This is a genomic window from Aliivibrio sp. S4MY1, from assembly GCF_028765545.1.
GTDB lineage: Bacteria > Pseudomonadota > Gammaproteobacteria > Enterobacterales > Vibrionaceae > Aliivibrio.
This window is the reverse complement of sequence record NZ_JARACP010000016.1, coordinates 1-57,671: the sequence shown is the minus strand read 5'-3', so window position 1 is coordinate 57,671 and position 57,671 is coordinate 1. Positions and strand designations below refer to the sequence as shown.

The following is a 57,671-nucleotide window of genomic DNA, read 5'->3' as shown; positions in this document are numbered from 1 at the left end:
CAGCCATTTTTACGTGCGCTTTACGCAAATCCAGTTAAGAACGCAGGATAAGTAAGGGGTTCAATTAAAAAGCTTTTTATCCCAATGAGGAGGATTACCCACTTGTTGGGATAAAAAGTCAATGAAGGTACGCACTTTTGGTGGCAAATGTTGGCGTCGAGGATAAACCGCATAAATGGGTAGCTCCATATCGGCTTGCCACTCATTTAATATTTGAATCAAACTACCATTTTCAAATTCATCTTCAAGTAAATAGCTAGCTAAATACGCAATGCCAGCCCCCGCTTTAGTTGCATCTAAAATAGCAGAAGCGTTATCTATCTTAAAAATACTTTGTACTTTAACCACTTGATGAACACCATCGCGAGTAAATTCCCACTCATTAAAACGTCGCTCACTACTATGATAAGTAATGCATTTATGCCGTGCTAATTCAGCTGGACGCAACGGTAAACCATTCTCTTTAATGTAGCTTGGAGAGGCTGCAACAATAAAGCGACAATCTGCAATTTTCCTAGCCACCATGCCTTCAGGAATATCATCATGAATTGCTATCCAGCAATCTAAACCGTCTTCAAGTAATTTAGGTTTATGATCAAATAAACTAACTTCCAATTCTACATCTGGAAAATGTGCCTGGAATTCAGCTAATGCATGAATAATGTGACTATTACCAAAAGACTGAGCGATACCAACTTTAAATACGCCAGAAATACGCCCATGATGAGCATCTAATAGGGCATCAGCTTCATAAGCAGTATCTACCAGCTTTTGACAGTACTCAGCATACTGATGACCAAGCTCCGTAATAGAGACCGAGCGGTTATTACGTTGAACAAGTTGGCAATCTAAACGAGTTTCTAGCGCTTTAATTTGTTTAGATACGTGCGATTTGGATATACCAAGTTTTTCAGCAGCACGAGTAAAGTTTAACTCATTTGCTACCATCGCAAAGATTACCATTTGATGTAGATTATCTAACATGATTAAGCCTAGAGAAGAAATATCTGGCTATTGTAATACTACTTAAAAATATAACCATCTACTTTTATGCTTTCAGGAAAAACCGTAATAGGTCTGCCACCCAAATAAATATTACCATTAACCACGAGATCATCAGGAAGTGACGTAATTTGTGAGTGGCCAAGGAATAGATTGCCTTTCACTACAAGTTGTCTTGGTAATGTTTTTAATGGTGTTCGTATTACACTTAGATCGCCGTTTACTTTTAAACGCGGAGGGAGTTCAGTGAGTCCTGACCCTGCAAAATTAATAAAGCCTGCGACTTTAATGCCTCTGGTATAGCGTTTAAGTTGAGTGGTTCCAGCTAAATTCAAGTAGCCCTTTACTTGAGTGCCTTTAGGAATGTTCTTAATTACGGTATTTGCTAAGTTTAGATCACCATTAACTACCAAACCTTTAGGCAGTTTTTTTATTTTACTATTCGCAAGGTTCACATCACCTTTGAGCTCTAAATTATCAGGGAGTTCAGTGTAATTAGTATTACGTAAGCTGATATTTCCATAGCTATCTATATGATTAATGAGTCGATGTTTATTTAACATTTCAGCTGGAGCTGAAAAAGGGACCAAGGCCGTAAAGATAAGAGTAAAGAGAGCAATAGTAGTTTTAGGCATAGATAAATAACTTTGTAGTAATGGCTTGACACTGTATCGACCACATCTTAAATAAGTTTAATTTAGAACAGTGATATGAGTCCTGTTTTTACGTTTTTATTATGAAAACACATTTGATATAGTGAAATTCGGTATCTAAGTGCCGAAGTGAAAAATTTAATTAAAGGTAAGGAGACGTAATGTCTAAAGCGACTGGTACTGTAAAATGGTTTAACGAAGAGAAAGGTTTTGGTTTTATCGCTCAAGAGAACGGACCTGATGTGTTCGCTCATTTCAGTGCAATTCAATCAGACGGTTTCAAAACGTTGAAAGAAGGCCAAGCAGTAACTTTTGATGTTGAGCAAGGCCCTAAAGGCCCTCAAGCAAGCAATATCCAACCTGCTTAGTACCAAGATATTAATAAAAAGGCTCTCAACGTGAGGGCCTTTTTTCTTTATTATCTACAATATAATCGATTATTTTCTAAGAGAGCGAGTCTTTAGTTCGTAAATCAGTTTTTCTGCACTACAAGAGAATTTCAAGCGAGCGTGAAGTTCTTTCTCATCGTTAGTCAGTTCAATACTGTACTCAACTTCATCACATACTTCTTTTGCTAAAGATAAGTAATTAGCAAATTCCGCTTCTAATTGCGCTTTATTGTTAGCGAAGATGCTTACTTCTGCAACATCATCACCTTCTTTAATCACAAAGCCCATCTCAGCACTACATCCACAAGCATCGCATGGTACATTTTGTTCTACTTCAGTAGTCATTATTTTATCTCCACAATAAATATACAGACGTTATACTATGTTTCCATGGTTAAGAAAACCCTCTCGGAAAATGAACGTAAAGAAGAAACGCAAAGATAACAATTGCATATCATTTATGTATCAGTATCGACACTTGAGACGAAAATCCCAAAAAATGAACCTTTATGACAATTCTTTGTCAGAATTAGGCGTAAAATATTGTATTTCCATACTGTATAACGCAGAATGCTGTTAAGTCACATTTAAACAGCAACTGACATTTCGTTACAATCGCGATTCTTAATTTTGAGAGTGCTGTGACGGCCAGAGTGCTATACTACGTTTATCGTGTGAAATATCATAAAAATATTATACAAATGGAGTTGAATCTTATAAATTAACCTAATGTTAATTTCGTTAATTTTTACGATTGATTTCTTAATGGACTAACCACATTAGAAGAGTTTTATTATGCCAAAAAGAAGTAAAGAAGATACTGAAATCACCATCCAGAAAATTATGGATGCGGTTATTGATCAACTATTACGCTTAGGCTATGACAAGATGTCATATACGACACTAAGCCAACAAACTGGTGTGTCAAGAACAGGGATCAGTCATCACTTTCCAAAGAAAACTGATTTTACAGCTGCATTAGACGGCCGTATTTTCCGCTTATTTGCAGAACGTTTAGAAATGCAAGGTGATAAGCAAGCATTTATCGATAGCTGGATTTCATCTTTAGAAGACGAGCAATTCCGAGCTATCTTACGTCTTTTATTCCACCATATCGTTACTTCTGCAAATGCACACGAATTTGCTCGCAATGGTATCGATCGTTTATATGGCATGGTTGAAGACTTATACGGTGAAGAAAGCCGTAAAGATCTAGAATGGCTTATTGGTCTATCTTTGATCCGCATGACAAAATAAAATTATCTACTATAATTAAAAGCTTACCCACAACGGTAAGCTTTTTTTTTGCACATGGAACCAGTTAGAGTATATACTCTAGATTACTGGAGGGGTTATGCTTAAAATTTCACGACTATCTGTATTATTAACAACGCTGCTTTCTTTGTCTGTTTCTGCTAAGTCAGTAGATTTTGATAGCGCATGGAAAAATGTACTCAACAATCATAACGGTATCGCTGCAGAGCGCGCGAATGTTCAGCGTCAGGAATCATTGGCCTCAGGCACTTCTGACCTTAATCTTCCTTCTATTACCTTAAGTGCTAACTATACTTATTTAGATGATGATGTAACGGTTTCCTCAAAGCAAATTATTGAGAGTACAGGGGTATCATTACCAGTTTTACCCATTCCATTACCGAATATTACATCAACTCTTTCAGAACGTGATATTTTTACTAGTTCTATTCGTGCGATTTGGCCAATCTTCACTGGTGGCCGTATCTCTGCAGCTGAAAGTGCAGCGGAAGGAAAAACAGACGAAGCACGCAGTCAGCTAAAAATGAAACAACAAGCCTCTTATGAAGATTTAGCTAAGTACTATTTTAGTGTCGTTCTCGCTAATGAAGTCGTTAAAACCTATAGCGAAGTAGAGCAAGGCTTAGCAAAACACAGAGATAATGCGGTTAAACTCCAACAACAGGGACAAATTGCGAAAGTAGAGCGTCTACAAGCTGATGCTGCATACGACAAAGCAAAAGTGGACCTTCGTAAAGCTCAACAAAATTCAGATATTGCCAGTGCTGCATTAAGAAGCATGTTGCAAATGAATGAAAACATCACGCCAGAAACACCGTTGTTTATCAATCAAAAATTACCTGAAATGACCGCTTTTATTGATAATACATTAGCCACTTACCCAGGTTTAGACCTTTTAGATGCCAAAGAGAAGCAAGCGAGCAGTTTAATAAAAGCGGAGAAAGGCAGCTATTATCCTGAAGTTTATTTATATGGTAACTATAATCTGTATGAAGGTGACAGCTTATCTGCTGAAATAGCACCAGATTGGATGGTCGGTGTCGGTGTTAATGTTCCACTATTAGATAATAAAGGGCGCTCAGAAAAAGTTGCCGCGGCGCATAGTGCAGTTCAACAAGTACAGTATCTTAAAAAACAGGCGAAAGAAGATCTTTCATTGTTGGTTGAAAAAACATACCGAGAAGCATTACAAGCGATAGATGAATATTATGGTTTAGCATCAAGTATCGCGCTTGCACAAGAAAATATATTACTCAGAGAAAAAGGGTTTAAACAAGGTCTATCGACTTCACTTGATGTGGTGGATGCGGAGTTGTATTTGGCAAGTATTAAAACGCAACGTTCATTAGCATCATTTAATTACATGATTTCATTAGTGAAGTTACTTGCTTTAAGCGATGGAACAGACACATTTGTACAATATCAACTTCAAGCAAGAGAAGGAAAATAGCATGAGTCAATTAAAGAAAACCATCGGTTCTCTTGCCGTTGTAGGTGTAGTTAGTTGGGTTGGTTACAGCTTTTGGGCCGCGTATCAGCCTCGACCTGAATTACTGCAAGGTCAAATAGAAGCGGAGCAATACAATATTTCCTCTAAAGTTCCTGGTCGAATCGAGAATTTGTATGTTAAAAAAGGCGACATGATAGAGAAAGGCCAAGCTATTTTTTCCTTATACAGCCCAGAAATAGATGCAAAATTAGCACAAGCAAAAGCCGGGGAAGCGGCAGCCAGTGCTCTAGCAGAAGAAGCAGAACAAGGAGCAAGAACTCAACAAGTTGCAGCTGCGAAAGATCAATGGCAAAAAGCAAAAGCAGCCAATAAACTGCTAGAAAAAACCTACACTCGTGTTAATAACCTCTATAACGATGGTGTCGTATCAGAGCAGAAAAAAGATGAGACTTACACTCAATGGCAAGCGGCAAAATACACCGAAAGTGCAGCTTACCAAATGTACCAAATGGCCAAAGAGGGCGCTCGAACAGAAACAAAACGAGCAGCCAACGAAAAAGTAAAAATGGCAATGGGTTCAGTCGCAGAAGTAGAGGCTTATGTAGCAGATACCAAGATCAGCAGTTGGTATACAGGAGAGGTAACTCAAGTTTTACTCAATGAAGGTGAAATTGCACCTCAAGGCTTTCCTGTTGTTAGTGTTATAGACATTAAACAAGCATGGGCCGTTTTCCATGTTCGTGAGGATAAGCTTAAAAACTATAAAAAAGATCAACAGATTGACGTCTATCTTCCAGCACTGGATCAAACGGTTCCATTTAAGATCACGCATATTGCTGTCATGGGTGATTATGCTACATGGAGAGCAACCGATAACAGTCAAGGCTTTGATCTGAAAACCTTTGAGATTGAAGCACACCCAGTGTCTGATATACCAAATCTACGAGTTGGCATGAGTGCCATTGTGAAATTAGATTAAGTGTGATTTATGAAAGCATTTTGGCGTTCTTATTATTCTAATCCATGGTTAATTGCGGTTACTTTTGGCCTTCCATTAGTACTGTCCTTGATGATTTGGTGGATATTTTCATCATCTGTGGTTCGTGAATTGCCCTTAGATGTGGTGGATCTTGATCAATCAAGCTTATCCAGAATGATCATTAGAGATTACGATGCGACGCCAACCCTTGCTGTTCGCTCGATTCAACCGAATGTGGATATCGCCAATAGCGCATTAAAAGAAGGGGATAACTATGGCTATATCGTTATCCCTCATGATTTTGAGCGTAACGTCATGCTGGGTAAGAGCCCTCAAATTTCAGGCTTTTATAATGGACAGTTTATCTTAATCGCAAAGCAAATTAACTCTGCTTTGATGCAAACAGACATGACGATCCAAGCAAAACTGGCAACAATAAAGGCGCTGAGTACAAAGCAATCAACATGGACTCAAGCAATTAACTCTGCAGTGCCAATTAAAGTTCAAGTGACGGCTCTATTTAACATTGGTAGCAATTATAATCAATTCTTAGTCTCCGCAATTCTTCCTGCAATATGGCAAATGGCGGTTATTGTTGGGATGATTTGGGCGATGAAAAACGAATCGGTTCGCAATAATAACAATGATTTACGTGAATGGTTTGATAGCCAAACACCTCAAAACATTCTTTCATTTGTTGGCGTTTATTTCTTGATTGGAATGACTTTGGGTTGTGTACTTTTCTATTTCTTGTTCGGGGTATTACAATTTCCTTTTGATGCGAGCATTTTAAGTTTTCTCATTACAATGGGAGCAATGACACTGGCTTGTATTAGTATTGGCACTGCTATTGGGTATGGTACCAATAATATTGTCAAAGCAATGAGTATCTCAGGCGCTTACACGGCACCCAGTTTTGCATTTTTAGGTGTTACTTTTCCAGTATCAGACATGAACAACGTCGCTGTTTTTTGGCACTCAATTCTACCTGCAAGTCATTTTGTTCGCTCACAAATAGAACAAGCAAACTATGGGTATGGACTTGTTTCAAGTTTCTCGCATGTCGGTATTTTACTGTTATTTACCTTGCCGCTTCTTTTACTTATTTCACGATTAAGGAAGTAATCATGTCTTTTCTCTCGATATTAAAAAATGAAGCGAAAGGGATCTTTACTAATAGTACCATTGTACTTGCAATGATCGGTGGCGTGCTTTTCTATGCATTTCTTTATCCGCTGCCTTACCTAAATCAAAGCCCAGAAGAGCAGAAGATCACTGTCGTAGATTTAGATAAATCAGAGCTTAGCCAAAAATTCATTTTAATGGCGAATACATCACAACAACTAAACGTCGTAGAGCAAGCAGAAAGTATTGAGCAAGCAAAACAGCAGTTTTTAAATAAGACGGTTAGCGGCTTTTTAGTTATCCCATATGATTTCTCAGACAAATTGCAATTAGGCCAAGCACCAACAGTTGCTTATGCTGGTGATGCTTCGTACTTTTTAGTTTATGGGACCATAATCGAAGGGCTAATGAAAGTGGGTGGGACATTATCTGCTGAATATCGGGTTGCTCATATGGCTATTGATGGCACTCCCATTACTACTGCAATAAATACCTTTCAGCCTTTTAAATCTAATTATACTCCTGTATTTAACCGAAATATGGGATATGTAGAATATGTGGTCCCAGCCGTATTTGTATTGATTCTACAACAAACGTTATTAATGGCTGTTGGCGTAAGACAGAAAGCAGCAACGGAAAGCGAGAATTCATCGCTACAGTTAATCGCTCGTTTTACACTATTTTTAATAAGCGAATTAATACTCGCGAGCTTTTATTTTGGCTTTGTGTTTGACCATTATCATATCAGCCGTTTTTCTAACGTATTGGACTTACTGATCGTAATGGTGCCATTTATCGCATCGGTTATCTTACTTGGTATGCTACTGGCTCGATGGTTTCCTACTCCCGAAAGTATTTTGTTAGTCGTGCTATTTAGTTCGATGCCGATTGTATTTAGTGCCGGATTTATCTGGCCGTCTGAACTTATTCCAAATGCATTAACTGATATTATGCACTTATTGCCAAGTGGGTTTGCTATTGATGGCTTTCTTAAACTCAACCAGATGGGCGCAGGCTTACACAGTGTTCTTTTAAATATATCAGGGCTTTACGGTTTATGCTTACTGTATGGGTTGGGTCTTTTTATCAGTAAGCGAATGTAACTCTTAAAAGTGATACTGAGTAACAACATAGTTTCATTATTAGTTGAAGTGTCTCGATTTCATTTTTACTAATCAAGTAAGCATATTCGAAGTTTGATAAATTATCCCTAGGTTGGACTAGGGATACTTATAATGAAAAAACACATACTTGGAATGATTATAGCAACGGGCTTTTTAATGGGATGTCAAAGTACTAGCGATGATTCAACATCAAGTATTATTGACACTCCTACCATTGAAAGCTTTGTTAATTATCATAATGACGAATTAGCACAGTTTGTTACCAGTGATATCGGCAGTATTGCAAAAACAAACGATGAAATTATTCTATTACTTAATGGTGACAAGAGCTTTGACTCTGGAAGTACAGAGGTAAAAGAAGAAAGCAAAACTGTTTTATCTCAATTAGCCAAATTATTAAACGATAAACCTGAATCAGAAGTGTTTATTGCGGGCCATACAGACAGTCGTGGTAGCAAGCAGTTTAATATATCATTGTCAAATAAGCGGGCTGATTCGGTACTCGCGTTATTAGCTGAGCAAGGGGTAGACTCCACACGTATAAATACTTATGGTTTTGGTGAGGAAGAACCCATTGCTTCTAATATGAATTCCGATGGACGTAAAAAAAATCGTCGTATAGAAATTCGCATTACTCCAATAATCGAATTGTTTGAAGAGTAGTGATTTCTTTGGTCATTTTATAATTGGGTAGCAAAACTACCTACATTACTGACACATAAGCTATAATAAGCCTTATTTCAAAAAGGAAAATGAAATGGGGCTTTTTTCACGTCTATTTGGTACATCACCTAAGCAAGAAACAACGATCGAACCAATTGAATATCAATCCTTCCTAATTTATCCAAACTCAGAACGAGATGGCTCTCAATTTCGTATCGCCGGTACAATAACAAAAGAAATAAATGGTGAAATTAAAGAGCACCGCTTTATTCGTTCTGATGTAATCTCAAACAAAAGTGATGCTGATAAGCTTATGGTACGTAAATCAAAAATGCTGATCGATCAAATGAATGAGTCAATCTTTAAATAAATGCCTTAGCTTTGATGTAGATTAGATTGAAAAAATATTATCTAATTATAATTATTGTTGTAAATCAACTTCAAAATCGTAATGGTCTGACCTCTGCTTTGTCACTGTAATGTTGTTTTTTTACTGAATTAGGGTGAATATAAGCAAGAATTAATTTAATGTAATAAAATCATGTCATTTTATTACAAAACACTTGAATTGATATCTTATAAAGTAAGTATCAATTCATGCCAATAGTAAAGGAATAACTATGCAAATTGGTGTACCTAGAGAAGTACTCGCGGGCGAAACCCGTGTAGCTGCCACTCCAAAAACGGTAGAGCAGCTATTGAAGCTTGGCTTTACTGTCTCTGTTGAATCTAAAGCCGGTATTTTAGCCAGTTTTGATGACTCTGCATTTGAACAAGCCGGAGCAACTATTGTTTCTGCTGATGATGTGTGGAAATCAGATCTAATCCTTAAAGTTAATGCTCCTCAAGTTAACGCTGAAACAGGGGGTGATGAATTCGATTTAATTCAAGATGGTGCTAGCCTAATCAGTTTTATTTGGCCAGCGCAGAATGAAGAGTTACTTGCAAAATTAGCGACAAAGAACATCAACGTTCTAGCTATGGATTCAGTTCCTCGTATTTCACGAGCTCAGGCGCTTGATGCTCTAAGTTCAATGGCAAATATTGCAGGTTACCGTGCAGTAGTAGAAGCTGCGCATGAGTTCGGTCGTTTCTTTACTGGTCAAATTACCGCTGCTGGTAAAGTTCCACCGGCAAAAGTACTTGTTGCTGGTGCTGGTGTCGCTGGTCTTGCCGCTATCGGTGCGGCTGGCAGTCTTGGTGCAATCGTTCGCTCATTCGATGTTCGTCCTGAAGTAAAAGAGCAAGTGCAATCAATGGGCGCTGAATTTCTTGAAGTCGATTTCAAAGAGAACTCAGGTTCAGGTGATGGTTACGCAAAAGAAATGTCTGATGAATTCAACAAAAAAGCGGAAGAGCTATATGCAGCTCAAGCTAAAGATGTTGATATCATCATTACCACAGCACTTATTCCTGGTCGTCCAGCACCTAAGCTTATCACCAAAGAAATGGTTGATAGCATGAAAGCGGGCAGTGTGATTGTTGACTTGGCAGCAGCCAATGGCGGTAACTGTGAATACACCGTAAAAGACGAAGTTTTTGTTACAGAGAATGGTGTAAAGATTGTCGGTTATACCGATATGGTTGGTCGTCTACCAACTCAATCATCTCAACTGTACGGTACAAACCTAGTAAACCTTCTGAAGCTTTTATGTAAAGAAAAAGACGGCAACATTAACATCGATTTTGAAGACGTTGTTCTTCGCGGTGTAACGGTTGTTAAAGAAGGCGAAGTAACATGGCCAGCGCCGCCAATTCAAGTTTCGGCACAACCTCAAGCGAAAGCAGCACCAAAAGCGAAAATTGAGCCAAAGGTTGAAGAACCAATGTCGCCAATTAAAAAGTTTGCGATGATAGGTACCGGTGTTGCTGCTTTTGGTTGGGTAGCCTCGGTTGCTCCTGCTGCATTTTTAGCGCACTTTACCGTATTTGTACTAGCTTGCGTGGTGGGTTACTACGTTGTATGGAACGTAAGTCATTCACTTCATACACCATTAATGTCAGTAACTAATGCCATTTCAGGTATCATCATTGTCGGTGCATTATTGCAAGTGGGACAGGGTAATGGTGTCGTTTCATTTTTAGCATTTATCGCAGTTCTAATCGCTAGTATTAATATATTTGGTGGTTTTGCTGTAACCAAGCGTATGCTTGAAATGTTTCGTAAAGATAAGTAAGGGGTAGAGATAATGTCAGCAGGATTAGTTCAAGCAGCATATATTGTATCTGCCGTTTTATTTATCATGAGTTTAGCCGGTTTGTCTAAACAAGAAACAGCGCGTAGCGGTAACTACTATGGTATTACTGGTATGGCTATCGCATTAATTGCTACCATTTTTGGCCCTGACTCTGCAGGTACAGGATGGATTATCGTCGCTATGGCAATAGGTGCTGTTATTGGCCTTTATTACGCTAAAAAAGTGGAAATGACAGAAATGCCAGAGCTTGTGGCAATTCTTCATAGCTTTGTAGGTATGGCTGCGGTTCTTGTTGGTTACAACAGTTATATCGATCACGGTGTACTTGTTGGTGCAATGCTAACTATTCACCTTGTTGAAGTTTTCTTAGGTGTATTCATTGGTGCGGTAACTTTCACCGGATCTTTAGTTGCGTTTGGTAAATTACGTGGTGTTATTGATTCATCAGCGCTGCAATTACCTCACCGTCATAAACTTAACCTTTTAGCATTAGTTGCTTCAGTAGGACTTCTTTACTACTTTGTTAGTGTTGAAGGCAGCATGTTTGCAATGATCCTAGTAACCTTAATTGCATTTGCCTTTGGTTATCATCTAGTTGCTTCAATCGGTGGCGCAGATATGCCAGTGGTTGTTTCAATGCTTAACTCATACTCTGGTTGGGCAGCGGCAGCAGCAGGTTTCATGCTATCAAACGATCTACTGATTGTGACTGGTGCATTAGTGGGTTCATCAGGTGCAATTCTGTCTTACATCATGTGTAAAGCAATGAACCGTTCTTTCATCAGCGTAATTGCTGGTGGTTTTGGTCAAGATGTTGTTGCTTCATCAGGTGACGAAGAGCAGGGCGAGCATCGTGAAACAACCGCTGAAGAAGTAGCAGAAATGCTTAAAGAGTCTAAGTCTGTCGTGATTACTCCAGGATACGGAATGGCTGTTGCTCAGGCTCAATATCCTGTTCATGAAATTACTGAAAAACTTCGCGCTCAAGGTGTTGAAGTTCGCTTTGGTATTCACCCAGTTGCAGGGCGTTTACCAGGTCACATGAACGTTCTTCTTGCTGAAGCGAAAGTGCCTTACGATATCGTTCTTGAAATGGACGAAATCAACGATGACTTATCTGAAACAGATACAGTCCTAGTTATTGGTGCTAACGATACAGTTAACCCTGCAGCAATGGAAGATCCAAACAGTCCAATCGCAGGTATGCCTGTTCTTGAAGTGTGGAACGCGAAAAACGTAATCGTATTTAAACGTTCTATGAATACAGGTTATGCTGGTGTTCAAAACCCACTATTCTTTAAAGAAAACACTGAAATGCTTTTCGGTGATGCTAAAGAAAGTTGTGTTGAGATCAGTAAGCATCTTTAATTAAAATGTGCTTATTAAATAGATTAAAAACCGAGTATTCATTACTCGGTTTTTTTTATCCAAAATAATAGTCAATTCTTAGTCAGAGCTAATACAAGATCTTATTGGTGTAATCACCGTTAAATGATGATTAAAGGATCTAAAATGGATCTCTACTTATTAAAATGTACCTTTGGAAAAGTAGAAAAAGATCATATACTATAGATAAGTGATAAATAAGTTGTAAAATCAATGAGTAGTGACAGTGTAACACTTTTAAATAATGATATTTCAGTAGGACTAACCATGCCTAAAGTGAGTAGCTTAAATGCAGCTCAGGCATATTTATTATCTTTAAACTCTGAAAATAGCCGATCAACAATGAGATCAAATTTAAATAAGATCGCTCATCTTCTTGGATCTTTTAATTTAAACAATTGCCCATGGCATCAGATAAACCGTGATTACGTACTTGGTGTCATTGAGGCATTAAAATCTGAAAAATTAGAATCGGCCACCATCAATACCTACATAGCGGCAATCAAAGGTGTAGCTCAAGAACTGTGGTTATCGAAAAAAATAACTACTGAAAACTATCAATTAATAAAGCACATCAAACAAATGAAAGGCTCTCGATTAGCAAAAGGTCGAGCCTTATCCAGTAATGAAATCCAATTGTTGTTTTCTTCTTGTAATGATCAAACCATAAAAGGCATTCGAGACAGTGCTATTTTAGGCGTATTGTTAGGCTGTGGCTTAAGACGATCTGAAATTGTGGATTGTTCTATTGAAAGTTTTAATGCAGAAGAAGGGTCATTACGGGTGCTTGGCAAGGGCAATAAAGAACGAATGTCTTATTTGCCACAACAATCATTAACATTACTGCATTCATGGCTAAATGCTGTCAGCGGGGATAATAGCCGCGCCTTATTTACCCGTATAAGGCGTTTTGATACTGTGACTGATGATAAGCTAACATCACAAGCTATTTTACATATACTAAATGAACGAAGAAAACAGGCTGGGGTGAGTGCATTTTCTCCCCATGATTGCCGAAGAACTTTTGCTTCTATGCTATTAGATAATGGCGAAGATATCTCGACCGTAAAAGATGCAATGGGGCATGCAAGCATCATTACCACGCAAAAGTACGATAAACGTGGATTTGAACGTTTGAAAAAAGCGAGTGATAACTTAATCTTTATGTGAATAAATAATCACAGTAATTAGAAAATCCTCGGCATTATAATTTAATTTTTGCATATTTACTTAGATATAATGATTAATAAGGATTTGAGATATAAAAAAGACGCAATTAAGCGTCTTTTTTGTCTGTCAGATTGTTAAGTAACGAATTACTTTTTACGACAGAACTCAGCGATTACATACATAGATTGACCGCCGTTTGCCTTACCAGAAACTAAACGAGGATCGTCACCAAGGCTAATGCCACGGATAACAGTGCCTTGTTTAATCACTTGGTTAGTCCCTTTAACTGGAAGGTCTTTAGTAACCGTTACGTCGTCACCTTTTTTCAGTTCAACGCCGTTAATATCACGTGGTTTTTCACCGTCAGAAAGCAGTGCTTTCTCAGCCCATTCTTTAACGTCTTCTTCAACGTACATCATATCTAGAGCATCTTGAGCCCAAGATTCAGAAGTTAGTTTGCTTAGTAAAACGTAAGACATAACTTGAACCGTAGGTACTTGGCTCCACATAGAGTCATTTAGACAACGCCAGTGATTAACATCCATTGTTGCTGAGTCTTCGATTTGTGCCGTACATGTATCACAAATCATTACACAGTTATCAACGTTGATGTCTGTCTTTGGTGGTACTGCGAATGGTGCTAGAGAAGATGCAGAACCACATAATTCACATTTAGAATCACAGCGAGATAATAGAGTTGTTTCAGTGCTCATAATAGTGCCTGTTTGTTTAGTGATGTTTATATTATGGCAAGTTTATACCATAAGAAAAAGGATTACGGTGAGAATACTGTAATTTTTCTGCTTTCTTTTTAGTTTAGTATCAAATGGGTAAAATATGGTTTTCCAATTAGTAACAAAGATGAGCTAATATGGTTAAATTTCACTTAAAATACCCAAGCAGCCAATCATTAAATTTAAGCCAGTAATACAATTTTATGCACATAAATACAATAGATAATGAATATGCTTCAACCAATCTGCATAAAAACAGAATAAATGAAAACTGAAATTAATAGTAAAAAATATAGCTTAATCCTAAAATAAAGATGCATTAGTAATTAGACCAAACATGATATTTTAATTTATCCTAGCACAATCTAGTGCGCATTATGTATATTATGTTAAATTAACAAGAATGGATTTAAACCATTCTTGTTAATTATCCCTGCTTATACTCTCGTTTCTTATAGATATTTAACGATAATCTTATTTACCATAAAATAGCTAATAATCATTCAATAATACTTCGTATCCATCTAATGATTATTAGCTTTTAAAGCTCCATTAATAATTAGCCACCAGCTAGTTTTACTGTATGACCTTGCTTTGTTAGGAACTCTTTGATTTTCTCACGGTTATCACCTTGAATTTCAATGTCGCCATCTTTAACTGCGCCACCGCAACCGCATACTTTTTTTAGCTGAGCAGCTAATAATTTAAGTTGCGTGTCTTCCATATCTAAACCAGTAACAACACAAACGCCTTTACCTTTACGGCCTTTCGTTTCACGTTGAATTCGAACAATACCATCACCTTTTGGGCGCTCTTGTTTTACTTCTTCTTGTTTAATGCGGCCAATATCGGTTGAATATACTAAAGACATAACTAATCTCGTTTTAAAGTGATGATGAATTGTAAATTATTTTTCATGTTTATCCAAAAAGGATTTTATTGCAGTCAATGAACCTTTGGCCAATTTCCCATGATATAAGCAATACCAAGTCTTTTCTTCTCCGGTATCATTCTTAATTTGAAAACCTTTATGCTCTTCGGTACGTGATTTATCTCTCTTCTCATTGATTGCCGTTTCGCCCATATCGCCAAATTCTTTAGGCTGTATGATTGAGCCAGTATCATTCCACCAATCAATGCTTTTTTTTACTGCACTTAAGTGACCGTGTAACACCTTATTTTTAATCAGTACTTTCCAGTCATCAGGAATACCTGTCTTATTTTCAATGAAGAAACCTTTATATAATGACCTTTGCATACCAACTACTCTTACTATTTAATGACTTATTTCCATATAGTTAGGATCGAATATTTTTTAGCTTTACGCCAGACTTTAGATAGTGAATCGTGATCTTATGTGCGATTAATTTTTGTGATATAGTTTTATTACGTAGAGTAATTAGTTATGGTGCACTAGAATGGATAAATCTATTTTCTTAACTTCAGATATCGATATAGATACATTTGCTTCTTGCTTAAAAAAGAAATATTCACGTAATAGCTTAATTTCATTCAAAAATGATTGGAATAACTTTGTTGTATTTTGTCAGCTGCATCATGTAATGGCTTTACCAGCCTCAACGACTGCAATTCGCATCTTTATTGAAAAACAAGCGAAAGAAAAAAAGTTAGCGTCCATTAAGCGTTCCCTTATATCTATCTCACATGTCCATAACGCATTCGAATTGAAAGACCCTACTCAAACAGCTCAAGTAAAAGCAGCGGTTGGAAAGATAAGATTAGATAAAAGAGACGACAGTAAACAAACAGAAGGCATTACTCTTAGTATGCTTGCAGAGCTTGAACGCCAACTGTCTTCCTCTGTTGAATTAAAAGACATTAGAGATTTAGTTATCTGGCACTTAATGTTTGAATTACTCTTAAAGCGTGGAGAGTTAAGAGACCTTACTCTTGATGACGTTTGTTTTGATGAGTTTGGAAATTGTGTCATTCAACTGAAACAGAATTATTATCCACTATCACAAGAAACGACTTTATTACTTAATAATTGGCTAAGTGCATCACATCTTACCGAGGGCTATTTATTCAGAGGGCTTGACCGACATCAGAATCTTTCGTCAAGTCACTTAAATGACTCGTCTATTTATCGTATTTTCCGTCGTGCAAACGAATTACTTAATCTGGAGGTTAATTTTTCTGGATTATCTGCTCGAGTGGGTGCAACGAAAGAACTTTCTAAGTGTGGCTATACCGTTCATGAAATTCAAGAGTTAGGTCGTTGGGTTAGTCCTGCCATGCCAAATCAATACATTGGAAATATTGAACGTTCAGAAAGGCAAAAAGATAAATTCAAAAAAAAGCCTGAATAATATCAGGCCTTTGTTTATCACTTAAAGTAATACAAATTACTTAATTGAATTAAGAATTGCTTTTTTTAGAAACGTTTTAAAACAGTCTCCATTATGTTCCAGCAATTTAGGGAACATTGAAATTGGCGTCATTCCAGGGAAGGTATTCACCTCGTTTAAGAAAATTTCGTTCTCTTCTGTTAGGAAGAAATCAATACGAGATAAATCTTTTAGCTTCATCTGTGTAAATACTTTTTGGCTGTATTGATTAATTAACTCAATTTGCTCAGCCGATAAATTTTCAGCAGTTAATGTTGTCGTTGAATGACTACCACTGCCGTATTTTTCATCATAAGTATAAAAAGCACCATCAGGAGCTGTCACTTCACCAGGAGGCGTTGTAAACAGCTTGCCATCAATTTGATAAGCAGCAACTTCAAGTTCTCTTGGTTTCACTGCTTTTTCAACAAGTACTTGCTCAGAGTATCCAAAGGCATCGTTGATCGCTTGTGATAGTTCACCTTCAGACGTGACCTTGTAACAACCAACAGATGAACCTTGGCAAGCGGCCTTAACAAACAATCCGCCCCATTCTTTAAACGCAGCCAATGCAGAGCTATGTGTCTCTTTATTGTTTTCCGTTAAGAATAAATATGGCGTATTTGGTATACCTAATGCGTCATACCAAAGCTTTGATGTGATTTTATTAAAGCTGTTTGTGCTTGCTTCTGCACCACAACCTAAATAAGGAATACCGAACATATCAAGCATTGATTGAATATCGCCCGTTTCACCAGGGTAACCGTGAATACAAGGGATAACATAATCAACTAGACCTAGGTTCTCATCACCACAAAGTAATGATTTGTCGGAGCGTAATTCATATTTCAAACCAGAGTCGATATGAAACCAAGCACCATCTTTAATTTCAAGGTGCGTGATTTGAAATGAATTTAATTCCGATAGTTGTTGAGAAATGTATTTCGAAGAAACCAAAGACACTTCATGTTCGGTACCGCTACCGCCACAAAGTAAAAGGATATGAGTCATAATATTCACTATTGAAAATAATCGGCAAGCTAAAGCAAGCCTGCCGATTTAGTATTTAATTTAATTTGTGTAACTCAGGGTTATCTGAATTTTTAATGCTATTAATGCTACGAACAAATGGACCGTATGCTTGGATCTCAGCCGGCAGTGTTTTTATTGCTGCACGAGCATCTGCAGGTGTTGCAAAATCACCATACAAAATCGTATACCATGGCATATTATTCACGGTTTTACGGTTCATCCAAACTGGTTGTTCGCCTGCTAATTTTCCAGCATAAGTCGTTAGATCTGTTTTACGGCTCAAGGCAAGGATCTGAAGCGTATAACCATAGCGATTATGCATTTCGTCTTGCTTACTTGTTGGTGGTAAAATCTTCACAGCCGCATCAGACTCTGCAACTGCTGATGTCTCTTCTGGCGTTAATTTAACCACAGGCTTTTCAGTTTGTGGTTCTGCAGCAATCTCAGTCTCTTCAAAAGTAGTTACCTCTTCTTCAATAGGTTGAGATACTTGGTACACTTCTTCAGAGGTTTCTGTCGTGATGTTTGTGGTATACGAACTACTTGTACATCCTGCAAGTAGTGCGGTTAACGTAATAGGAATGATTCTTTTCATTTTAATTCACAATTATAAGTCATGCTGATTTCCTAATTTTGCACCTGATATACAAGACAATCAAGTCTTTAGCTCTCTATCTGTTCAATTACTCAAATATTTCCTTAGATTACGGTACAATTGTTGTGTTTTTGTGCGCTAGGTTTTGTTTATATTATTCTATTAAGCCAAAAAATACATTCTCAGCTATCTTATTCTTATATAAGGATTAAGGGAGCTGTAATGTCAGATTTAAAAACGCTTTTTCGACCGCGTTCAATTGCGGTTATTGGCGCGTCAATACACTCGGATCGCGCTGGTCATATTGTAATGAGAAACCTATTAGATGGTGAGTTTGATGGGCCGATAATGCCAGTACACCCTAACTATCATTCCGTCTGTGGGATCCTTGCTTATCCAGATATTCCTTCCCTTCCCATTACGCCTGATTTTGCTATTTTATGCACTCCGGCACGTGTGAACGTAAAAATATTAACAGAACTCGGAGAAAAGGGCGTTAAGTTAGTCATTATTCTCTCTTCTGATATGCATTTACATTGCAGCGGTATTGGGGAGCCTTTACCTTATGAAGCGGCACGAATTGCTTCTCAATTTAATATGCGAATTTTAGGACCAAACAGCCTTGGGATAATCCTTCCTTGGGTTAATCTTAATGCGTCATTCTCTCCAATTAATGCCAACAAAGGAAACATTGCCTTTATCTCTCAATCCGCAGCAGTGTGCACTACCATACTTGATTGGGCGAAAGAAAAAGAGATTGGATTCTCTGCTTTTGTTTCTTTAGGTGATGGTATTGATATTGATTTCAGTGAGCTGCTAGATGCCTTATGCACTGATTCAAAAACCGACGCCATACTACTTTATATTGATTCAATCAAAGACGCACGACGGTTTATGTCTGCCGCTCGTGCTGCCGCTCGTAATCGACGCATCTTAGTCGTAAAAAGTGGTCGCTCCGTTGCAGGAAGTAAAGCGGCGCAACTACATACCAATGGAGAGATAAGTTTAGATGCAGTGTATGACTCGGCTATTAGACGGGCAGGTATGTTACGTGTATCAAACACTCATGAATTATTTGCAGCAGTAGAAACACTTGCACACCCTATTCCATTCCGCGGGCAACGTTTAGCAATAGTAACAAATGGCGGTGGTCCTGCAATTATGGCGGTTGATAGCTTAATGCAACAAGGTGGAAGTCTTGCACAATTAAGTGACACATTAGTCGAACAATTAAACCTGTACCTTCCTCATAATTGGTCACATTCCAATCCAATAGACATTGGCGGTGATGCTAATGAACAAAGGTACTGTGATACGGTTAACGCGTTATTAGACAGTGAAGATTGCGATGCTATTTTAATTATGCATAGCCCTTCTGCTATTTCTAATGCGACACAAACAGCTGCTAAATTAGTCCAGTTGATCAGTAATCACAAACGCAAAGCAAAGTTTACTATTTTAACTAATTGGTCAGGAGAGAACTCTTCGAAAGAAGCTCGTTTACGCTTTACACAAGCTGGTATTCCAACTTATCGAACACCAGAGAGCTCGGTTTCAGCATTCCTTCATTTAGTAGAATACCATCGTAATCAGAAGCTCTTAATAGAAACCCCAGTATCGTCTGGCCACATTAATAAACATGACGCGAGAATGGCTCGCGAATGGTTAGATAATTGTGTATCACATAACCTGACCGACCTTGATACCCATGAAACCCAAACCCTATATTCATGCTACGGATTTAAGACCGTAGATACTTGGATCACAGAGGAACCAGTTGAGACAGGTTATATTGCCGAGAATATTGGTTACCCTGTTGCGATAAAACTCCGTTCTCCTGATATCCCTCATAAATCCGATGTTCAAGGTGTAATGCTTAATTTAAACACCAAAGAAGAAGTTATTAATGCAGCACAATCTATTATTGATCGTGTATCAATTAGCTACCCTTCAGCTCGAATTTCAGGGTTAAGCGTTCAAAAAATGGCTCAAAGAGCGGGATCTCAAGAATTACGAATTAAAGTATGCCAAGATCCAGTGTTTGGCCCGGTGATCTTACTTGGCGAAGGCGGATCTGAATGGGATCTCAATAACAATGCCGCCGTTGCATTACCACCACTTAATATGGCGCTAGCTGAAAACCTCATAAAATACGCGATTAAAGAAAATATTATTCAGCATCGCAATTCTCCAACAAAAATGAGCATCTTTGATTTAAGTGCTTTTCTCGTTCGTCTTTCTCAGATGATACTTGATTGTCCCGAAATCGTTGAGCTTGATATACACCCTCTTCTTGTTTCTGGTATTGATCTCACGATTATTGATTCATCGATGAAGGTACAACATTTTACTGGCGACATTCATAAACGATTAGCCATTAGACCTTATCCAAATGAATTAGAAGAATTTTCACAACTTAAAGATCATAGCTCAGTTTTACTTCGTCCAATTCTTCCTGAAGATGAACCAAAACACGCAGAGTTTATTTCTCAGGTATCACATGAAGATTTATATAAGCGATTTTTTTCTGATGTTGGTGAATTTAATCATGAAGCTCTAGCTAACTTTACTCAAATCGATTATGACAGAGAAATGGCTTTTGTCGCGACGAAGCAAATTGATAATCAAGAGGTCATTCTAGCTGTGGTTCGTGCATTATCTGACCCAAATAACATTAATACCGAATTCGCTGTATTAGTACGTTCAGATCTTAAAGGCTTAGGTTTGGGAAAAATTCTGATGGACAAAATTATTCGATATTGTAAATCACAAGGTATTAAAGTAATGACCGGAATGACGATGCCATCAAACCGAGGCATGATTGGATTAGCGCAACATTTTGGGTTTACTGTAGACATTCAAATGTCAGATGGTATCGTTGAAATGAGCTTAAAGCTAAATTAAACCGAAATTTTAAAATAAAAAAACCAAGGTAATCATAATAATTATCTTGGTTCACATAGATATAAAATTGTTTTAAAAAAGGGATATCTATATTATTTTGCTTGTTCAGCTTTTTCTTTCTTTACCATAATTGCACCAGCAATAACAAATGCAGCTAATAATAAAATTTCCATTAATCTATCCTATATTTTATTTAAAAAGTAATTTACCTGAATAATATATCATCAATTTAGATAAGGTAAATAGTTTTTTCTAACATTTTTACATATTCTGTCACACTTCATAAAATATATACTGCCCTTTACCGAAAATTTTCGCTTCATACATTGCTTGATCAGACTCTTTCAGAACGTAATCAATATCCTTCTCCTCATTGTAATAAGCGATGGTTACCCCAATACTAACCCCAACAGACAAAGTGAGTCCCTTATAAGTTATTGGTTTTTGAATTGACTCTATTACTCGACTTGAAAGCTCTGCTAGTTGAGTTTTATCTTGAACTGGCTCAATAAAGAGAACAAATTCGTCACCCGCTAATCGGCAAGCAAGATCCCCTTTCCTTACTGCATTTTCTAAACGTTTTGCAACAACCCTTAATACCTCATCACCGGCATCATGCCCATAGGTATCATTAACTAATTTGAAACCATCAAGATCTAGGTAACATAAACCAAACTGGCCCGTAGTTAGTTTGTTCTTCTCAATCGTTTGATTTGCTGATTTATAAAACTTAGAACGATTAGGTAAACCAGTCAACATATCGTGATGAGCAAGGTAATACAAACGATCTCTTTCTTTTGCGTCACTCAGGTTACTGAAAATAAAAATGTAGCTATTTTGGCCGTTTTGTTCATCATCTTTTATCTTACTTGCTTTAATATATAAAGGTAATTCCACACCATTTTTATCTTTTTCTAGCACCTCACCATGCCATTGGCCAAAACGTTCAATTGACTTTGCAAACAAATTAGTTGATGTAGTGAAGTGCTTTCCATCAAATAACTGAGTCATTGATAATGCTATTAAGTCATTTAATTCATAACCAAACATTTCTGTAAATGCGGGGTTCATTAACGTTAAATTGCCTAATGAATCAAAAATTAATACTCCATCTTGGCTATTTTTTAATACATTAGCTGCCAATTTTTGTTGAGTTCGGTTTTGTATTATTTCTGTTACATCCATAACAGAAAATAACAGTTGCTCTTTATTGGGCAAGACACGAGTTGTTATCTGTAACGTCGACTCCTGTTTTGTTTGAATTAACAGATCATCAACCTCTTGGCATTGTGTAATGATCTCTTTAAGCTTATTTCCTTCAAGGGCATTGATAATGTCAAGCAAGAATATATCACTAAATTCATCATCTAACTTACCGGGAAATAATCTTTTTGACGCATCATTAGACAATAAAATTTGTCCATTTTTTTTATTTATTGCAAAAAGGCCATGTTGAACAGCGGTAATAATTTGCTTACCAAAATCTCGCTCTTGCTCAACTTTATCTAATACAAAGTTAAGTTGTTTCTGTCGCTCCTCTAGTTTATCTGTCATTTTATTAAAGGATAAAGTTAGATCCCCTAGCTCGTCACTTGTTGTTACATTAGGACGTTGGTCAAACTCACCACGAACAATAATTCCTTGCATTGCTTCGTTCAAATTAATAACAGGAGTTATGACCCATTGCTGTATTTTAGCAATAAAAAGGTAGCTAAAAATAATAATGAGTCCAAATAAGGAAAACGCCACTCGCATTGCGGATAATCTTGTCTCATTTAACCCTTCTTTTGATACAATTAGACGGATTTTAGCTATCACTTCGTTATCAAGAGAAATTGGGATAAGTATATAGATTGCATCTTCTCCAAGAGCATAGCCATTCTTTGCAATTTCTAATTGAAGCGCTCGATTTGGGGCTTTTGCAACTAATCCATCTTTCCTATATTCAGCAAACAATCGCCCATCACTTTTAAGTAACATTGCTTGCAAAATCTCTTTATCAGCACTAAACGCATGAAGAACTTCAGAAGCTGTTATTTCATCATCAAACAATAATGCCGCTTGTAAGTTGACACTGACACCATTAGATAAAACTTTAATTCTATCGATTAAATTCGTTTGTTGCACCTGGTAAGTGTTAACATAATTATAACCTTGAAGAATAATAAATAAACTGAAAATGAACGCAATAAGCGGTACCGCTAAGCGCTGTCGTAAAGAGGCTTTTTCTATCCAATTCATTTGTTATTTCCTCCCTCAATAATTGAGATACGAAGTAACTGAGAACTTATCTTAAAGGACGTATTTTCAAGATTATCCAGGTTAATGATAGGTTTTACTTTACCGTCAACTTGCCTTAATTCGATCATACCGCGTTCATGCGTGAAATTTTTCTTACCGCTAATGGTTAAGATATTTTCAGCCATTGCTTGTAACTCGCTTGGCTTAGTATTCTTATTTGCAATATAGATATCACATTGATTTGCTGTATCTTCACCGCTGGTTTTAATATTAACATTTCGATCTTGAATACGTTTATCTGTCGATATTTTAATTAAGGTTTGAACCACAGGATCAAAAGACTCACCACAAAATGTTAAAGGTGATTCGAGTGGCTTATTCGTCCACTGTATAAAGTTTGCAATTCTAAAGATATAAACCGCTTCGATTTGATGGGCCTGATAAGCAGCTTGAGACTGAACAGGCAGACAGTAACCAATAAGAAAGAGCAGAAGATACGAAAGTAGTTTCGGCTGTTTAAAACTCATACGAAACCCTGCCATAGATAGATTGCTCGGTTTCATAGGCGTTACATTGATCATAATAGATATTAGTATTTAGTTCGCATTTACTCGACATTCCAATATTTTTTACCATCACTTCTACAAGTGGTGCATTTTCATGTTTTTTCCAACCAATACGAGAATCTAAAGATATTAAGTTCTCAACATCATACACAAATTGGTTGCTATCACTCGTATAGTCGATATCTTTATAGTTCACAACAAAGTCCCACTGAATGCTATTTGTTACTTGCCACAATAGTTGGTTTGAAAGCATATTTTGATGGTTTATTTCGAAGTAATCATCAGAGCCAGACACATTTGAATCACCCTGCACCCTATCTTGTGAAAATGAAAGATAGCTATAACTGGTATAATTTTTTAGCGAAGAATTGATATTCCATTCGATAGCTACCTCTGCACCATAAGTTTGAGCTTCGTAATCATCGTTAAATTCATAGAGATCATAATAATTACCAATCCCATCATTAAGGTACCCTATATAGTCGTGACCACGAACATTGTTATACGAACTTGAATATGCGGTTAAATCCATATTAACGTTAGTACCTTCAAAGCGGTAGCCAGCATCAATGGTTATAACACTCTCATTATCTAGACTTGCAGATGGTAAATAAGTGGCAACACCATCATAAAATTTGTTTTCATAAACATAACTATAATAGTTTGTATAAGTAGATTTTTGCTCAAAATAAGAAGGGGTTACCACTGCCCGGCCTACACCAAACCATATTTTTTGACTGGCAGAGATCGAATATAAACCTCGTATCTGTGGGGAAACCTCAAAAGAATCATTAAGCGTAAAGTATTCGGCTTTTGCACCAACTTGAATCATAAATTGTTCAGTAAAATTATAGTCAATTTGAGCATAGACATTACTGGTTGTATCGCTTGATATAGGATCGCTTGAGTAGCGATTATATATATCAACATGACTCACATCATAATTACTTGAATCTTGTAATTTAATATTGATGTGCCTTAAACCACCACCAATTAAGATCGTTACATCTGAACCATACTGTAAGGTATAAACTGAATCTAAATCAATCGTATTGAATTCTCCGTGAGCATCGGGAGAGTTGTCTTTGTCTTGCCAATACCATAAATTAGTTTGCCATTGAGAATTAGCTAATTCGATTGTGTGATTAACTTGCCCGTAAAGTGAAGAGCTATCAACGCTTTTGTAACTATCGTCATACTGCCTATTAAGATCACTCATATCAACAGTATACCAATCATAATATTGTGCTGACTTTTCTCCGCCAAAAGCTAGCATCCAAGATGAATTACCCTCTTCGATATCAAATTTTACTCCGGCGGTTTGTATTGAAATCGTATTTACTTTGTCACTTTCATATTGACTCTGGAACTTATCAATTACGCTAAAAGTATCTTTAGCTTTATAAAAGGCTCTTGCTGTGGTGTTATCATTAAACTGCAATCCATGACGTACAGAAGCTTCTTTATAGCCATGTTGCCCATACGCGATTTGGCCATAAGTGCCTAACGTCTCTTTAGTCGATTTTGTGATGATATTAATAACACCATTAACCGCATTACCACCCCAAATCGTTCCTGCTGGACCTCTAATAATCTCAATTCGTTCGATATCGGCAAGAATGTAGTCGATGTTTTCCCAGAACGCGCCACCATACATTGGGCTAAATACACTCCGGCCATCTATCATCACGAGCATTTTATTAAATAAGCCATCATGAAAGCCGCGAGAAGATACAAAGTCGTTAGACTCATTAAATTGACTAACTTCGATACCAGGAGCAAGAGATAGAGCATCTGCTATTGTTTTTGCACCACTACGTACAATTCGTTCGTTAGATATAACGTAAATAGCTGCAGGAATTTCTGAGATATGCTGCTCTCTCTTAGAGGCACTGGTTACACTTACTTCTAACATAGAAAGGTCTTCCAAGCTCATTAACATCAATGCACTAAGATCTTCGTCATTAGCAAAAACGAAAGAAGACGTGAGAAACAATGAGGAATATAAAGAGAGAGTACTGAATCTCATAATATGGTTTGCCATTTGCCCTAATTAATAGAAGTATAACTTAAAGTATAATATACAGTTAGAATACTTTGATAATAATTATTTAACAAGGTGATCTACATATCATTTCAAATAAGTATAAAACAAGCACAAATGCACTGCGAAGCGACATGATACGAAACTTGATAACGTTATCCTCCTAAATCCACAAATTAACGCTATCTTTGTTGTTATTCTCAACACAAAACATATTTATGAAAAGTTGTTACTACCCCTTGTTATTGACGATGCTTTCTTTTCCAAGTGATGCTAAATCTGTAAAAAAATATTATAAAGAACATCAATCAAAACGATGCGAAACCCTTACACGGACATTAACGCACGTAAATAAAGTATTAAGCTTTAGTGAAGGAAAAGAGTATAAGGAAAAGCTAAAAGAGAAAAAAGCATTGAAGAAATTGCGAAAAGAGAAAAGCTGTTAAAAAGCCAACTGGGAAGTTTACAGTTGGCTCATTGTTTACGTATTATTTTGCTTTTGGTCTAAAAGGCTTAATAACGTCTTCGTTACATTCAAGGAATGGCCCTTCCATTAGATCAATGCAATACGGAATTGCTGGGAATACCGCATCTAAACATTCACGAATGGATTTTGGTTTACCTGGTAAATTTACAATTAAAGAATCTTTACGCAGACCTGCCGTTTGACGTGACAAGATAGCAGTAGGAACAAATTTTAATGACTCTGCACGCATTAACTCACCAAAACCAGGCATCATGCGATCACACACAGCTTCGGTTGCTTCAGGTGTAACATCACGCTTAGCAGGGCCAGTACCACCCGTTGTAACAACTAAGCAGCAACCTTTCTCGTCTGTAAGTTCAATCAGTGTTTTTTCAATCACATCTTGCTCATCAGGGATAACTACGTACTCCGGTTCCCATTCAGAGGTAAGGTAATCATTCAATGTAGCAATGATTGCAGGACCTGAAATGTCTTCATAAATACCAACACTTGCACGGTCGCTTACCGTAACAATGCCAATTTTCGCTTTTTTAGTCATAGTTAATTTCTTATTGAAGTAAGGTAACCCTATTATTACAAGTGGTTACCTATTTTTCTACTAAAAAGACAAATTGGATTAGTATTCGTAAGCCATATTTAGTGATACACCATAAGTTGAATCAATAGAGTAGATGGCAGCTAAATCAAAATGGAACATATTAAGTGGAGAGAACCCAATACCAGCTGTAAAGGCATCGTCGTAAGTTCCAGCTAGGTCTTTCTTGTAACCACCACGTAATTGAATTTGATATAATAAATCGACTTCAGCACCCGCTCTGAACATTTGAACATTATCATCCAAACCAACAAAACGCTCCTGCTCATTCAAATCCATATCAGCGGTTAAGATAAAGTAGTTAGTCATAAATGCCACACCAGCTGTGTATGTTGGTGTTAGCTCATAGTTATATTGGTAATCTTTTCCATTTGGATCATAAAAACCACCATTAACACTATCCTTAAATTTTACATTAACCTTAGCGGTTTCAATTTCATTTTTAATTAGGTTTTTACCTGCAGCAGCAAAACGCCAAGGACCATAAAACCAAACAGCACCAACATCAACATTAAATGCATTGTCGGTGGTTTTATTTTTATTAAAATCTTTAAAATCAAAATTGTTTACCGCTTCTACATAGGTATACGTTAAGTAACTTTGAATTTTTGGTGTTACACCAATAGTGATATTTTGTCCTAGGAAATTTGTGTAACCAGCAAAGGCTACACCCGCTTCTGCTAAGCCTAAAGCAACGGTGCCTACCGCTGTTCTGTCTGCCATTTCGATAGGGTTAGTTGTTCCAGTATATACATCTGGCAACGTAATACCTTCTACTGATGTTTTACCATAAAAAGCCATAGATAAATAACGATTAGGAATAGCAACAGCCATACCTGCTCCCATACTAAAACTTAATGCGTCACCATTTAAGTTTCTTAACCCATTTTCAATATCAGATGCACCACCAACTGGATCAGTTGGTATTTTAGAAAAACCTTTCTGGACTTGGTCAACATCATCAACCATTCCGCCTTGGTCCATAATTTGAAGACCTGCGCTTGGAAGCAAAAGACCAGCGTCGTCTTTACGGCTGTAAATAGCGACTAATGCAGGGTTATAAAAAACACCAGTAAGATAATCAGCAGCAGCGGTACCTGCTCCACCCATAGCATCAATTCGACCATCAACACTAAAATTTGTTGCTGATACTTGTGAAGAAGCGACCGTAGCGCAAGAAAGTAAGCCAATTTTCATCCACTGTTTCATTTTTTATAACCTAATAGAAATACTTAAGTAAAGTATCGGCTTAAGAAAAGTTAACTTTAGGTAAATTCACGCTTTAATTGATTTTAATGATAGGTGGCATTAAAATGGTTAACGCAATAAAAAGCCGAAATCATATGATCTCGGCTTTTTATTATTTCTTCGCTTTCTCTGCTATTTCAGCTCGAATTTGGTCAGAAATGATTTTAATGGCTTCACCACTGCTAACGCCTTGGCGCATTAATTCTTGGATCTTTTCTACCGCTTGTTGTTGCTCTTCATGAGTTAACGTTGGTAAATCTAACATCAGTTGCTCTCTACAGTTTCTGTGACATCAAAATTGATGACTTTGGTTATGGCTTGTATTTCTTGAATCGATATTGGGCCTTGGAAACGTTTATGATTAAATGAAACACTTAAAATATAACTCCCAGGTAGCACATTGGTTTTAGGAAGAGTCTGTGGGAATTGCTCATCATAGAATTTTTCCCATAATTTTATGTACTCATTATCTTGATGGTCATAAATTCCAATCGCCATTTCTGGTAACGGACAGTTTGATTTTAACAATCCAGTTTGTGTGGTTTTCCACTTCTCTTTTCCTAACCACGATACTGTCATTTCTGTTTTCGGCGTATTCAATATAATCCAAGACTCCCACTTAGTACTCTCTTTATCGTCTGCAGTTATAATTAGTTTATATAAACCATTTTTAACTCGATTATTAAGAGACTCACTAGCATAGACATATTGTTTGACTATCTCATCTTGAGTAGGAGTAATACTTATCGACGGGTTAGTTAATTGCTCTTCATCCGGCCATTTAATAAAGGACAATGAGGATATTGTCTTTTTACTATCAAACTGAACTAATAATCGATGATGTAAGCGCCCCGGACTTTGAACGATCATTCGTTGAACACTCAACGAATTTAACCAATTAGGGATAACAATAGTTGATAAATCTCGACCACAATTCTTTGTACTAGCCGCACCAATTAATTTATCAATATTATGAATAACATTGTTATCTGTAGAGCTCTGTAAAACTTCAATCGCGGTTTCAAATCCCTTTAAAGAATCACCCTCTAAGAATTGTTTATGGGCACTATACAGCGCAGACTGCTCATTAAACCAATCTTTTGCAACGGCATTAGTACCCATAAATACTAAACAAAAAAAGCCAATGGCTGTGGCAATTTTTCGCTTAATCATCATCAGAATTACGCTTTCATTTTATAGCCAACACCGCGTAAGGTTTCGATATCTATCCCTACGATTTTTTGGCGAAGTTGTAAAATATGCGTATCAACAGTACGCGTTGTTGGGAAATGGTTGTACCCCCATACTTGATCCAATAATTCATCACGAGTAAATACTTTTCCTAAATTTGATGCGAGGAAAAGCAGAAGATCAAACTCAGTTCGAGTTAAAGTCACATTTTCACCAGAATTAACTACGTCTCTTGTTGAAGTATCAATCGATAAATTGCCTACATTTAACTGTGTTTTTACCTCGTCAGATTCCGGAGAGCGTAAATGCGCACGCAAGCGAGCCAATAATTCCGCTTCAGCAAAAGGCTTGGTTAAATAATCATTAGCGCCTGAATCAAGTCCTGTTACTTTATCGCGAATAGATACTAATGCGGTAAGCAAAATAACTGGAACATCTTTTATTTGCTTCCATTGAGGCAACCATGTAAGTGAATCCCCCTCTGGTAATTGACGATCAAGGATCACAATATCAGCTTCTGTCCATAAACTTGGTACATTCGTAGCATTTTCAGAATGCAAGCACCGATACCCTGCTTCCTCTAGGCTTACTACAAGACCATCTGCTAAGTTTTTATCATCTTCAACAAGTAGGATTGTCTGTTTCACACGGTATCTCCAATATAAATGTCGTTGGGGGACCTTGAAGCGTCATGGTTCCGCCCATTCTTTTAATCATTGACTCGACAATGGTTAGACCCAAGCCTAACCCAGCCTTACTTACAAAAGGCGTTTTTAATTCTTTCCAATTTGCTTTTGTTAACTGTCCGCCATCAATGACTTCAATTTTTAAATGTTTATTTGCTACAGTAACGTTCAAAAGCACAGGTTCAATCCCATATTTATGAGCATTACTAATTAAGTTATCAATACAATTACCCAACCAGTAAATATTTACTTTTATTGCTGAGTCTTTATTTATCTTAAATTCTACAGGCTTACTATACTCCATACAGCGATAACTTAGCCACTCTTCAACAGAAGGAATCCACTCTGTTGAAAGGCCTTTGTCATCAGACTGCAAATAATCTTTACTTGCTTCAGCCAGCTGTCTTAATCGTCTAGAATCTTCACATAATCGTCTAAATTCATCATAAAGAGATTCGGGCAGTGATTCAAATTGCCTTCTAAATCCTTCAACTGTCAATCCTAAACTGGCAATTGGTGTACGTAATTCATGCGTAAGGATCTGCAAAACCAACATACGACTTTTCATCTCTCGACGTTTGCCATTCCATTGGGAGATCCCCCAACCTATTGCAAGTGATAAATTGGCAAAAACAAGAAATAATACAATATAGGAAAGTGTTTGAGAATTACTCTCATCTTTCCAACAGACATTCCCATTTTTTACGTAACAGTTATCTCCTTGTTCAAACACGGACATATCTAAATCAAATCTATCTAAGTACTTTAGTTTTAACTCCATAGGATAAAGGTAATAACGGCTTCCTTTTCTAATCCAAAGTAACTTATCGGCAATGATCGTATCAGAGCCACCAATAATCGCTCTTATTGCTTTATCATCCATTTTTTGAAGATGATGCAATAATGTACCTTCTTGCGCTAATGGGCGCTCTTTAATATGCATATATTGTTCTAGGTCACCTAATTTCTTAGGATACCGTTCAACATAACGATAAGCATATGACCCTCCTCCAGGGTGAATCATTCCTGACCGCGCAAACCAGCTATTAGGTAATGTGATGCCTTTACATATAGCTCGGATCAACACCAAAGGTTCACCAACAAGTGGGCTTACCGGCCAAGGGCCAGTACAAGTACGAGCATTTTTATAAAGCTGTTGTAACTGCTTAAATGGGTAAGACGCCGTTTGCGGCAAGAGTGTATCAGGGGACAATAATACTGTAGGATATTCTTTTTGTATCAGGCGAATGTCATAAATCTCAACAGCCTGCTGTTTTTTAAACGCTTTTTTAAAGCTGTCAATTTTCGTAGCTAGACTCTCGGCATGTAAAGAAGAGCTAATTAACAGTAATAAAGAAAGGAGAAAGCGTTTATTTATCAACGGTGAATCCTGTGGTTAATGTAAAAAGAAAGATTAACTGAATCAGTATATTATAAATCAATCGGAATACGAACCGTTTATCTTACTTCACCATTATTTTTCCGCCAATCATCTTATATGCAGGAGTCCCCTTGATTAAAGTTTCTCGAGCGAAGACACCTTTACAATTAGGACAAATACAAGTCTCATTAGTATAGTTTTCAACAATACGCTCAATAAAGCACTTAATTAATGCGCCTTTACCGCCTTTTCTATATTTAAAAAGGATTGTTCTGCACTTATCACAATAGATTTGAACTGTTTTTGTTGGACCTTTTTTATTTGGCTTTGCCATACCTTTCAATTATCCATGGTTGCGATCAACAAAGATTTTACTTTACACTGGAGTTACAATCCAACCAAATAAGTAATTGATTGATTGTTCTTATTTGTTAATTTGCTGTATATAAAGGAGCGTCCATGCGAACTTATGCTCAACACCCCCAAGCTAAAGAAGCTCTACTCCTTCTTAATGAGCTGCAATCTTACTTTAAAGATGAATTGATAAAAGCAAGCGAGCTCTCAACTCAACCTTCTGAGTTTATTTCTGTGAAGTGGTTACGCGATCAAGGTTTACATGGCGGAGGAAAACGCTTTGAAGCGATTGAAGGAGGGATTTTCAACCGAGCTTCAATTAATGTCTCTCAAATTCATTATGAAGACGATACGACAAAGCATTACGACAGTGCGACAGCGCTTTCTACAATTATCCACCCTGCCAACCCATTACTGCCTTCAGTTCACATGCACTTTAGCTGGACAATATTAAAAGACGGTTCCAGCTACTGGCGAATTATGGCAGATCTAAACCCTTCTCATTTTAATAAAGACGATAAAGAATATTTCGATCAAACCCTAAAAGTTGCCGCTAAAGCGTATTATTCACAAGGCACTAAAGCAGGAAATCACTATTTTGATATTCCAGCATTAAAAACACGTCGCGGTGTCAGTCACTTTTATTTAGAAGGATTTAATCCTACCGAAGAAAGTGGTGAGACATTCACTCGTTACTTTGCACGCAATGTTATGGACACCTATGTTCATATTCTAAAATCCCACTTGATTAGTCAGGCAGCCCCCTCAGTAGAACAACGTCAGCAACAATTGGACTACCATACTTTATATTTTTATCAAGTGCTTACTTTAGATAAGGGAACAACCGCTGGATTATTAGTACATAACCAAAATGATGTTGGTACGCTAGGGTCTCTGCCTTCTCATATTAATCGTAACTTACTTCAAAATTGGCAAAAATGCTCTCCTGAGCCAATTAACGAATTAGTCAGTGCTCTTTTAACTGTATTACCTGATGACAAAGTTTGCCCGATAACCATTGAGGTTAAAGTAAAGTTAGCGCAAGCGATTCGTGAATTTAATCATCGAAAAATGTAAACTACATTAGCTTTATTTAACGCCATTGGTCAGTTTCAATGGCGGTAATAAACAATTAATTTATTTCTGGTTTTATCCATACGGTTTCAAAATCAAACCAGCCTAATCCATTGCATGATGCATTTTGAATACTGTTATTTGCATTTTCACTTATTCCCATCCAACCATGGAAAAGAGGTAAAATTTGATCGCTATTTACTAGGTGACGACAAATTTCATTCACAGGAAAATGGTGCTCTGGTGAAGATTGCCAATTATCAATAAGCATTGTTATTTGAATAAAATCCTCTTCAGGTGTCGCTCTTTCTATTTCATTAAAAGCAAATAACCACGATAGCAAAGCTTCTGGACATTGGGTGCCAAGACTCATTCCTCTAAGCCACATATCAATAGATTCCGTTTTTTCTTCACACAATAAATCTAATGTATCAAACGGATGCATTTTTAAAACAATGCCATCAAGTGCTAAACGTTGCTCTATTGCTTTACCTAACAATGGATATAACGGGTGCTCTTTTTCGTAACCAAGATGAACTACGCTCCCTTTCGTCGGCAAAGTAAATGGGACCTTTGGCCGATTAAGACAGTGCTGTAATCCAGGTAATAAACCATAGGCATTAAATAAACCAATCCCATTCATTTGTGAATTTTGAAGTTCATTAAGCAGCATTAATGGAGTAATGACTTGTGACAGATACGCTTGCCAATTTTTATCTTTTGCAACCCCTGTTTTACGATTGAACAATAGATAACTACACCCTTTATCTACATCGACTTTTTCGCCATAAGAAGAATAAGACTCTGGCCCTTCACTTACTTCTAACCCGAGTTTTAGCTGTATTGGTGCGACTTCAGGTAAAGTCCAAACCTCAACCGAATCAATCAATGGTCTATAACCAAAATAATGCTCATTAGCGGTTAGAATTAATTTTTTATCCGTATTCTCACTTATCTTATAAGGTCCAGTGCCAATAGGATATCGGCTGTAATCCTGTTGTGTATGAGCCGTAGTTGGGATGATTTTCGCGTTAAACTGTGCAAGTTTTGATGCAAAATGATGATCGTTTTTAGATAAAGTAAAATCAATAATATTAAGGCTTGGGCTGCTTACACTGTAAATATGAGCAAACACAAAATTCGACTTAAGCGCTAAAAACGTCTCTTTAATATCCTCGAACACCAATAACTTTCCGTCATGAAAGCTAATACTTGGCCTAATATAAAATCGCCAATGAGTAGGAGAAAGCATTTCCCAATGGTGAGCGATATCTCCCTCTATATCTCCTGCTTTATTCCATTGTGTTAATCCATTAAAGATTTGCTGAACGAGGTGCTGCTCTGAACGACGAATAGCAAGAGATGGCTTAAGTATGTGTAATTGACGATAATAAGGCAGCTTAACAACTTGCTTCCCTTTTTCATGAGAAATGCCTAGCGCATTATTAATCAAATCTAATAATGCATCTTGGTTACCATCAAGTAATTCAAGGGCTACATCTAGCTTCCCTTCTTCAATATTCTGTCTAGCTAACGATAAATACACCGTATCGGGCGTAGAAATAAACTCTAAAATAGAGCTTTTCCCTCTTCCTACTGCTGGGTTCCAAATGATCCATTTTTCATCAGACATTTTTTTAAGAACCATGCGCGTATTTCGACGAGTACAACATAACAAATTGGCAATATCATCAATTTGAACGCCTGAATCATTATTATTATAATGCGTATATAGTTTCTCAAATTGTGTACGTAAACGTGGACTACCCATAAAGCACCGTTGTGTTAGTTGATACTAGTCTTAGTTATAAGTTCAAATTCTGAGACTGTGAACTTATACTCTTGATTTTTCAATAAGTAAGTTTACACTAAATCTCGAGTATTTAGAGGAAATTCATCATGTCACCAATTGAATTACACCAATTTAACACCCAAACCCGAAGAAAATCTGATCGCTATCCAGTGGAACGAAATGGCGTATTTATTGTTAAATCAGGCCAATTTCATTACTGTGATAAATCAGGCAAACCTATTACCCTTAATGCTGGCGATTTTTTACTTTACAGCTCTGGTGACATATCAAAAGTAAAAATGATTAATGAAAATGGTCATTTTAAAGCCGAATCATTAGTCATTGATGTCAGTCTTTTTCAAAAATTTATTACTTATACCAATAACACCGCACATACGGCGTCAGACAGAGAGTCTTTCATTTTTACGCCTGAAAACACATCAGTAAATAAAATATTAGATCTGATAAAAAGCCAATTAGCAGAAGGCGCTACCGATGATTCACTTGAATTTATGGTGCTGGCTTTATTAAGTGAAATGGTGCATGAATATCCGGACTTAATTGCTTTTATACATCGTATTTCTATCCTAACCACCTCACAGCAATTGATTCAATATGTAGAAGATAATATTTCTGCCGATTTAACCATTGATGCTGTCGCACCGAAATTAGGGATGTCCGCATCAACACTCAAACGAAAACTACAATCGGATAAACTTTCTTTTGCACATTTAGTTAAAGTGAAACGCATTAACTATGCCGCAACTCAATTACGCATAACACGTAAAACCATTACTGAAATTGCCTATGAAACAGGATTTAAAACAGCTGCTCATTTTAGCACCTGCTTTAAGTCTGTTCATGGGAGGACTCCGAAAGAGTTTCGAGAATCTATACAACCTTAAGTGTCACATTGGTGTAACATTTTGACTTTATGATGCTTTTTTTTATTATGGATTTAAGTCATGTTTAAAGCACTCAGTTACACCACTTTTATCACGGGATTACTTTTTAGCTCAACCCTTTTTGCCGCCGATAACAATATGGTTATTGCAGGTTCGACCTCTGTTTCTACTTTATTAGAGCCTTTTATTGAAGAGTATAATCAAGCAACCAAACCCTCCATTGATTTACAAAGCATTGGCTCTAGTGCTGGCATAACTATGTTGGAAAATAATATAGTCAGTTTAGCGATTAGCTCTCGTCAACTTACGCCTAAAGAAAAACTGTCTCTTTCTTCAAATCTTATCGCCTATGATGCAATTGCTATTATCACCCACCCAGATAATCCAATTAATAACCTTTCTGCTGATAATATATGGAAGATCTATCATGGAGATATTACTAACTGGAAACAAGTTGGTGGTGAAGACAAAGAGATTGCTGTTATAACAAGAGAAATAGCATCAGGCTCTCGCTTTTCATTTGAAAAACACCTTAAACTAACCAAAGAAATCAACTCATTTACAGTTTCTGATATCAGCAAAAAAGCGATTGTTGTAAACGGTACAAGTATGGTTAAGAGTATTGTGGCACGTAACCCACACGCGATTGGTTATGTTTCTGCGGGATCGATTGGTGATCTAGCACAATTGCAAGTTGTTAAAATTAATGGTATTTCACCAAGCACAGAATCCATCTCTGATAAAAAATACCCATTGTCTCGTCCTTTCTTGTTTGTATATAAAAATGAAGACCTTCCTTCTGATTCACAAAAATTCATTGATTACATAAACTCAAAGCAATCAATTTCTAAAATAAAATCATTAGGTTATGTAAAAGAATAGTTGAAATAAAATAGTGAATAATTTATTGTGAAAATTAATACAGTCAGAATCACAACAAGGAAGAACCATGTTAACTGTAAATAGCTATTTTGAAGACAACGTTAAATCAATTGGCTTTGTTCAAAAGAATAATTCAATTTCTGTTGGTGTTATGTTACCGGGTAACTATACTTTTGGAACAAATGCAGCAGAGAAAATGTCTGTAATCACTGGCGCTCTTACTATAAAGCGCTCTACGGATGCTGATTGGGTTGTGTTTAGTTCTGGAGAAGATTTCTCAGTTGAAGGCAACTCTTCATTTGACGTTAAAGTTGAAGTTGAAACCGCATACTTATGTGAGTATTTATAATCACTAGAGTATACAATTTACTCCGTTATTTAATAAAAAAGCCAAGTGAATGAAAGTTCACTTGGCTTTTTATATTCTTAATGTATAAACAACGGTTTATTCGTCATCTACTACTAATTTTTTTGGCTTTTTCTTTGGCATAAACACTTGATCACCCACTGCTACGTTAGTGTGGAATGAATTATCACGTTTCTTCGCTGTTTTTGGCTTATGAGTTCCGCGTTTTGCTGTATTTTTCTTAGCATCTGCTTTCTTCACAAACGTACGTTTCTTCTTCGGTACAAGCCCTTTGAATTTGCCTTTTAGATCTTCAAATACAGAGAACGTTAATTCTTTTTGTAAGAAATTCTCTATACGCTTAAAGCTTTCCCAGTCTTTTGGTCCAACAAGAGAAATCGCTGTACCTTTCTTACCAGCACGCCCTGTACGACCAACACGGTGAACGTATTCTTCCATATGTTTTGGCATATCGAAATTGATAACGTGAGTTACGCTAGTTAAATCTAAACCACGCGAAGCAACATCTGTTGTCACTAGTATTTTATGTGCGCGACGCTCAAACTGGCTCATGATGTTATTACGAGCGGTTTGATTCATGTCACCACTTAATGCAACGGCTTTAAGGTTACGTTCGTTCAGTAAATTAGTTAAACGATCGGTATCAACACGTGTTGCTGTAAAGATCATGATTTGGAAGTATTTTTCCGTTTCAATGATTTTATCTAACAACGCTTGCTTATGATCTAAGTGATCACACAAGTAAAAGCTTTGCGTAATATCTGTATGCTCATCGGTAGATAAACCAACAGAAACAAACTTAGGGTTATCCAACATGTTGCCTGCAAACTGAGTTACCGCATCATGATCTAACGTTGCAGAGAACATTAAAGTTTGACGACGACGATGGTTTGCTGCTTGATGAATTTTCTGAAGATGATCTGCAAAACCTAAGTCAAGCATACGGTCTGCTTCATCAAGAATAAGCATTTCTAATCCATTTAAGAATAAAGATTGATGCTCTATGTGATCAGCTAAACGACCAGGAGTTGCTACGATAAATTTAGGGAATTTACGCAGTGCATTTACTTGATCATTAAAGTTTTCACCACCAGTGATCAATGCTGCATCGTACGTTAACCCGCCCAACATTGCACGTAGGTGCGTATATACTTGTTTTGCTAGTTCACGTGTTGGCGCTAAAATCACAGCTCGTGGATCATTTTTAGAAAACGACTTTGATTTTAGTGATTTATGAAGCATTGGTAATACAAACGCGAGTGTTTTACCTGACCCTGTTTTTGATGATGCAAGAATGTCTTTTCCTGCCATCGCAATAGGAACTGCTTTACGCTGAATTTCAGTTGGTTTTTTGATGTTCTGGTGAGCGAGATTTTTTAATAGGCGATTATCTAAACCTAAATCTTTAAATTGCAAAAGCTGCACTCCAATTTCGAGTATTATTGATGGATAACCAGTCATTCTGGTCTAATGAGGCGGAGTATAGCATAAGACTCCTTTAACCTTGCACATAATTCTTCATTTGGTCACTTACACTCACCCACCACTTTGCTACAATGCCTCAATAAACGATAAGATAGACAATATCTTTAATAATAAAAACCTTCGATAAATATCTTTTATATAATAAGTAATAGAGAAGTCTATGAGCATTCAAATCACTGGAACAATAGCAAAAATGCGCGCATCCCTACTTGATGGCGCAGTACAATATCGACTACCGGTAGGAGACGAAGAGGTCGAACTCAACGCACTCATTGGTCAAACACTGACATTAACGCATACGGGCAATATTTTTTGTTGCTCTTGTGGTAAAAAAACAAAGAAAAGCTACTCTCAAGGTCACTGCTTTGTCTGTATGAAAAAACTGGCAAGCTGTGATATGTGCATCATGAAACCAGAAACTTGTCATTTTGCTGAAGGGACTTGTCGTGAGCCACAATGGGGAGAAGCTAACTGTTTTGTTGAACATTATGTTTATCTATCAAACACTTCAAGTTTAAAGGTAGGTATTACTCGTCACACTCAAATCCCAACGCGCTGGATTGACCAAGGTGCAACACAAGGGTTACCTATTGCTAAAGTTAAGAACCGTTTAATTTCAGGATTAGTTGAAATTGAATTAGCAAAATTAATCGCAGATAAGACCAATTGGCGTACGCTTTTAAAAGGCAATAATGAGCCTCTAGCCTTAAAAGAAGCGGCATTAGAACTATTACCAAAAGTTGAAGAAGCCATTGCGAAAATTCAAACTGAACACGGTGCAGACTCTGTTGAACTATTAGATGAAAATATTCTTGATATCGCATTCCCTGTTAATGAATTTCCAACCAAAATTGTCAGCCATAATTTTGATAAAAATCCTGAAGTTACTGGCGTATTAAATGGCATTAAAGGTCAATATTTACTGTTTGATACGGGTGTAATTAATATTCGTAAATTCGGTTCTTATGAAGTAACTGTGACTGCGTAACTTAAAAGGGCATTCATTGTTATAAAAATGAATGCCCTTTCCTAATTGTTTATGCCTAAGGCAAGTGCTACTTAGAAAAATCTTTAATAAAAATCACTCTTTCTCTGTCAAAGATTCAATCTTATCTTCAGGTAAAGGACCTTCTTTAAAAACAACAAATGCACGACGGTTTTCAGCATTAGCCTTTAAAGAGTGCTCTTCAACGATAGGTGCGTTTTCACCAAATGATTTTACTTCCCATACAAACTGCGTTGGGTCTACTCTTGTTTTTAAGTATTCTTGTACCGCAATGGAACGTTCTCTGGCTAGCTTTTCGTTATAACTTACAGAGCCTTGATAATCCGTATGGCCTGCAATTAAAATTCGTCCAGTTAACCCTTCTAATTTCAACGCTAATTTGTCTAACTCAACCTTATCTTTCTCTTTCAATATTGATTTATCAAAATCAAAATGAGATGCCATAGTCACATACACTTTACGTTTAGGCTCTGGTGGCAAACAAGCAGGGTTCATCTCTTTTTCGACGGTTTGCTCAAACACTAAAAAAGCACGACGGTTAGCGGCGTTTGCTTCTAAAGTTTTCCCCTCTACAACTGGCTTTTTCTCACCGTAGTATTTTATTTCCCATTCATAATTGTCAGCATTAAGATTTTGCAGTAAGTACGCTTTTATTGACTCAGCTCGTCTAAGTGACAACTGCTCATTGTATTTTACTGATCCTTGATAATCCGTATGACCAACAATAGCAACTCGTCCTTTTAGCTTTTCAATATCACGAACAAACTGATTCAATGATGGAAAATCAGCTTCCATTATTTCTGATTGATCAAATTCAAAATGCTCCGCAACTCCAATCTGAATTTCTCGCTGAGGGACTAAACACTCTGCGATTAAAAACTTTTGAACTCGTTCATCGTATTTATCAATATTCTCTTGGCTAACATAGGTGTCTGTACTGCACCCAAATAAAGAAAGAATACTTAACCCAATCAGTAATTGTTTTTTTCTATTCATTTCAACTTCCTTTAAATTTTACCAATGAGGTTGATAAATACCCCCTTAGCATCGTAATCATCATCATTCGTTAAGTTGTCATCAAAACGAGAGAAGTTATAACCAATCCCCATTTTAAAGTTATCTGTTAGGTGTTTATTAAATGAAATTAATGCGCCATCTTCCAGTTCGTCATATTGTGTATCAACTTTCCAATGATATTGCCCAGTGACATCCCAATTTTTCATAATACGATAAGAGGCGCTAAGACCCGTTAAATAGATTTGGCTGTTGACATCAACAGTAGCACCAGAAGCTCGATCAAAACGTTCGTATTTATCTTTATAAGCGTATTTTGCACCAAAGTCCCAATGCGCATCCCACGAATAAATTGCTTCTGTCTCGATGATATGACTTTCTTCATCAGAATATTCTACATTTCGATTTAAATTATCAAAATCAACTAAGTAGGTATAGCGAGCTAACAGGTTAAGTTTATCGTTATAAATAGGACGGTAGGCTAAGCCGATGCTTGATTCAATAAATCGCGCTAACATTTCATTGTTTGTTTCATTCTCAGAGCGAGAATAATTAAACTTACCAAATACAGTGTATTCTTCCGTTAAATGATGAGTGTAGCTGTTGGTTGTTACCCATTGCTCTATTTTTTCATTGGTTTCTTCAGTTTCATCTACGCGGTATTCAATCTTATTCTTCAATAAGACATCATCGAGATCGAAGCTAACATTAAAGCTCACTGCCTTACGATAGACAATGCCAGTAATACTATTGTTCGGATCATTATTATATTCAATTTCACCTTGCTGGTAAGCAATACCGATATCAATATCATCGGTAAATTCATTATCAAAGCCAAACGAGTCAATGCGGCCTTTGCCATTATTCTCATTAACAAATTGGTTTTCTTGATAGAAATCGATAGTTTGTGTTAACGCAGCTCTCTGGCCTAAAATAACGTTATTCTGATCTTGATAATTATCATCAACATAGGTGACATAAGTCGAGTAATCTTGAGTTACATCATAATTTACCGTTGCTTCTGCAGCATCACCTCGACTGCCCGTTGTATACGTGCCGCCTAATGTTAAATCATCTAGTACACGAGTTTCTGCACCTACAGTTATACTGTCATTATCATCATAAGAATCTGTCGCATCTACCGTTGTTTGGCCTTTAATATAGACACTATTTTCACTATCCCAGAGGTACTCTGCTTTTGCTCCTGCTAATGAGCCGGTTCCTGATTCTTTTTGCTGATTCAGCTCTTTAATATGTTTACCAGCAACTGACAGTTTTATATGTTCAGTAACCAAAAATTGCGCTTCTGCTTCAACTTGCTCAGTGTCTGTTTCTAAGGTCCCGTCTAACTCTTTCTCTTCCATCGATGTAAAACGTGTAGAAACTTGAACACGATCACTTACTTGTAAGCGAACTTCAGTACCGTAAGACTCTTGCTCTAAATCGTCGCTTTGGCTTGCATAAGAGTAGCCAGCATCTTTAGATTTGTACCACGCTTTAACGTCATTACCTACTGCACCAAATAAATCAGGTGCTAAGTCATATAAACTTGCAACACCAAGCACTTGAATGTTATTCCCTTCACGATCATCCGTATTACCTGATGAAATTGGTGTGAAAGTCAAACCGCCATCAAAAGAGACAAAGTTACTGTCTGCTTGTGTTCCTGTCGTATGACCAAATTCTGTTTTTAAATAAGTACCTTCAGTTGCTCGAAGCGTGAGGTCTGTTGAATACAATTCGTAATCTTGGCTGTCTTTCTCTTCCGTTATATAAGTAGCACCAATACCAATATAATCGTTCGCCCAACCTTTAACTCGGCCACCATAAGCCATTGCATCTTGAGCATCTTTTCCGCGAGGAACATACTCATAATCAACAGAAAGGTAATTCTCATAACCACCACGTGGAGAATCATCAATGACCGAACCAAAACTATCTGAAACAATATCCGATAAAGGACGCGTTAAAATAATTCGGCCTTGGTACTCATCAATTTCATAATCTCGACCAGGTTGTAATGGAAGTTCTTTCTCGACAATACCACTGTCTTTATTCATGACTTTTATCATGACTTTGTCACTACCAGGAAGTACTTCACCATGCTGTAGGAAATACAGTGAACCGCCAGTACCTAAAAATTCGTCATGTGAATACAAAGAATCTGCTTGTGATGCAAAACCGACAATGTTTAAGCGATCTTCACCATATATGGTTGTTTCCCTTGTTCGATAATCCCCTCTAAAACCATAAAGGCTTCGGTTATAATCACCATTATCTGTTCCGGTAATTCCCGTATTAAAGTTACCCCATAGGTATTGAGACTTATCATACTGGACATCTAAATAGACCTTACCTTTGGTATTAACTACTTTTTGTATGTTCGCACCATCACCATAATTACCATACATCATCTCATCATCACCATCGACGATATCAAAGACAGTAGAACTATCATCAGCAGCAAATGGATTTTTAAACATGTCTTTTACGGCGCTTTCTTTGGTATCAACATGGGCTACAACGCGCAGTTTATCTCCAAATTTACCCTGTCCAAAGTACGCCAGACGTCCTTGGTTATAAATGTCTTTAGCATACTGGTCATTAACCTCCAAGGCTCCTGAACTGCCACCAACTCGATTTGCTCCGACATAAAAATCAGCTAAACCGGCTTGAGCATAGTAGGTGTCAGGAATTCGTGCGTACAATGAAAAACGACGCTCTTCACCAGAGTCAAATACGACCGTCGTAGGAAATCGATAAGCATCAGTTGGTAAGAATATTTCGGCGTAAAGTTTTCCTTCTGTAACATCAAACTCATCTTCACCAATAATAACTTTATCAACACCATCGAGCCCTGTACCAATAAATTTAGCCAACCCTGACGAAGTCGGTATATTGTGACGCATGAGTGTCGATTTACCAAAATGACGACCATTTTCTTCATCATTTGCATTCTTATCTATCGACAAATCTTTATCTGGACGAACTAAATCAACCACACCAATAGTGGTAACATCCATATTGCCATCTTTATCCCACACTTTAAGTCTAAACAATAATTGCTCGCCAAGCTTAAATTGATAGTCGACGTCCGTAGTTCCATCCCATTCAATGTCGGTGCTATTGGCTAAAGTATCGCCTTTTTTTATCACTAAAGGCTCTGACAAATGGCGATCAGCGCCTCGATATACTTCTAGCTGCCACGTTTTTATGTAATAACTGTAGTTTGTGTTAACTGAAAAATTCACTGAATTAACTAAACTGCCATCCGAAACTTCAACTTCATCGCTGACGCTTAAATCTAATACTGGATTAAATTTAGTGATATCACGGCTTGCCCAAATAGCCCCTTCCTCTAAATAGATGCGAGAGCTGTCTGATTGTTCATGGGCGCCAACTGAAATACCCATGCTGTCTGAGTCCAACTGCTGTAAATTGTCGGTATTTTTTGCGAGAGCCATTATTGGCAATGCGGATAATACGCATACCGTTAGTTGACTCTTTTTAAATACGTTCATATATCTCCTAATAACTTCTATTCTTATTTTTATATTGAGTTATTTTTCGTCTTTGCTTTGAATACTGAAATTAAATTTTGTCAGTGCGTGCGGTGTGATACGTAACACCTTTGGATTTTCGCTAATAACTGTCATGCCTGTCGGCAATGAATCACTATCAACCTTTACAAGAAACTGCTTTCCTTTTTTATCCAACACCCACTGATCTGGCACGTGATAACGACCATATTGATCCGTTTCGATAATGATCCCCTCAACGGTAAGCAACCTAACTCCAGGAATACCATCCTCGTATAACCCCATATTTTCTATGATGATTTCCCACAAATAATGCGAACCATCTTTATAGAGGTTTCGAGTGATATTCAGGTTTTCTCCGGTTAAGCCTTTTTCTCGCTCATCGGTATGGCTTGTTATCACTGAATCGTCTTTTTTAAACAGTATATGAGTGCCATCCTCAGTCGTTACCGTAAAATCAAATTTATCTCGAGTGGTGGTTCCAAATTGCAGTACCGCTTTATTCCCCTCTGGTAAGGTTCTGTTTCTAGAGAGTCCAAATAAATGATCAATAACGATACTTTTATTTATTGGTGCAACTTCTTTTTCAGTAAGCGCCTCTTCTTGGCCTTGAATTTCTAAAGTCGTTGAATTAACTACATAAACGGATGACGGAATATCAGCAGTGATCGTAATATCAAAGGCTGTTGCTTCTGCTTGGTAGCCATCACCATTATTATCTTCAAACACCTTTCCGATAATTGAAGCCGTATCAAATAGCTTATCAGGGGTTATATCTACCGTTGCGCTGCTCATGTTTGACTTAATTTCTAATGGTCCGCTTGTCATTCCTTCTGCCGGTGTCATGGCATAAGCCGTATTCACATAACTGCCAAATGTGGCACCTACCGTGACTCGCAATAAGTATCGAACACGAACTTTCTCTTGAATTGTTGAACCGCTTGAACCATACGCCAACATATCGCCAATATTGAATGTTAAGACACTGGTGATACTTGGGTCTTGGTTGGTAAATACATCATCAAATGTATCAAATTCGCCATCTGGACCACTGTTAGTAATTTCAGTCGAACCTTCAAGGTATTGGAAACCTGATGGGTATCTATCTTCTAACTTCACGCCTTTAAATTCAGCTTCATTGTGATTTTCAATAATCACTTCATACTCAATAACATCACCTACTTGAGCGCTGTCTTTAAGTGCCCTTTTAGTTACTTGAAGTTCACCTTCATTATCTGCAAACTTCTTAACGTGTATAGTGACGCTGTCTTCAGCTGTGATTCCACTTGGTGTAGTCACCTTAAAGGTGTTGGTAATATCATCATCAAGGCCTTTACCTATTTTACCCACAACGATAATTTCAAAAGCATTACCTTCATAAGCTTTTAAGGTTTGAGTCGAATCAAGATCAATCGAATTTTGAGTATCTATTATCGTTCCACCAGGGAATTCAATGATCTTTGACGTCCACTCTGTAAATAGAGGGTTACCATTAGCCCCTTGAAGCTTGGAAATTTCATCAACTAAACGTACACCAGAGACATCTGATGAACCTCTATTTGTAACACCTAATGTAAAGGTGATTTCGTCGTCATCATTTGTGTACTCTGCTTTATCTGCGATTTTTTTCACCATTAGAACCACTTCTTCTGGCTTCAACACGGCAGTTGAGTTTATCGGTGTTGTGCTGCCATCATCCATACTTGCTGTATTCGTGATGTCTCCTAGAGCATTGGGATTCACAATACCTTTAACGATAAAATCAATAGTCGCATTTGGTGCTAAATCAACAGTAACATTAATATCTTTCCCTAGCGGCAGAGGATCAATTGTTGTTGTACTGTATTTATCATTTTGTATATCGTAATTAATATCCCATGAACTAAACGCATCTTCAGTTGCACCTAAGATTGTCGTTACTTGTAGGTCACTAATGATGTCGGTGATCTGTATATTTTGAGCAAAGCTAGCTGCATTATTTACTAAAGTAATATGAAATTCTGCTTCTTCTCCTGCAATGTATTTCGCCTCTTGAGACCCATCTTTTACTGTTTTAATAAAAGAGACATTTTGTGCTGCAGGTTTTAATTCGGCATCATCCGTTACTGTTATGCCATTAAATTCCATCGTGGCGGTATTTTTTATAACACCAGTGGCTTTTACATTCACCTCTCCGCTAACTGTAAATGTCACCGTATCAAGCGGAGCGAGATCAATATTGACCTGAATATCTTCATTAATCGTCGAACTAGTTCGTGTTATAACGGTATCAGAATCATTCGCTTCAACATCTAAAATCCAATGGCTGAATGCTTGCTCTTGTATGCCATCTATCGTTTCTACAGTTAAAGCTGAAATGATGTCGTCTAATTTAATGTCATCGGCAAAACCATTAGTACCATTGGTCACCGTAATAACAAAATCTGATGATTCACCCGGTATATAAGTCTCAACCGGCGCTTCTTTTAGTAAGGTAACAACTGGGATAATAGGAAGGCTGACGGCTTCTGCGGTTTGAGTAACTCCATCAAGCTCCACTGTAACGGTATTTTTAACTTCACCATGAATTGTTGGTAGTAACTTGCCGCTGATGGTAATTTCCAATACATCGTTTGGTGCAATCTCAATGGTTCCATTAATATCACCCGAAGTAACGGTTGGGATAACCGTATGTCCTGTTAGTGAACTACCTGAGATAGTAATAGAATTAGAATCAAATGCTGTGATTGTATTACCATCGATTGTTGAACTTTCAATCGTAGAGACAAAGTCACTAATTTGAACGTCTTTTGCCCATGCAGCAGTCGTATTTGTCACCTTAATGGTATACGTTAAGGTATCACCAGCTTCATAGATGGATTTATCAACCACTTTCGTCACAGTTAATGCCGCTTTTTCAGGCATATAGGTTGCTTCAGCTCTTTTTATTTTATTTTCAGCATCAGTAACATTCACAATATTGGTAATGTCACCCATTGCGCCATCGTTTACTTTTCCTTCTAGATGCAGATTAATGATATGTGATGGTGCTATGTTGTAGTTAACTTCATAACCATCAGATCCTGTAATTTCACTGCCTGCGATCGGCTGAGATAATGATGCTTCAGCACCAACCACTGATACATTAGTAACATCCCACTGTTCAAATACACGACCTTCTCTAGCTTGGCCTGCAAAATCAGTTTTTATTGATTTACTTAGATCGCTAATATTGACATTGGTTACATAGCCACCACCAATATTCTCAACTTGAACATCAAACCCAATCGTCTCTCCAGGGACATAAGTCGCTGGTGTTTTAGATGTGTTTTTTGTTACGGATAGCTCACCCTTTTCTGGAACAATATAACCAACATCAACTTGGTACTTTGCCCCGTTGACAGTAACCGTATTTGTAAATTGACCAATCGCATCTTTTCTGATCATACCATCAATAACAATTTCAACGTTTGTCATGGTTGAATCTGCATTTCTGGCTGCCATTTTTATAACAGAATTAATATCACCACTTGTCGGTAAGCTACTGATATCGGTATAACTTGGAGATGAATCATGATCACCATCAGAAACTACACGTGAAGTAATTGTCCATGACTCTAAAGCCGGTTGCATTGAACCATCCGCTGTTTTCACCATAAATGAGGAGATTAGATCAACAACAGTCACTTCACTGTTGGTATCAGATTTATTTAATACTTGAATAGTATATTTAATTGGCTGCCCTGGTGAATAAGTGCTGATATCAGACGTTTTCATGGCGATTATCTTAGCCGTGCCCGCTGCCAATGTTACATCATTAGAATTTACACCATCAATCTGAGCGGTATTTACTATTGATCCTGTAGCATTATTTGACACCGTTCCTGATATCTCAAACTTCAAACTGTCCCCAGACATTAAATCAAACGTTGCATTTAAGTCCGATGAACCGTCATACTGCCCTGAAATAGAAAATCGAGAAGGATCTGGCTGCTCAATAAGGTGCACATTACTTGATGTAAATGCATCAATACCATCAGAGGTTTTTAAAGCACTAATTAGATCTTTTATTACGATATCATTAGCAGTACCTTCTCCGTCATTTCGCACCATGACTTCATAAGTCACTTGTCCGCTTGGGTTGTATTGACAACCACTGCCAGTCGTTGACGGAAATGAACACGTATTACTATCTGATGTTGTGTTAATCACTGTTTTTTCAAATACTAATAAAGGTGCTACTGGTGGAATAGGATCTGTTGTAACTGTGTTATTACCACCTACTGCTGTATTGGCGTCAACAACCCCCACAGCATCTTCACGAATATCACCAGTAATAGTAAAACTAATCTCTTCCATTGGGGCAATATCTAAACCATCTGATGCTTTAATATCAAGATCATCGTTAGGATCGTAATCTAATGGTTTGGTATCAATATCCGCATCTAACCCTGTCGTTACAATATCAGTAATATTCGTATTAATTAATGCGCTTTCGTTTGCCCCACCAATCACTTCCACTTGGATATTTGAAAGTAAATCTTGAATAACGGTATTGTCACGCCAAACTGGTTGAATATTTTTTACAACAAATTGATATTCTACGCTGTCACCCGGCTTATAAGTGTCACCACTGCTATAAGGCTGGCCAGCAATAGATACGATTTTTTTAGTTACTTCTAGTCCACTTGGGTCTGAATTAATATGTGATTTTGAAAAACCACTACCATTATATAAAGGCTTAATTTGAATGGCATCTAAGCTATCGTCACGGATTTGTGATTCCATTACGAAGTCGATCCATCCATTAGGTGCAATAGACACATAAGCCAAATCAATATCTGCATTAACACCACCAACATAGGAGCCAATAGAAGTCATCGATTCGCCTGAAGTTGTCGCTGTAACACTCCAACCGTTTGGTTGATATACGATACCTTTCTCGTTATCACCTTGGCCTAGAGCCGTTTGTGCTAATCTCACTTTTAAGTCTGAGAACTTCTCAACTAGTGATTTGCCATACTCAGTACCATCACCGTTATTCTCTAAACGTAAGTGATAGTAGACTTTCTGGTCATCTACTTGATGATTATAAGTCGTTTTAACAGTACTAAAGGCACTATCTGAGTAGGCTTTATGTGTTTTTTTAATGACCGAAGGTAGCATAACGGAACGATCAGAACTCACATTATATCTGCCCGCAATAAGCGCTTCATTTTTGAATTCCCCAACCGCACTCTCAACAATATGAGCCTTTATTTTATATCTAACAAACGAGCCTAATGGAGCAGAACTTTTTGCAGCTAAATCAAACGTGGTATCAATATTCTCGTTATCTTTAACCATTCCTGGGTTAGATATCGGACTTCGATCTGTTTCCGTTATTATTTCCCAGCGATCAAAAGCAGGACATGTATAAATACTGCCAGTATTGATGTTATAGCATTCCGTTGTTATTGAGCGAATTCTGTCGATAATTGCAATATCATTCAGATGCACTTCGTTGTCATTAATAATTTCAATTTGATATTCAACAAATCCATCCGGCTTGTATCCAGATAAACCACTACTTAGTTTTGTAACCCCATCAGTATCGTAGTAAGCTAAAATGATTTTTGAATAATCAAATTTTTGAGCATCAGGTTTAGATATCGCACTCACGCGGTCACCATTAACCGATAGTATGTTAATAATGTCTCCAACCGCTTCAGGATTTACAGTTGTAGCCACCACATAATCAATGGTTGCCCCTGCTGGAATGGAAGCTCTTGTATTGATATTTTTACCATCGGTAACGGTTCCAACTTGCACATTACCACCAGCAGAACCACCTGTTACAACAGGGTTTATTGTCCAACCAGGCATAAATGCTGAGCCTAAATTACCATCGACAAGCTCAACCTGAACTTTTGATATTTCATCAAGCACAGGAATATCGTAAGCATTACCTTTACCGTCATTAGTGATAAGCAAATGATAAGTTAAAGATTCACCCGGCTTATAGTTAATCTCATCAACTTCTTTAGAAAAGGTTAAGTGAAACTCATTTGGACGAATGGTAATACCACCGATATCTATATCCCCTACAGCATCTTCACGCACAATTCCTTTTATGGTGTATAGAACATAGTCACCACCAGCAACATCAATGGTTGTGTTTATGTTCTTGTTATCTTCAACCGTGCCATCAAGTGTCCCATCTGTTGTACCACGGCCACCATTAGCGTCATCTTTCATCACATCAACAGAAAACACGTTTGAGAATGGGTTCTCTGTAGTCCCATCCATTAGTAGCACATCCAAACCTAAAATATCTTCGGTCACTTTATGATCATTTAAGTAACCCGTTTTAGAAAGTACTTTGATGGTATAAGTTAACTCATCACCAGGGCTGTAATACTGATTAGAAGAACCATTAACCAACACCTGTCTAATGGTATCAGCACCATTCCAAGTAATTTCATTTTCATGATGTGAAATATGAGATTGTTCTGTTACCTCCCCAAAATCACGATAAACATAAGCATCATTAGGCAACAAATTAGTTAGTGAACCAGACATCATCGTACCAACGTAATTGTCTTTAACCTTCGCCTTAATCTGGAAGGTTTTTACTTCTTGTGGCGCAAGCTCTAAAACATCAGATGACCCTACTGCTGGATAAATAAAATCATCCGTATTTTGAGGGCCAAAAGAAGCCTCACCATCAAGTTTGATTTGCCAATAGTCAAAGGGAGACTGGTCTACATCATTTTCAAAATGATCGTCTTTATCATTGGCTAGTACCGATTTAATTTGAGTCATCAAATCGGCAACAGTCAGCCTTTTTGCTGTTATTGTCGCGCTGTTGTTCAACAGTGATATGGTATAGGTAATATCTTCACCAGGAACTACTTTCACTTTATCTGAGGTTTTTAAGATCGATATATTAAATTTTTCTGTTACGGCCCCTTTACCTATTTCTGCCGTTGATGAATGATCCGTACCTGTAGCAGGATCATGAATTTCTGCCGTATTTGATATTTCATCTTTTATATAATCAGATTTAACCGTACCTATGACTTTATAAACGACATGGCCCATGCCATTATAATCACCAGATGATTCTTTTGGATCAATATCTACTCTAGATTGAATATTTCCGCCATCTGGCCATGTAGCTTTTATATCAGTATAACTGCCACTCTTAGGGTGTCCTTCTGTACTTGCTTGAATTGTCCAGCCTGGTTCAAATACGTCCATACCAATAATATCATCACTGACATCTACGTCATTGGCATACCCTGCTCCTTTATTGAAGATATAAATATTGAACTCGACAATTTCTCCAACTTTAAACACATCATTAGGCGTTGTTTTAGTTACCAATACATCCGGATCTTTAGGGTGAACCCATGCATTATCACTATTCGACTTTCCATTGTCTGGCGTAGAAACTGTGGCTATATTATTAAACTTTCCCCAAACAATTTTATTATCATCAGTACGGTCAATCTGTGCTGTAATCGTATAAATAATGCGAACATTCGGCGGAATTTGTGCTGTTGTATTTAAGTCTTTATTATTTTCAACGATACCTACATCAGTCGCAGCCAAAAGCTCTGCTTCTTCTTGTGATGACAAACCAGAAGCATCAATTACTTCTTTTTGCGTTGCAATTGTCCAAGTAGTAAATACTGGAATTTGAGTATTTTCAGGCTCTAATAAATCAGCTTTGATGGTGGAGATCGGATCGACCACATCTACATTAGTAGCATAACCATTTGCTTTATCGTTTTTTAATACGAGTTGATACGTAACTGTTGTTGCCGGTTTTGAGTATGAGGTTTGCTCTCCACTAAACGTCGCCGCTCCATCAATTTTTACGGCTTTATTTATCGTTACAGCGAAATCTCTTGGTACAGATCCTCTGTCTGCGATTGCTTTTCCATCTACAATCACCTGATTGGTTATTTTGCTATTTGCTGTTGCAATTGTTCTTGCTTTTATGGTGTAAGTTATTGTAGTTTTTGGTTCAATTGTCGCTTTTACATCTAAAATATTTGGGTGGGTAATTGCTCCTGAAACCCCTGTGTCGGTTGCACTTGCAGGTGTTCCATCAATATGTTCAGCGTTTGCTGTAACGGTCCAATAAGAATAAGCAGGAATTGAGTTACCATAAATATCAGTCACCATAATTGCCGCTAAATCATCAACAACAGAAACTTGATCGGCAAAACCATCGCCGTTATTTGTTACTTTTATAGTATAAGTGAGTAATTGACCTGATGAATAATAATAAGAATCGACATCTTTTGTTACCGATAAACTGTCATCAGGCATTTCAACCCCTGTTCCGTCTTCTGTTACATCATCGGCACAGCTTGGATCATTATCAATGATAATCCCAATGCTAGTATCATTAACCGTAGCTGTCAGTTTATAGATGACCTTTTTACCGGGAGCTACATCGGGTGAAACAACAACATCTCCAGTACCTGACGCTGTAAATTTACCTGCATCTGTTCCTTGATTATCACTACCGTTGGTAACTTCTAACTTCCATGATTTAAAAGCACTTGCCGAACCTTCGCCGCCCGCTTGCTCTGTTTTAATACATGACAATTTATCAACGACAATCAAATTATTAGCAAAATACTTACTTGATGTATTCTCAACCGTAATGTCATAAACCACCTCCCCACCAGGGGTATACTGACTTTGTGATGTCAATTTGGTGATTTTAATTTCTGGATCGGCTGTCTGTAGCACTTTTTCAGCATTAATCGGTGTAGTAATTTGACTCACTGAGTTAGCCAAAGAACCATCAGATTTTAATACTTTTGCGCTTAAATTCTTAATTTCACCAATAGTTACCGGAGTGATTGTAGCTAATATGAGATAATCGATGGTCTCACCAGGATAAACCGATACTACATCATCAAATGCTGTATCTGTTAGTTCACCACTGTCATTAAGAGCCGATACTGAATTGCTACCAATTGTATTTACTTTAGATACCCATGAGTTATATGGGTTACCCTGTACATCAGTCTGATCAAGCTTAATTGCATCTAAATCATTACCTAAAGTAGACAGTAAGTCTGAAATGTTATGTTGGACATGATAATTATGAACAATACCACCACCGGTATTCTCAACACTCAGGTGAACTTTCATTTCACCATTAACCAAATAAGGCGTTGTATTTTCAAATTCATGGTTTGTAATGGTCAACTCACCAATAACAGGTGGCGTCGTCAGTTCAATACTATCAACTACTCCATCTTTTGTAGTTGAGCTTGCAGACGTGACAATGTCACCAACTAATTTATCGACTACTGTCGCTTTTATAGTATATGTAACACTACCACCAACATCCAAACTAGCATCAGTTACTACAAGATCATCTTGTGGAGCAAAGACCCCTGCATGACTGCCTGTTCCACTTTTTTTTGCAGAAATAGCAACGGAGGAGAATGGAGAAACTAATGAACCATCAATCGATTCAACCGATAAAGAGGAAAATAATTGGTTAATGGCTAGGTGCTGAACTTTATAACTGCCTGTATTTTCAGCCTTTAGTGTATAAGTTAACAGATCGTTTAATTCGTATTGGCTTTTATCGACAGAAAGAGTCAATGTATATTCATAAGGTGCTGGCGTGATAATTTGTGTATTTGAATCAATACTTTCAGATGATGAAGTTACATTTGCTTGAATCGAAACATCAGCAATAGCAGTATCTGAAACTCTTGCTAAAACAGTATAAGTTAGCACACCACCCTGTTGTAATTTCGCATTGCTAACCATAAGGTCACCTGACGTACTAAAATCCCCTTTATTAGAGAACCAAGTAGCAGATCCTGATATTTCCGTTGATTGAAAAGCGAGTTCAGAACCTGACATTGCAGACATAAATTCGGAAGATACTGAAATATCATCAATGGTAAATGAAGATACATTAGTGACAGTAACTTGATAGGATACGATTTCATTGTTTTCATAAATCGCACTATCAGCCGTAATAGCAATAGTCAGATCAGCAGAGTGAGCGCCGAGAGATAAAAACAAGCCAATAAACAAACTAAATAGCTTAGTACTAAAACTATTTTTTAAATGAGAAATAAACATTCTTATTAATACACCAATCAAATTTTAAACTGTCACAACTTCATAAATCAATGATCTACTTTAGAGTGAATAAACCACCTAAACGTCACACCAATGTCAAACCTAGTTAATATTAGATTATAATATGTAACATTTATGAGAATGTTATTTCGAAATTATATTGGTGCTACCTATATCTCATTTTTTGTTCACTAACCTAGAGGAATCATCTGAAATTAAAATGGATTTCTCTAAATTATAAATACCTAAAATAGAAAAGAGACATTACTGCCTCCCAAATGAGAGTGAAGGTTTACTCATTATTAGATTTAGTTACATTAGTTTGAGTTGCTACTCCCTACCATTTCTTTTTGCCTTATTATGTGATTTAACTCGATAATTGATTCTAATTTATTTGATTAGATTTATTGATTCAGTTATCAATATCAAATGCTATTGAAGGGAGTCGAGCATGATTTTAGCCACACCAAATGAATTTGAACCATACTTATTTATTGATAGTAAAAGTGGCTCATACTACTCAAAATATGAAAATTTCATATTACAAAGTGTATTTCAACCCATTGTAGATATTCAAAATAAAGTGATTGGGTATGAGGCACTACTTCGTATTTTTGATCACAAAATGACGTCAATACGCCCCGATCTTTTTTTCAAAAGTAAAACTCATTCATTAGAAGACATATTGAATATTGAAAAACTTAGCCGGATTATCCATATCCGAAACTTTTCAACCTTTGCATCTGACCATTGCCAACTCTTTCTTAATGTATTGCCAGAGTCGGCCATCCACTTTCATCAGCATAAGCTTAAAAATATCAATATTTCTTTACTTGAGGTTCGAATAAAACAGCTAGGTTTAACACCCCAACAAGTGACACTAGAGTTGCTTGAATTCCACTACCATGATGAAGAGGGACTAGCTACCGCTATTCAGGGTATTAAAGAACATGGGTTTAATGTGGCTATTGATGACTTTGGTTGTGAAGCATCAAGTAAAAAAAGAGTATCCAGTTTAAACCCTCACATCATTAAAATAGACCGTAAATTACTTCTGCAATACGATAAAGGATTAACTCAACCATTATTATCTGCGATCGCTTTAGCAAAAAAAGAAAATGCAAAAGTCGTTATTGAAGGCATAGAAACACCATTGCAGTATGAAAAAATGAAAGCATTAGGTGTTGAATATTTTCAAGGTTTTTTAATAGGTAAACCTTTACCGTTACATCAACAAAAACACCAAGCAGCGTAACTTCCCTTTACTCTTGCCACTTTGTCGCTAAAATAGCGTTTTTGATTTTTTAAAGGATTCACGCTATGTCCATCCAATGGTTCCCTGGTCTAAAGTAACGAGATTCAATAGAATCCAATAAAATACAACAAATAGAAATATAAACAATAACTTAAACCAAAAACAAGTCCATTAACGTTCACTAAATAGTACCCCAAGTCAGCGTTTTTAGTACCCCAGGATGTACCCCATAATCCAAAACTAATATATACTGTTTCTATCTAGTTTTGAGGTAATCATCATGGCTCGTCAAGTAATACGTCTTACTGATAGAAAGATAAGATCAGCAGCGCCAACAGGGAAAGAGTTTACATTATCTGATGGTGAAGGATTGCAATTGCGTGTGCGCCCAACTGGGGCTAAATCATGGCAATTTAAATTCAGTGACCCTGTAACAAGAAAAATTCAAAAAATAGCACTTGGCCCTTATCCTGAATTATCTCTGGCTAATGCTCGCTCCAAAACAACTGAGTACCGAACACTCTTAGCTCAAAAAATAAACCCTAAGTCATTTGAACAAAATAAAGAGCTTGAGGCGAAAAGAGTACAGACGTCGACTTTTATCGCAGTTGCAGAACAATGGTTTGAACGAAAAAAAGAAACGGTTTCTCCTGCGCATGCATACCGAGAATGGCGGACATTAGAAAAATATATTTTCCCTCATATGAGCAAAATTCCAGTTGCTACGATCACTGCTGTAGAAACAATAGATGTATTACGACCTCTAGAAAAAGAAGGGAAATACTCGACGGTTAAACGAATTTGCCAAAGTCTTAACCAAATCATGGATTATTCAGTTAACCACGGTTTAATACACGCAAATCCATTAGCAAAAATAATTAAAGTCTTTCGTAAAAATACAGTTTTGCACATGCCGACTATTCGACCAGAGCAATTACCTGATTTTTTAAAACGACTGCATTCATGTTCAACAATACAAACTAAAACTAAATTGCTCATTTTATGGCAACTGCACACAATGACGCGCCCAAAGGAAGCGGCAACAACTCGCTGGATAGATATTGATTTAGAAAAAGGCGTATGGACTATCCCTGCTGAGAATATGAAACGCAGAAAAGAACACCGTATACCGCTGACATCACAAGCAATCAAAATTCTGGAACAGATTCGATTACAAAGCAAACGATGTGATTACGTCTTTCCTGGTGAGCGAGATACAAATAGCCATATAAGCTTGTTTACAGCAAATGCAGCCATAAAGCGTAGTCTTGGGCTAAAAGATGAGTTAGTCGCTCATGGATTGCGTGCTATAGCTTCTACTGCCCTTCACGAACATGGCTTTGATAGTTTATTGATTGAGGCTTGTTTATCACATGCCGACCAAAATGAAGTGAGAGCCAGTTACAACCGCTCTGATTATTTAGAACAAAGAAAAGAGATCATGTGCTGGTGGAGTGATTATATAGAAAAGGCAGCGTAAGTCTGCCTCTTCATTAAATAAAACCAAGCCGCTACTGAGCTCGATTATATATCCCATCCATCACCTCTCAGACTTACACTTAGTTTTTTGACTTTTAGCAAGAGGCCTTAGTCGATGCCAGATATCAACTAACTTAAGAGGACCGCGCTGAACACACAAAGTTTTACCTTCATGTTGAATAATGGCCGCTACTACTTCTATTTTTTTAATCAAACTAACCTCAAATCAATAATCATGCATTTTCTAGTTTAAAAACCACCACATAAGCACCTTCGAAGACTCACCCTAATAACCACTCAAGGTTAATTCATCCAATTCAAATGGTTCTCTTCAAATATCTCGACGCCTTTTTGGCGAATCCGGTCAATCCAGTCTTCGGCTTTATTAACACCAACGCAAAAATGATTAACCGCAGCTTCTTTTACAACTCGGTGTTCGTTACGAATCGTAGTCGGCATTAGCACGCTATCATACGTGTTGATACATACAGGAATGAACCATTACGCAGACCGAACTTATTAAACTTACCACCTTTCTCTAACCAAGATTCCTCTGGTGGATGCCAACGATAAATCGGGTGTTCATGATAATGTTTGAACGTTTTAATAGAGAGGAAAACTATCACTATTGGCCAAAAAATAATTAAATGCCAGTTAACCACATCAAAATCGACGATCTTCATATTGTTTGCTAGATCGTAACAATAACCGACACACGCTTACCGTTTAAAAACTCACTCGGACTCAGAAAATTTAATGCCTTTCTAGGTCTCGAATTAATCAAAAACTCTGCCTGTTTAACCTCTTTTGCAGCAAGTTCTCCAATGGCCATTCCCTTTGGGAAAAAACGTCTTAGTAAACCATTGGTATTTTCATTCAAACCTCGTTGCCAGGAATGGTAAGGTTTAGCAAAATAAATGTCACAGTTCAGATGCTTAGCTATCTTAGCATGACCCGCAAA

47 protein-coding genes (1 of these 47 running past the window's edge) are annotated in these 57,671 nt (G+C 37.2%); 21 read left to right on the top strand and 26 right to left on the bottom strand.

What is annotated here, in order from left to right:
* Positions 1 to 51 carry the end of a 1-acyl-sn-glycerol-3-phosphate acyltransferase gene (locus PVK71_RS16415; RefSeq protein WP_274420042.1) on the top strand. It extends 1,053 nt beyond the left edge of the window, so the window shows 51 of its 1,104 coding nt (coding positions 1,054–1,104); the start codon falls outside the window, past its left edge; its stop codon occupies positions 49 to 51.
* Positions 52 to 60: 9 nt separating this feature from the next.
* On the opposite strand, the gene PVK71_RS16410 is transcribed toward PVK71_RS16415, so the two are convergent.
* Positions 61 to 984: a LysR family transcriptional regulator gene (locus PVK71_RS16410; protein WP_274420041.1), complete on the bottom strand. Its 924-nt coding sequence runs from the start codon at positions 982 to 984 to the stop codon at positions 61 to 63.
* A 38-nt stretch (positions 985 to 1,022) separates the two neighbouring features.
* A complete protein-coding gene (locus tag PVK71_RS16405; RefSeq protein ID WP_443111731.1) occupies positions 1,023 to 1,565 on the bottom strand; it encodes a hypothetical protein in 543 nt (180 codons plus the stop codon).
* Positions 1,566 to 1,816: 251 nt separating this feature from the next.
* Here PVK71_RS16405 and cspE point away from each other — a divergent pair, with 251 nt between their 5' ends.
* Positions 1,817 to 2,023 carry a transcription antiterminator/RNA stability regulator CspE gene (gene cspE / locus PVK71_RS16400; protein ID WP_130046116.1) on the top strand — a complete coding sequence of 69 codons (207 nt, stop codon included), beginning with the start codon at positions 1,817 to 1,819 and terminating at the stop codon, positions 2,021 to 2,023.
* Positions 2,024 to 2,092: 69 nt separating this feature from the next.
* Here the strand turns inward: cspE and PVK71_RS16395 are convergent, their stop codons facing one another.
* Entirely contained in the window at positions 2,093 to 2,389 is a 297-nt protein-coding gene (locus PVK71_RS16395) for a YfcZ/YiiS family protein (RefSeq protein WP_274420039.1), read from the bottom strand.
* Between the two features lie 450 nt (positions 2,390 to 2,839).
* Between PVK71_RS16395 and PVK71_RS16390 the strand changes: the two genes are divergently transcribed.
* From PVK71_RS16390 to PVK71_RS16345, 10 genes are all read left to right on the top strand, one after another.
* A complete protein-coding gene (locus tag PVK71_RS16390) occupies positions 2,840 to 3,301 on the top strand; it encodes a TetR/AcrR family transcriptional regulator (protein WP_130087643.1) in 462 nt (153 codons plus the stop codon).
* Between the two features lie 97 nt (positions 3,302 to 3,398).
* Positions 3,399 to 4,769, top strand: coding sequence for a TolC family protein (locus PVK71_RS16385; RefSeq protein ID WP_274420038.1), 1,371 nt, complete (start codon positions 3,399 to 3,401; stop codon positions 4,767 to 4,769).
* A gap of 1 nt (position 4,770) precedes the next feature.
* Positions 4,771 to 5,748: an HlyD family secretion protein gene (locus tag PVK71_RS16380; RefSeq protein ID WP_274420037.1), complete on the top strand. Its 978-nt coding sequence runs from the start codon at positions 4,771 to 4,773 to the stop codon at positions 5,746 to 5,748.
* A gap of 9 nt (positions 5,749 to 5,757) precedes the next feature.
* Positions 5,758 to 6,873, top strand: coding sequence for an ABC transporter permease (locus PVK71_RS16375; protein ID WP_274420036.1), 1,116 nt, complete (start codon positions 5,758 to 5,760; stop codon positions 6,871 to 6,873).
* Positions 6,874 to 6,875: 2 nt separating this feature from the next.
* Complete coding sequence (locus tag PVK71_RS16370; protein WP_274420035.1) at positions 6,876 to 7,976, top strand: ABC transporter permease; 1,101 nt, start codon at positions 6,876 to 6,878, stop codon at positions 7,974 to 7,976.
* Positions 7,977 to 8,108: 132 nt separating this feature from the next.
* Positions 8,109 to 8,660: an OmpA family protein gene (locus PVK71_RS16365; protein WP_274420034.1), complete on the top strand. Its 552-nt coding sequence runs from the start codon at positions 8,109 to 8,111 to the stop codon at positions 8,658 to 8,660.
* A gap of 94 nt (positions 8,661 to 8,754) precedes the next feature.
* On the top strand, positions 8,755 to 9,030 hold the full coding sequence (locus PVK71_RS16360; RefSeq protein WP_274420033.1) for an HlyU family transcriptional regulator: 276 nt from the start codon (positions 8,755 to 8,757) through the stop codon (positions 9,028 to 9,030).
* Between the two features lie 250 nt (positions 9,031 to 9,280).
* Positions 9,281 to 10,837 carry a Re/Si-specific NAD(P)(+) transhydrogenase subunit alpha gene (gene pntA / locus PVK71_RS16355; protein WP_274420032.1) on the top strand — a complete coding sequence of 519 codons (1,557 nt, stop codon included), beginning with the start codon at positions 9,281 to 9,283 and terminating at the stop codon, positions 10,835 to 10,837.
* Positions 10,838 to 10,849: 12 nt separating this feature from the next.
* Positions 10,850 to 12,226 carry a Re/Si-specific NAD(P)(+) transhydrogenase subunit beta gene (pntB, locus tag PVK71_RS16350; protein WP_130046106.1) on the top strand — a complete coding sequence of 459 codons (1,377 nt, stop codon included), beginning with the start codon at positions 10,850 to 10,852 and terminating at the stop codon, positions 12,224 to 12,226.
* A 231-nt stretch (positions 12,227 to 12,457) separates the two neighbouring features.
* A complete protein-coding gene (locus tag PVK71_RS16345) occupies positions 12,458 to 13,414 on the top strand; it encodes a tyrosine-type recombinase/integrase (RefSeq protein WP_274420031.1) in 957 nt (318 codons plus the stop codon).
* A 146-nt stretch (positions 13,415 to 13,560) separates the two neighbouring features.
* Here PVK71_RS16345 and PVK71_RS16340 read toward each other — a convergent pair whose 3' ends face one another.
* From PVK71_RS16340 to PVK71_RS16330, 3 genes are all read right to left on the bottom strand, one after another.
* The gene (locus tag PVK71_RS16340) at positions 13,561 to 14,127 is read right to left on the bottom strand and encodes a PhnA domain-containing protein (protein WP_274420030.1); all 567 of its coding nucleotides are present in this window, start codon (positions 14,125 to 14,127) and stop codon (positions 13,561 to 13,563) included.
* A gap of 580 nt (positions 14,128 to 14,707) precedes the next feature.
* Positions 14,708 to 15,019 carry a stress response translation initiation inhibitor YciH gene (gene yciH, locus PVK71_RS16335; RefSeq protein ID WP_130046102.1) on the bottom strand — a complete coding sequence of 104 codons (312 nt, stop codon included), beginning with the start codon at positions 15,017 to 15,019 and terminating at the stop codon, positions 14,708 to 14,710.
* Between the two features lie 36 nt (positions 15,020 to 15,055).
* Positions 15,056 to 15,406 (bottom strand): DUF3319 domain-containing protein, encoded by a 351-nt coding sequence (locus PVK71_RS16330; protein WP_274420028.1) that lies wholly within the window; start codon positions 15,404 to 15,406, stop codon positions 15,056 to 15,058.
* Between the two features lie 160 nt (positions 15,407 to 15,566).
* Here PVK71_RS16330 and PVK71_RS16325 point away from each other — a divergent pair, with 160 nt between their 5' ends.
* Complete coding sequence (locus PVK71_RS16325; protein WP_274420027.1) at positions 15,567 to 16,478, top strand: tyrosine-type recombinase/integrase; 912 nt, start codon at positions 15,567 to 15,569, stop codon at positions 16,476 to 16,478.
* 36 nt (positions 16,479 to 16,514) lie between these two features.
* Here PVK71_RS16325 and PVK71_RS16320 read toward each other — a convergent pair whose 3' ends face one another.
* Positions 16,515 to 17,507 (bottom strand): D-alanine--D-alanine ligase, encoded by a 993-nt coding sequence (locus PVK71_RS16320; protein ID WP_130046099.1) that lies wholly within the window; start codon positions 17,505 to 17,507, stop codon positions 16,515 to 16,517.
* A gap of 55 nt (positions 17,508 to 17,562) precedes the next feature.
* Positions 17,563 to 18,123 carry an SPOR domain-containing protein gene (locus PVK71_RS16315; protein ID WP_130049100.1) on the bottom strand — a complete coding sequence of 187 codons (561 nt, stop codon included), beginning with the start codon at positions 18,121 to 18,123 and terminating at the stop codon, positions 17,563 to 17,565.
* A gap of 222 nt (positions 18,124 to 18,345) precedes the next feature.
* On the opposite strand from PVK71_RS16315, the gene PVK71_RS16310 reads away from it, so the two are divergent.
* The gene (locus tag PVK71_RS16310; RefSeq protein ID WP_274420026.1) at positions 18,346 to 21,027 is read left to right on the top strand and encodes a bifunctional acetate--CoA ligase family protein/GNAT family N-acetyltransferase; all 2,682 of its coding nucleotides are present in this window, start codon (positions 18,346 to 18,348) and stop codon (positions 21,025 to 21,027) included.
* A gap of 273 nt (positions 21,028 to 21,300) precedes the next feature.
* On the opposite strand, the gene PVK71_RS16305 is transcribed toward PVK71_RS16310, so the two are convergent.
* The 10 genes from PVK71_RS16305 to PVK71_RS16260 form a co-directional block, all read right to left on the bottom strand.
* The gene (locus PVK71_RS16305; RefSeq protein WP_274420025.1) at positions 21,301 to 23,268 is read right to left on the bottom strand and encodes a sensor domain-containing diguanylate cyclase; all 1,968 of its coding nucleotides are present in this window, start codon (positions 23,266 to 23,268) and stop codon (positions 21,301 to 21,303) included.
* Positions 23,265 to 23,795 carry a YfiR family protein gene (locus PVK71_RS16300; RefSeq protein WP_165367235.1) on the bottom strand — a complete coding sequence of 177 codons (531 nt, stop codon included), beginning with the start codon at positions 23,793 to 23,795 and terminating at the stop codon, positions 23,265 to 23,267. The genes PVK71_RS16305 and PVK71_RS16300 overlap by 4 nt, the downstream gene beginning before the upstream one ends.
* Positions 23,785 to 25,863, bottom strand: coding sequence for a TonB-dependent receptor plug domain-containing protein (locus PVK71_RS16295; protein WP_274420022.1), 2,079 nt, complete (start codon positions 25,861 to 25,863; stop codon positions 23,785 to 23,787). The genes PVK71_RS16300 and PVK71_RS16295 overlap by 11 nt, the downstream gene beginning before the upstream one ends.
* A gap of 503 nt (positions 25,864 to 26,366) precedes the next feature.
* Positions 26,367 to 26,903, bottom strand: coding sequence for a molybdopterin adenylyltransferase (gene mog / locus PVK71_RS16290; RefSeq protein ID WP_130046092.1), 537 nt, complete (start codon positions 26,901 to 26,903; stop codon positions 26,367 to 26,369).
* A gap of 78 nt (positions 26,904 to 26,981) precedes the next feature.
* The gene (locus PVK71_RS16285; protein WP_274420019.1) at positions 26,982 to 28,169 is read right to left on the bottom strand and encodes a conjugal transfer protein TraF; all 1,188 of its coding nucleotides are present in this window, start codon (positions 28,167 to 28,169) and stop codon (positions 26,982 to 26,984) included.
* Positions 28,170 to 28,320: 151 nt separating this feature from the next.
* Positions 28,321 to 28,476 (bottom strand): YoaH family protein, encoded by a 156-nt coding sequence (locus tag PVK71_RS16280; protein ID WP_207215680.1) that lies wholly within the window; start codon positions 28,474 to 28,476, stop codon positions 28,321 to 28,323.
* Positions 28,473 to 29,384 (bottom strand): DUF2861 family protein, encoded by a 912-nt coding sequence (locus tag PVK71_RS16275; RefSeq protein WP_274420018.1) that lies wholly within the window; start codon positions 29,382 to 29,384, stop codon positions 28,473 to 28,475. Before PVK71_RS16275 ends, PVK71_RS16280 begins: the two co-directional genes overlap by 4 nt.
* A gap of 5 nt (positions 29,385 to 29,389) precedes the next feature.
* Positions 29,390 to 30,046 (bottom strand): response regulator transcription factor, encoded by a 657-nt coding sequence (locus PVK71_RS16270; protein ID WP_274420017.1) that lies wholly within the window; start codon positions 30,044 to 30,046, stop codon positions 29,390 to 29,392.
* Positions 30,021 to 31,466 (bottom strand): sensor histidine kinase VxrA, encoded by a 1,446-nt coding sequence (gene vxrA / locus PVK71_RS16265; protein WP_274420016.1) that lies wholly within the window; start codon positions 31,464 to 31,466, stop codon positions 30,021 to 30,023. The genes PVK71_RS16270 and vxrA overlap by 26 nt, the downstream gene beginning before the upstream one ends.
* An 82-nt stretch (positions 31,467 to 31,548) precedes the next feature.
* Positions 31,549 to 31,800 carry a hypothetical protein gene (locus PVK71_RS16260; RefSeq protein ID WP_274420015.1) on the bottom strand — a complete coding sequence of 84 codons (252 nt, stop codon included), beginning with the start codon at positions 31,798 to 31,800 and terminating at the stop codon, positions 31,549 to 31,551.
* 125 nt (positions 31,801 to 31,925) lie between these two features.
* On the opposite strand from PVK71_RS16260, the gene PVK71_RS16255 reads away from it, so the two are divergent.
* Positions 31,926 to 32,897: a coproporphyrinogen III oxidase gene (locus PVK71_RS16255; RefSeq protein WP_274420014.1), complete on the top strand. Its 972-nt coding sequence runs from the start codon at positions 31,926 to 31,928 to the stop codon at positions 32,895 to 32,897.
* Positions 32,898 to 32,952: 55 nt separating this feature from the next.
* Here PVK71_RS16255 and PVK71_RS16250 read toward each other — a convergent pair whose 3' ends face one another.
* Positions 32,953 to 34,665 (bottom strand): SgrR family transcriptional regulator, encoded by a 1,713-nt coding sequence (locus tag PVK71_RS16250; RefSeq protein ID WP_274420013.1) that lies wholly within the window; start codon positions 34,663 to 34,665, stop codon positions 32,953 to 32,955.
* A gap of 128 nt (positions 34,666 to 34,793) precedes the next feature.
* Here PVK71_RS16250 and PVK71_RS16245 point away from each other — a divergent pair, with 128 nt between their 5' ends.
* From PVK71_RS16245 to ppnP, 3 genes are all read left to right on the top strand, one after another.
* Positions 34,794 to 35,591, top strand: coding sequence for a helix-turn-helix domain-containing protein (locus PVK71_RS16245; RefSeq protein WP_274420012.1), 798 nt, complete (start codon positions 34,794 to 34,796; stop codon positions 35,589 to 35,591).
* Between the two features lie 60 nt (positions 35,592 to 35,651).
* On the top strand, positions 35,652 to 36,473 hold the full coding sequence (locus PVK71_RS16240) for a phosphate ABC transporter substrate-binding protein (RefSeq protein WP_130048105.1): 822 nt from the start codon (positions 35,652 to 35,654) through the stop codon (positions 36,471 to 36,473).
* A 67-nt stretch (positions 36,474 to 36,540) separates the two neighbouring features.
* Positions 36,541 to 36,822, top strand: coding sequence for a pyrimidine/purine nucleoside phosphorylase (gene ppnP, locus PVK71_RS16235; RefSeq protein ID WP_274420010.1), 282 nt, complete (start codon positions 36,541 to 36,543; stop codon positions 36,820 to 36,822).
* Positions 36,823 to 36,918: 96 nt separating this feature from the next.
* Here ppnP and PVK71_RS16230 read toward each other — a convergent pair whose 3' ends face one another.
* A complete protein-coding gene (locus PVK71_RS16230) occupies positions 36,919 to 38,301 on the bottom strand; it encodes a DEAD/DEAH box helicase (RefSeq protein ID WP_130045872.1) in 1,383 nt (460 codons plus the stop codon).
* Positions 38,302 to 38,485: 184 nt separating this feature from the next.
* Between PVK71_RS16230 and PVK71_RS16225 the strand changes: the two genes are divergently transcribed.
* The gene (locus PVK71_RS16225) at positions 38,486 to 39,313 is read left to right on the top strand and encodes a DUF2797 domain-containing protein (protein ID WP_274420008.1); all 828 of its coding nucleotides are present in this window, start codon (positions 38,486 to 38,488) and stop codon (positions 39,311 to 39,313) included.
* A 93-nt stretch (positions 39,314 to 39,406) separates the two neighbouring features.
* On the opposite strand, the gene PVK71_RS16220 is transcribed toward PVK71_RS16225, so the two are convergent.
* The 3 genes from PVK71_RS16220 to PVK71_RS16210 are packed head-to-tail and all read right to left on the bottom strand — an operon-like array spanning position 39,407 to position 53,976.
* Positions 39,407 to 40,327, bottom strand: coding sequence for an OmpA family protein (locus PVK71_RS16220; protein ID WP_274420006.1), 921 nt, complete (start codon positions 40,325 to 40,327; stop codon positions 39,407 to 39,409).
* A gap of 11 nt (positions 40,328 to 40,338) precedes the next feature.
* The gene (locus PVK71_RS16215) at positions 40,339 to 43,866 is read right to left on the bottom strand and encodes a hypothetical protein (RefSeq protein WP_274420005.1); all 3,528 of its coding nucleotides are present in this window, start codon (positions 43,864 to 43,866) and stop codon (positions 40,339 to 40,341) included.
* A 39-nt stretch (positions 43,867 to 43,905) separates the two neighbouring features.
* Positions 43,906 to 53,976 carry a DUF11 domain-containing protein gene (locus PVK71_RS16210; RefSeq protein WP_274420004.1) on the bottom strand — a complete coding sequence of 3,357 codons (10,071 nt, stop codon included), beginning with the start codon at positions 53,974 to 53,976 and terminating at the stop codon, positions 43,906 to 43,908.
* A gap of 451 nt (positions 53,977 to 54,427) precedes the next feature.
* Between PVK71_RS16210 and PVK71_RS16205 the strand changes: the two genes are divergently transcribed.
* Together PVK71_RS16205 and PVK71_RS16200 are read left to right on the top strand one after the other, a co-directional pair.
* Entirely contained in the window at positions 54,428 to 55,231 is an 804-nt protein-coding gene (locus tag PVK71_RS16205) for an EAL domain-containing protein (RefSeq protein WP_274420003.1), read from the top strand.
* Positions 55,232 to 55,511: 280 nt separating this feature from the next.
* Positions 55,512 to 56,711, top strand: coding sequence for a tyrosine-type recombinase/integrase (locus PVK71_RS16200; protein WP_274420002.1), 1,200 nt, complete (start codon positions 55,512 to 55,514; stop codon positions 56,709 to 56,711).
* A gap of 302 nt (positions 56,712 to 57,013) precedes the next feature.
* Here the strand turns inward: PVK71_RS16200 and PVK71_RS16195 are convergent, their stop codons facing one another.
* The 3 genes from PVK71_RS16195 to PVK71_RS16185 form a co-directional block, all read right to left on the bottom strand.
* Positions 57,014 to 57,169 carry a VOC family protein gene (locus PVK71_RS16195; protein WP_274420000.1) on the bottom strand — a complete coding sequence of 52 codons (156 nt, stop codon included), beginning with the start codon at positions 57,167 to 57,169 and terminating at the stop codon, positions 57,014 to 57,016.
* Positions 57,169 to 57,393 carry a hypothetical protein gene (locus tag PVK71_RS16190; RefSeq protein ID WP_274419999.1) on the bottom strand — a complete coding sequence of 75 codons (225 nt, stop codon included), beginning with the start codon at positions 57,391 to 57,393 and terminating at the stop codon, positions 57,169 to 57,171. Before PVK71_RS16190 ends, PVK71_RS16195 begins: the two co-directional genes overlap by 1 nt.
* 8 nt (positions 57,394 to 57,401) lie before the next feature.
* The coding region (locus PVK71_RS16185; protein WP_274419998.1) for an IS30 family transposase at positions 57,402 to 57,671 on the bottom strand (270 nt) is incomplete at its 5' end.

What these genes read in the sequence shown, in the direction of transcription:
- PVK71_RS16410 (WP_274420041.1), bottom strand. Translation starts at nt 984, where the DNA reads ATGTTAGATAATCTACATCAAATGGTAATCTTTGCGATGGTAGCAAAT.
- PVK71_RS16405 (WP_443111731.1), bottom strand. Translation starts at nt 1,565, where the DNA reads ATGTTAAATAAACATCGACTCATTAATCATATAGATAGCTATGGAAAT.
- cspE (WP_130046116.1), top strand. Translation starts at nt 1,817, where the DNA reads ATGTCTAAAGCGACTGGTACTGTAAAATGGTTTAACGAAGAGAAAGGT.
- PVK71_RS16395 (WP_274420039.1), bottom strand. Translation starts at nt 2,389, where the DNA reads ATGACTACTGAAGTAGAACAAAATGTACCATGCGATGCTTGTGGATGT.
- PVK71_RS16390 (WP_130087643.1), top strand. Translation starts at nt 2,840, where the DNA reads ATGCCAAAAAGAAGTAAAGAAGATACTGAAATCACCATCCAGAAAATT.
- PVK71_RS16385 (WP_274420038.1), top strand. Translation starts at nt 3,399, where the DNA reads ATGCTTAAAATTTCACGACTATCTGTATTATTAACAACGCTGCTTTCT.
- PVK71_RS16380 (WP_274420037.1), top strand. Translation starts at nt 4,771, where the DNA reads ATGAGTCAATTAAAGAAAACCATCGGTTCTCTTGCCGTTGTAGGTGTA.
- PVK71_RS16375 (WP_274420036.1), top strand. Translation starts at nt 5,758, where the DNA reads ATGAAAGCATTTTGGCGTTCTTATTATTCTAATCCATGGTTAATTGCG.
- PVK71_RS16370 (WP_274420035.1), top strand. Translation starts at nt 6,876, where the DNA reads ATGTCTTTTCTCTCGATATTAAAAAATGAAGCGAAAGGGATCTTTACT.
- PVK71_RS16365 (WP_274420034.1), top strand. Translation starts at nt 8,109, where the DNA reads ATGAAAAAACACATACTTGGAATGATTATAGCAACGGGCTTTTTAATG.
- PVK71_RS16360 (WP_274420033.1), top strand. Translation starts at nt 8,755, where the DNA reads ATGGGGCTTTTTTCACGTCTATTTGGTACATCACCTAAGCAAGAAACA.
- pntA (WP_274420032.1), top strand. Translation starts at nt 9,281, where the DNA reads ATGCAAATTGGTGTACCTAGAGAAGTACTCGCGGGCGAAACCCGTGTA.
- pntB (WP_130046106.1), top strand. Translation starts at nt 10,850, where the DNA reads ATGTCAGCAGGATTAGTTCAAGCAGCATATATTGTATCTGCCGTTTTA.
- PVK71_RS16345 (WP_274420031.1), top strand. Translation starts at nt 12,458, where the DNA reads ATGAGTAGTGACAGTGTAACACTTTTAAATAATGATATTTCAGTAGGA.
- PVK71_RS16340 (WP_274420030.1), bottom strand. Translation starts at nt 14,127, where the DNA reads ATGAGCACTGAAACAACTCTATTATCTCGCTGTGATTCTAAATGTGAA.
- yciH (WP_130046102.1), bottom strand. Translation starts at nt 15,019, where the DNA reads ATGTCTTTAGTATATTCAACCGATATTGGCCGCATTAAACAAGAAGAA.
- PVK71_RS16330 (WP_274420028.1), bottom strand. Translation starts at nt 15,406, where the DNA reads ATGCAAAGGTCATTATATAAAGGTTTCTTCATTGAAAATAAGACAGGT.
- PVK71_RS16325 (WP_274420027.1), top strand. Translation starts at nt 15,567, where the DNA reads ATGGATAAATCTATTTTCTTAACTTCAGATATCGATATAGATACATTT.
- PVK71_RS16320 (WP_130046099.1), bottom strand. Translation starts at nt 17,507, where the DNA reads ATGACTCATATCCTTTTACTTTGTGGCGGTAGCGGTACCGAACATGAA.
- PVK71_RS16315 (WP_130049100.1), bottom strand. Translation starts at nt 18,123, where the DNA reads ATGAAAAGAATCATTCCTATTACGTTAACCGCACTACTTGCAGGATGT.
- PVK71_RS16310 (WP_274420026.1), top strand. Translation starts at nt 18,346, where the DNA reads ATGTCAGATTTAAAAACGCTTTTTCGACCGCGTTCAATTGCGGTTATT.
- PVK71_RS16305 (WP_274420025.1), bottom strand. Translation starts at nt 23,268, where the DNA reads ATGAATTGGATAGAAAAAGCCTCTTTACGACAGCGCTTAGCGGTACCG.
- PVK71_RS16300 (WP_165367235.1), bottom strand. Translation starts at nt 23,795, where the DNA reads ATGAGTTTTAAACAGCCGAAACTACTTTCGTATCTTCTGCTCTTTCTT.
- PVK71_RS16295 (WP_274420022.1), bottom strand. Translation starts at nt 25,863, where the DNA reads ATGAGATTCAGTACTCTCTCTTTATATTCCTCATTGTTTCTCACGTCT.
- mog (WP_130046092.1), bottom strand. Translation starts at nt 26,903, where the DNA reads ATGACTAAAAAAGCGAAAATTGGCATTGTTACGGTAAGCGACCGTGCA.
- PVK71_RS16285 (WP_274420019.1), bottom strand. Translation starts at nt 28,169, where the DNA reads ATGAAACAGTGGATGAAAATTGGCTTACTTTCTTGCGCTACGGTCGCT.
- PVK71_RS16275 (WP_274420018.1), bottom strand. Translation starts at nt 29,384, where the DNA reads ATGATGATTAAGCGAAAAATTGCCACAGCCATTGGCTTTTTTTGTTTA.
- PVK71_RS16260 (WP_274420015.1), bottom strand. Translation starts at nt 31,800, where the DNA reads ATGGCAAAGCCAAATAAAAAAGGTCCAACAAAAACAGTTCAAATCTAT.
- PVK71_RS16255 (WP_274420014.1), top strand. Translation starts at nt 31,926, where the DNA reads ATGCGAACTTATGCTCAACACCCCCAAGCTAAAGAAGCTCTACTCCTT.
- PVK71_RS16250 (WP_274420013.1), bottom strand. Translation starts at nt 34,665, where the DNA reads ATGGGTAGTCCACGTTTACGTACACAATTTGAGAAACTATATACGCAT.
- PVK71_RS16245 (WP_274420012.1), top strand. Translation starts at nt 34,794, where the DNA reads ATGTCACCAATTGAATTACACCAATTTAACACCCAAACCCGAAGAAAA.
- PVK71_RS16240 (WP_130048105.1), top strand. Translation starts at nt 35,652, where the DNA reads ATGTTTAAAGCACTCAGTTACACCACTTTTATCACGGGATTACTTTTT.
- ppnP (WP_274420010.1), top strand. Translation starts at nt 36,541, where the DNA reads ATGTTAACTGTAAATAGCTATTTTGAAGACAACGTTAAATCAATTGGC.
- PVK71_RS16230 (WP_130045872.1), bottom strand. Translation starts at nt 38,301, where the DNA reads ATGACTGGTTATCCATCAATAATACTCGAAATTGGAGTGCAGCTTTTG.
- PVK71_RS16225 (WP_274420008.1), top strand. Translation starts at nt 38,486, where the DNA reads ATGAGCATTCAAATCACTGGAACAATAGCAAAAATGCGCGCATCCCTA.
- PVK71_RS16220 (WP_274420006.1), bottom strand. Translation starts at nt 40,327, where the DNA reads ATGAATAGAAAAAAACAATTACTGATTGGGTTAAGTATTCTTTCTTTA.
- PVK71_RS16215 (WP_274420005.1), bottom strand. Translation starts at nt 43,866, where the DNA reads ATGAACGTATTTAAAAAGAGTCAACTAACGGTATGCGTATTATCCGCA.
- PVK71_RS16210 (WP_274420004.1), bottom strand. Translation starts at nt 53,976, where the DNA reads ATGTTTATTTCTCATTTAAAAAATAGTTTTAGTACTAAGCTATTTAGT.
- PVK71_RS16205 (WP_274420003.1), top strand. Translation starts at nt 54,428, where the DNA reads ATGATTTTAGCCACACCAAATGAATTTGAACCATACTTATTTATTGAT.
- PVK71_RS16200 (WP_274420002.1), top strand. Translation starts at nt 55,512, where the DNA reads ATGGCTCGTCAAGTAATACGTCTTACTGATAGAAAGATAAGATCAGCA.
- PVK71_RS16195 (WP_274420000.1), bottom strand. Translation starts at nt 57,169, where the DNA reads ATGCCGACTACGATTCGTAACGAACACCGAGTTGTAAAAGAAGCTGCG.
- PVK71_RS16190 (WP_274419999.1), bottom strand. Translation starts at nt 57,393, where the DNA reads ATGAAGATCGTCGATTTTGATGTGGTTAACTGGCATTTAATTATTTTT.